This is a genomic window from Rhodococcus sp. MTM3W5.2 (assembly GCF_001984015.1).
Lineage (GTDB): Bacteria > Actinomycetota > Actinomycetes > Mycobacteriales > Mycobacteriaceae > Rhodococcus_G > Rhodococcus_G oryzae.
Map to the genome: position 1 here is coordinate 857,946 of NZ_CP019572.1, position 55,405 is coordinate 913,350.

Consider the following 55,405-nt stretch of genomic DNA (forward strand, 5'->3'; position numbering starts at 1 on the left):
CGCGGCGATGGATTCGGACAAGGCCGGTGCTTCGTCGGAGAACTGCTGCCAGGTTGTCATGCCGACCAGTGTGCGCCCGAATCCCTGACATCTTCTGTCAGTGATTCCGGATAGACTCCACCGGTGCGCTCCAGTCGGCTGCTCGACCTCATGCTGCGGCTGCAGGGCGGCCCGGGCAGCACCGCCGAGCGGCTGGCCGAGCAGCTCGAGGTGTCCGTGCGCACCGTGTACCGCGACGTAGCGGCGCTGCAGGCCGCGGGCGTCCCGCTGTGGACGGAGAGCGGGCCTGGCGGCGGCATCCGGCTCCTCGACGGCTGGCAGTCCAAGCTCAGCGGGATGACGGGTGTCGAGACCTCCGCGCTCATGCTGCTCGGCGTCCCCGGGCTGGCGGCGGACCTGGGTCTGGGGGAGCAGACGGCCGCCGCGGAGGCCAAACTCCTTGGTGCGATGCCGCTTCCGCTGCGTGCGGGTGCCGAGCTCTGGCGCAGCCGCCTGCACGTGGACGCCCCCGGCTGGTTCGGGCGGGCGGCGAACGGCCCGCACCTGGCGACGGTGGCGCGGGCAGTGCTCGACGGCCGACGGCTGCGGATCGGCTATCGCCGAGGCGGCCGGGAGGTGACCCGCACCCTCGATCCCCTGGGGCTGGTGGCGAAGGCAGGCGTCTGGTACCTCGTCGCCGCGCATCGCGGCACGACGCTGTCCTTCCGGGTCTCGCGGATCGGGGCCGCCGTGGTCCTCGACGAGGACGCCCGGCGGCCGGACGACTTCGACCTGGCGGCCTGGTGGGTGCGGTCGGCCGCCGAGTTCGACCGGTCGCTGCTGCGGTACCCGTGCCGGGTGCGGCTCGCGCCCGCGGCGTGGCGGTCGCTGCCCGCCGCGGTCGGGCCGGAGGCCGCGCGGGTGACGCCCGGCCAGGCGGACGCGGAGGGCTTGGTCGAGGCGGCGTTGCTGCTCGAGTCGGAAGAGGTTGCGGTGCACCAGCTGACGGCGCTCGGCCCGGGCGTGGAGGTGCTGGAGCCGGCCTCCCTGCGCGCGGGCCTGCGCGCGATCGGCGCGGAGATGGCCCGCCGGAACGGCTGAGGGCTCAGAGCATCCGGCGGACCCGATCGAGCGCGCGGGCCCTGCGCACGGACACGCGCGTCCACAGCGCCTGCTGGATCGCCAGCGTCGCCCAACCCGCCACTGCCATCCCGGACAGGTTCAGCAACAGCTGCAGGCTGCTGCCCCAGATCTCGTGACCGGCGCCGAATGCCAGGGCCAGTCCCACGTTTCCCGCCGCGGGCACCGTCGTGACGGAGATGAACACCCCGGCCAGTCCGGCCGACTTCGCCGAGGTCAGCGACAGCACCCCTGCGGCCGCCGCGATCACCGCCACGATGAACGACCACTTGTCCGGGCTGTAGATGAACGCGGTGTCGGGCCGCGGACCGGTGACGTCGTCGATAGTCACCCACCCCAGCCCCCTGCCGACAAGCGCGAGGATCGCCGTGACCGCGATCGCGACCACGAACCCGACGACGAGGGTGCGGACCGCGAGCGCGAGCAGCACCCACCGGCGCCGCACCAGCGCGACCCCGAGCGCGGCGATCGCCCCGAACTCCGGGCCCAGCACCATCGCCCCGATCACCAGGATCTGTGAGTCGGTGATGATCGCGATCGCCGCCAGCAGGGTCGCAAGGGACATGAAGCTCAGGTAGGTCCAGTTGAGCTCGGTCTCCTCGTAGGAGCGCTGCGCGACCTCCGCCCACACCACGGAGTCCGCGCTGCTGCCCGGGGTGCGCAGCTCGGCGTCGAATCCGCTGCGGGAGAGCCATGCGTTGACCGGTTCGATCTCGATGCTGCCGCGGTGGTGCAACCCGGTGGCCCGCAACTCGTCGATCACGTCGTTGGCCGCTTCTCGGGCGATGTCGGCGTACACCACGTCGCCCTCCGGACGCAGCGAGGCGCCGCGCATCACCGCGAGGCCGCTGACGGCCGGTTCGGCATCGAGGATCCGGAGGGCCTCGTCCGTCAGGTCGTTCGGCGCCAGGATCCGCAAATGGAGCATGCGGACAGTCTGCCGGGCGGTGGGCGGAAGTCGCGGGAGGTCGCCGGCACGAAATTCGGTTTCCGGGGCACCGACCCGGTCGATAGCATGGCGTGCCATGGCTACCCCACATCCCCGCGTGTACTTCGGTGACCGGATCGTCGACGTCGCGGAGGCGACGCTCGGCGTCGCCACCTCGGCCGTGCTGTACGGGCTGAGCGTGTACACGGTGTTCCCGGTGCAGGTCGACGGGTCCCGGCGCAGCGCGTTCCGGCTGCGTGACCACTTCCAGCGAATGGTCGAGTCCTGCAAGATCATCGGGATGGATCGGTTCGCCGACGAGTGGGATTACGACCGATTCGTCTCGGTGGCAACCGAACTCGTCGCCGCGAACGCGCCGACCGAGGACGTGTTCGTCCGGGCCACCGTGCACGTCGACGAGTCGATCGCCGGCACCAGGGTGCGCGGCTGCCACACCACCGTCAGCATGTTCGTCTACGACGCGGTGCCGATCGTCCCGCAGGACGGCATGCGACTCAAGACCAGCACGTGGCGCCGGATCCCGGACGACGCCATCCCCTCTCGCGCCAAGGTCAACGGGGCGTATGTGAACTCGGTGCTGGCCAAGCAGGACGCCATCGACGCCGGCTACGACGACGCGATCTTCCTCGACGGGAACGGCCACGTCTGCGAGCTCAGCGCCGCCAACATCTTCCTGGTCCGCGGCGGCACCCTGATCACGCCGGACGTGTCCTGCGACATCCTCGACGGCATCAACCGCCGGACCCTGCTCACCCTCGCGGCCGAGGACGGCATCCCTGTCGTCGAGCGCACCGTCGACCTCACCGAGCTGTACATCGCGGACGAGGTGTTCGTCACCGGCACCTCCGCGGGCGTCGCCCCGGTGACCGAGGTGGACGGCCGGGTCGTCGGCGACGGCACCGCAGGACCGATCGGTCAGGCCCTGCGCAAGCGGCACGCGGCGGCCCTGCGCACCGACGAGCTGCACGGCTGGGTCACGGAACTCTAGGCGCCTGCGGCGCCCGTGCGCGGTTGGCGAGTGTTTGGACTCGTCAACCGCGCACAGGCGGCGGAGCCGCTCACTTCTTGACGGCGGTGAGCAGCAGGTACTCCCACTCCATGGTGCCGTCGCCGCGGTCGAAGCGGCGGCCCAGTTCGGCCAGCTCGCGGTCAAGGGCCTCGACGCGCTCGGGGTCGTCGGCGATCGCCCGGTACACCGCGATCGTCGGGCCGTAGCAGGCCTTGAAGAAGTCGCGGAACTGCTCGGCGGTGTCGAAGCAGTCGACGGTCAGCCGCTCGCGGCGCGCCACGACCTCGGTCACGCGGTCGCCGAGGAGTGTGCGCACGTGCTCCTCGCTGCCCCACAGTGGCGGCGGCTGCGCGCCTGCGGGCGGCGGGGGAGCGTAGGGCTTCATGGTCGCGAACATCTGGCCGATGAAGCCCTCGGGCGTCCAGTTGATCAGGCCGAGCCTGCCGCCAGGGCGCAGGACGCGGACGAGCTCGTCGGCGCTGGGCTGGTGGTGGGGCGCGAACATCACGCCGACGCACGAGATCACGGCGTCGAACTCGTCGTTCGTGAACGGCAGCGCCTCCGCGTCTGCCTCGCGCCAGTCCAGCGTCAGGCCCAGCGACTCGGCCTGCCGACGGCCCGACTCGAGCAGCTCGGGGTCAGGTCCGAGGCGACGACGGCGGCGCCGAGTCGGGCGGCGGGGATCGAGGCGTTGCCGGAACCGGCCGCCACGTCGAGGACCCGGTCGCCCGCCTTGATGCCGCAGGCCTCGACCAGGCTCGGGCCGAGGGCCGCGATGACGTCGGCGGCGACCGACGGGTAGTCGCCCAGCGCCCACATGGCCCGGTGCTTGGCCTTGATGTCGGGGCGGCGGTGGTGTGTGTGCTCATGGAAGTCCTCCTCGGATGTGGTGGTGTTTCCAGCGTCGGCCCATCTCGGCGCGAGCTCTAGTCCCAGATGTGAACCACCGGCGGTTCACGATCTGTACTGGCGTCCGGGCCGGGCCAGGCGTGTACTGGTCAGGGGGCCAACCGAGGAGGAAGCCGTGTCGGAATACGGCCAGTTCTGCCCGGTCGCGAAGGCCATGGAGCTGCTCGACGAGCGCTGGACCATGCTGGTGGTGCGCGAGCTGCTGGCCGGCAGCACCCGCTTCAACGACCTGCGGCGGGGCAACCCCAAGATGTCGCCCGCGCTGCTGTCCAAGCGCCTGCGGACGCTGGAGCGGGCAGGCGTGGTCCGCCGGGCCGTCGAGGACGGCCGGAGCAGCTACACCCTCACCCCCTGCGGCGAGGAGCTCGGCGGCGTGGTCGAGGCCCTCGGGGCGTGGGGCGTGCGCTGGATCGGCGAGCTCGGCGAGGAGGACCTGGACCCGCACCTGCTGATGTGGGACATCCGCCGCACGGTGCCGATCGACCGGTGGCCGCGCGGCCGCACCGTGGTGGCCTTCGAGTTCGACGACGTCGCAGCCCGCGCCGGCCGGTGGTGGCTCTGCGTGACGGGCGACGAGGCCGACGTCTGCGACTACGACCCCGGCTTCGACGTGACCGCCACCGTCGCCACCGGCCTGCGCACCCTCATCGAGGTCTGGCGCGGGGATCGGTCCTGGCAGCAGGCGCTGACGGCGGGGCGGGTCACCATCTCCGGGCCGAGCTCGGTGGCAAGGGAGGTGCCCGGGTGGCTGGGGCAGATGAACCTGGCCGCGACCGCCAGGCCGTAGTGTCCGACACGATGGCCAGGTGTCCAATCGTATGGACACTTGGCCGCGGGCGTGCCATGCTGCTGCCGTGCAAGATCATCATTCGTTCCGGGTGGGCGTCTCCGCCGAGGCCGCCCGGCTCGCTCGGGAACGGGCGGAGATCGCCGATGCGACGTACCGGAGCGTGATCGCCGAGGCGATCGCGGTCATGCGTGCCGAGGGGTTGAGCGACCGCAGGATCGCCGCCGAACTGGACGTCAGCAAATCGTCGATCCGGGCGATGGCGATCGGTCCCGAGGTCGACGACGAATCCGCTGCCGGTCAGATCGAGGTTCTCAGGTTCGGGGTGTGGGTCGATGTCGCGGGCATGTCCGGGCAGCACTTCATCATCGAGGACGACCAACTCGTCAGCCACGAACGGATGGCCCGCCACGGCATCGACGTCGAACTCCTCCGCTCGGCCGGTCTCGCCGACACCGCCGCTCGGGAGTACCTGCAGGTGACAACCGGCCAGCGGATCCTCGTGTACTCACAGGAACGCTGGAAGGGCAGGCCCGACGAGACGGCCGAGGACGGGTGGGATCGGCGAGGCCGCTATCTCATCGAACGCTGCCCGGGGCTGGAGGACGGGCGATGCGCGGGCAGCCACACGCCGCTCCTGCTCGGTGAGATCGGGCTCAGGGACGGCGATGACCTCTTCGGGAACGGCTGGCCCGGTCGGCGCCCGACCGCGCATCAGGTGTGGAAGCTGCTCACCGCCGCAATCGAAGAGACCTACGAGATCTTCGATCCCTCCTATCCGGAACTCGAGCGGCGGCGACGGCCGGGAACGACGCCGCGTTACCAGGCGCGGCCAGGAGACGGTGTGTCCGTGACCGATTCCCGTCGACGCTGATCCATCCGAAATCAACCGCTCGACCGAAGCGGTCCACGTGAGAAAGGGAGCCAGGAAGTGGCAACACAGGAAGAACTCGTTTCGGGAATCGCCGAGATCATCGAGGAGGTCACCGGAATCGAGCCGTCCGAGGTGACGATCGAGAAGTCCTTTGTCGACGATCTCGACATCGACTCGCTCTCCATGGTGGAGATCGCGGTCCAGACCGAGGACAAGTACGGCGTGAAGATCCCCGACGAGGACCTCGCGGGTCTGCGGACCGTCGGCGATGCGGTCGACTACATCCAGAAGCTGGCGGCCCAGGATTCGGAAGCCGCGGAAGCGATCCGCGCGAAGATCGAATCCGAGACCGACCGCGCCTGATCGGCGACCAGGGAAGGGTCTGCCCCGTAAACCGGGGCGGGTCCTTCCCGCCGGCGGGTGCTCAGGCCTCGGCCAGGAGTTCGGTGGCCGCCGGCCACGGGTTCACCCCGCGGTGCAGCCACTCGGCGGTGCCACGCCAGAACCCGTCCCGGTGCCGGTCGTGGAAGAGCCCGAAGTGCCCGATCTCCTCGTGGCCCAACAGTGTCGGGTCCAGGTCCACCCGGGCGCGGTCGCTACCGCGGTAGTACCGGAGCGTGCGGTCGAGGGCGGCGGGGGTGCCGAACTCGTCGTCGCTGGTGGCCACCGCCAGGATCGGCGCCCGCACCGCGGCGAACCGGCGCCGCACCTCGGCCCGTTCGCCGCGCGGATAGCTGGACTCCATCGCGGCCCGGCGGAAGGCCCACTCGTGGGCCACGCCCGCGGGCAGGTCCTCGAGCCAGCCGAGCCTGCGGCCGGGGAAGTACCCGTACGCGGCGGTGAGCACCGGCATCGCCAGGTGCCACTTCGCGAGCAGGCCCACCCGGCTCCGGCGCGCGTAGTCGCGCCAGTACGCGTACTGCGCGCCGACGGTGAGCATCCGGTCCACGTGCACCGCACCGGCCGCGAACCCGGGCAGGAACCCGCCGATGCTGTGCCCGACCACGGCCAGCGGCCGGTCCGGTTCCTGCGTCCGCGCGAACTCGACCGCCGCGTCGAAGTCCTGCTCGCCCCACGCTCGCCATGCGATCGCGGCGCCGCGCAGCGTGCCGGGCGGCCGGGACTCGCCGATGCCGCGGTAGTCGTAGGTGAGCACCGGCGAGCCGAGCTCGGCCAGGAACCGCGCGTACCGGTGGTAGTAGCGGGCCAACACCCCGGTGGCGCAGTTGACGATCACCATCGGCGCGTCCGTGCCGGCGATCGCGGGGTCGAAGAGGTTCCCGCCCAGCAGGACGCCGTCCCGGCACCCGAAGGCGACGGGACGGGTCGTGACCTCGGTCGATGTCACGCCAGCCGCTCGATCACCGTCGCATTCGCCATGCCGCCAGCCTCGCACATGGTCTGCAGGCCGTATCGGGCGCCACGTTGTTCCAGCGCGCCGACGAGCGTGGTGAGCAGCCGGGCCCCGCTGGCTCCGAGCGGGTGCCCGAGGGCGAGCGCGCCGCCGTGCACGTTGACCCGGTCGAGGTCGGCGCCGGTCTCCTTTGCCCAGGCCAGCACCACCGAGGCGAAGGCCTCGTTCACCTCGAACAGGTCGATGTCCGCCAGCGCGAGCCCGGCCCGCCGCAGCACCTTCTCGGTGGCCGGGATGATCGCGGTGAGCATGTACAGCGGGTCGTCGCCTGCGACCGCGAAGCTGTGCAGCCGCGCCAGCGGGGTCAGGCCGAGGCGGGCCGCGGTCTCGCTGGTGGTGATGAGCACCGCGGCGCTGCCGTCGCTGAGCGGGCTCGAGTTGCCCGCCGTGACTCCCCAGTCGATCTGCGGGAACCGCGTCGCCATCGCCTCGTCCGCGAACGCCGGACGCAGCGCCGCCATCGACTCCGGCGTGCCGCCGGGCCGGATGGCCTCGTCGGTGCCGAGCTCGGGCAGCGTGGCGAGCTCCTTGGCGAACGCGCCGCCGACGGTGGCGCGGTGCGCCTTCGCGTGGCTGTGCAGCGCGAACTCGTCCATCTCGGAGCGGCCGATGCCCCACCGTGCGGCGATCAGTTCGGCGCTGATGCCCTGGGGCACAAGACCGTCCGGGTAGCGCTCGGCGAACCGGGTGCCACGCGGATCTACGCCCACGCCGATATTCGACCCCATCGGGATGCGGCTCATCGATTCCACGCCGCAGGCGATCACCACGTCGTAGGCGCCGGAGATGACGCCCTGCGCGGCGAAGTGCACGGCCTGCTGGCTGCTGCCGCACTGCCGGTCGATCGTGGTGCCGGGCACCGTTTCGGGGAAACCCGCGGCCAGCAGTGCGGTGCGGGTCATGTTGGCGGCCTGCTGGTCGACCTGGGTGACGCAGCCGCCGATCACATCGTCGACGAGCGCCGGGTCGATCCCGGCGCGGTCGACGAGCGCGGTCAGGCTGTGTGCGAGCAGGTCCACCGGGTGGATCCCGTGCAGGGCGCCGCCCGGCTTGCCCTTGCCGATCGGGGTGCGGACGGCGGCCGCGATGACGGCGTCTCTCATGACTGCTCCTTCGTGGTGGTGCCGCCGAGGATTCGGCGGAGCTGGCGTGCCTGTCCGGCGAGTTCACCTGTCGCGGTGTGTAGTTCGGACTCGTCGACGCACAGGTCGTCGGTCGCCCACGCGGAGCGGTGCCGCAGCCGGTACCAGCGCGAGGGGGGCGTTCCTGGTGGGAAATGGGCGCTGAACTCGATCGTGGGGATCGGGGCGGGCGCGGTGCGGGTGGCGTACAGGCCGGGCGGCAGGGAGTCGAGCAGCACCGCCGCGGTCTCCTGTGGGGTGAGGTCGATTTCGGCGGTCAGGCGGATCCAGACGTCGAACTCCGGTGTCTCGCCGCCCGCGAACGGCCGTGCCGAGTTGATCGGCCGGATGTCGAGGTACTGCGAGAACGGCACGAAGTCGACGGGGATCTCCAGCGGGGGAAGGGTTTCCGGATCCACGTCGGGCAGGGCCACGGGTCCGGGTGGCCACGTCGTGGTGGTGGCGGGAGACCGGGCCAGCCGGACGACCGCTGTCGCGGCGTCACCGAGGCGCGTCCGGACACCTGCCGAGCGTCCGCCCCTGACCACCTCCGCGTCGACGGTGAACGGTCCCGCGGCGACCGGGGCGTACAGGTGGGCGGTGACCGCGATCGGGGTGGCGTAGAGGGCGCGGGTGGCGCCGCGGAGCAGCGCGGCGACAACCAGGCCGCCGTGGATGCCGCCGAACCCCCGCCACGAGTCGTCGAAGGTCGTCGGGAACGCGGTGGTCGTGGTGGTGGTCATCGCAGTACCTCCGCGGCTTTTGTGGTCGGGTGGGCGTGGACGGGGGAATCGGTGGAATGTGCCTGCGCGGTGATGCCGAGCGCGGCGCCGGCCGCGAGCACCGAGACCGCCGCGACGGCCCACCAGGAGTGCATGAAAGCCGTTCGGGTGGAATCGAATCCGATGGGTGTGCCCAGGATGGCGACGAGGGCGCTGATGCCGATGACCGCGCCGATCTGCCGGTGCATGGAGACAACGGCGCTGCCGGTGGCCGCGCGATCCTGCGGCAGGCCCGCGGTGGCGGTGGCGAGGACGGTCGGCAGAGCCAGGCCGACCCCGACGCCCGCGATCAGCCAGCCGGGCAGGATCTGCGCCGCGTAGGCAGGCTCGGGTCCGACGGACGCCGCCACGAGCACCGCGCCGCCGCCAAAGAGCAGGCAGCCGAGCGCGGCGATCCGGCCCGCGTCGACCCGGGAGGCGAGCCGCTGCGCGACGATCGCGAACACCGGCACCATCAGCGGGCCCGGCGCGATCGCCATGCCGGTGCGCGTCGCCGAGTAATCCCAGACCGTCTGCATCCAGAGGATGGTCGCCAGCAGAGCGGCGGCGAACCCGGCGTTGAAGAGCAGCATCGCGGCGTTGGACCACGCGAAGCCGCGCACCCGGAGCATCGCCGGGTCGAGGATCGGGGCGCCGCCGCGACCGTTGCGGATCCAGAATGCGGCACCGGACACCACCGCGACGGCGAGCGCGCCCATGACCCCAGCGCTCGACCAGCCCCAGTCGGGCCCCTCGACCAGCGCGAGGGCGAGCGCGCCGACCGCCACGGTGAGCAGGGCGGCGGCGAGGACGTCGGGATGGTCGGCGTCACGGTCGCGGGACTCGGGGATGGAGCGGGCCGCGAGCACGAGGAACGCGATCCCGATCGGGACGTTGATCAGGAACACCCAGCGCCAGGATGCGGCGACCAGGATGCCGCCGATCACGGGGCCTGCCGCGGCGGCGATGGCGCCCGCGGTGGCCCAGATGCGGACGGACGCGGAGCGGCGCTCGGCGGGCAGGACGGTGAGGATCAGGGCGAGACTTGCCGGGGTGAGCAGCGCGGCACCGATGGCCTGTGCGGCGCGGAAACCGATGAGCGACCACAGGTTCGGGGCCAGCGCGCAGGCCGCGCTCGCCGCGACGAACAGTCCGAGCCCGAGCAGGAAGCCGCGCCGTCGACCCACCTTGTCCGCCCAGCGTCCGAGCGGGATCAGCAGCGCGGCGTAGAGGATCGCGTAGCCGTTGAGGATCCAGCTCAGGTCCGCGAGGGAATGGCCCGAGAAGTCGGCGCCGATCTCGTCGAACGCCACGTTGACGACGAACAGGTCGAGGCCTGCCAGGAAGCTCGCGCCGCAGAGCGCGAGGAGGACCGGGCCGGGGCGGACCGGTCGCGATAGCTGACTATGGAGTTCCATAGTCAGCACGCTACGAGCTGACTATGGATTACGCAAGCCAGGGGTACGATGGGGCCATGGGAGCGATTCACCTGGAGGGTGTGCTGGCGGACAGGGACGCCTGGCGGGCCACGCGGTGCTCGATAGGAAAGGCGATGGAGGTCATCGGCACCCGGTCGGCGATGCTCATCATGCGAGAGGCCTACTACGGCACAACGCGATTCGACGACTTCGCGGCCCGCGTCGGGATCACCGAGGCGGTCGCGTCGGCGCGGCTGCGCGAGCTGGCCGAGGCCGGGCTGCTCGAGCGCAGCCCCTACCGCGAGCCCGGGCAGCGCACCCGGCACGAGTACCTGCTCACCGAGATGGGGCGCGATCTGCTGCCCGCGGTGCTGGCGCTGATGCAGTGGGGCGACAAGTACCTGCAGGACGGCAAGGGCGCGCCGCTGGACCTGGTCGAGAACGACACCGGCGAGCCGGTGCGGGTGGAGGTGCGCGGCGAATCGGGACGCGCGATGCCGCTCGAGGGGCTGCGCGTCCGCCCTGGCGAGCGATACCGCCGCCACGTCGACGAGCGCGGTCGGCGCCCGTGAGTCCTTCTGGCCCCATGACGGACCAGAAGGACTCACGGGCGGCGGAGCCGCCTACAGCCAGAAGCGCATCAGGTAGTTGCCTGCCTGCGCCCAGGCCTCCGGCACCCCGGACAGACCGAACAGCCCGTAGATGGCGTCGAAGAACACCCGGTTGACCGACGGCACGAACAGGAACGCCACCAGGAACAGGATGCCGAGGCCCTTGTACTGGTCCAGGGCGCGGCGGGTCTGCGGGGACAGCGACGGCTCCAGCGCCCCGTACCCGTCCAGCCCCGGGATCGGGAGCAGGTTCAACACCGTCGCCATCACCTGTAGAAACGCCAGGAAGCTCAGGCCGTACCAGAAGACCTTGTGTTCGCTGCCGAGGCCGAACAAGCGGATGACCACAAGCAGCACCACCGCCGCGGCGGCGTTGACCGCCGGTCCGGCCAGTGAGATCTGCCGCTGCACCCGGGCGGGCAGGCCTGCGGTGCGCAGATAGACGGCGCCGCCAGGCAGCCCGATGCCGCCGAGCGCGATGAACAGCACCGGCAGCCCGATCGAGAGCAGTGGGTGGCTGTACTTGAGCGGGTTCAGCGTGAGGTACCCGCGGGCCTCCACCTCGTCGTCGCCGTGCCTCCACGCGGTGTAGGCGTGACCGAACTCGTGCAGGCACACCGTCACCACCCAACCCGCGATGACCAGCAGGAAGACGCCGAAGTGCGCGAGCGTCGAGCGGGGCGCGGCGTTCCAGGAGAGCACGCCGCCGAGCACGGCCAGCGCGAGCACGCCGTAGAAGACCGGGCTCGGGCGGATCGCGACCCTCCGAGTCGGGGCACCGGGAAAGGTCATGCGCCCAGTATCACCCGCATCCGCCTCGCGGCCGGAGAGGTGCGGCCGGATTCCTTCCGCTCGAGGCCCCCGAGCGGAAAGATGGCGGGTACGAACGTCGGCCATTGCCCAGCTGGGGGTGTGATGTCGGGACGAGGAACGGGACACCCGCCGCACCTCGTCGCCCTGGTGCTCGCGGTGGGTGTGTTGCTGGCGGCAACGGGTTGCTCCTTCGGTTCCCCCGACGGGCCATCGACGGCAACCCCTACGTTCGGCCCGCCGCTGCCTGGCGGTGCGCAGGTCCTCGAACCGGTCAGCGGCGAGCCCTCGAGCGCGCCTGCGCCGACGAGCTGCGACGCGACCGCCAGCCTGCGGCCAGGCCCGCCGACAACGCCGGGGGTGATGCCGCCGGGCGGCCCGCTGGCCCGAATCGTCGAACGCGGCAGGCTGATCGTCGCGGTCGACCAGTCCACGAACCTGTTCAGCTTCCGCGATCCCGATTCGGGTCAGATCGCCGGATTCGACGTCGATGTCGCGCGCGAGATCGCCCGCGACATCTTCGGGGATCCGTCGAAGGTCGAGTTCCAGATCCGCGACACCGTCGATCGCGAGCCCGCGCTGCGGGACGGTTCGGTGGACCTCATCGTGAACGCCATGACGATCACCTGTGACCGTGCGGAGCGGATCGCCTTCTCGACCGTCTACCTGAACGCCGCGCAACGGATCCTGGTGACCGAGGGGTCGGGAATCGGCGGCGTCGCGGACCTCGCGGGTAAGCGGGTGTGCACCGTCCCCAACACCACCTCGCTGGCCAACCTGCAGCGGATCCAGCCCGCCGCTACCGTCCTCGCCACCGAAACCTGGGCGGATTGTCTTGTCGCACTGCAACAACGGCAGGTGGACGCGGCCACCGCGGACGACACCCAGCTGGCCGGTCTCGCGGCACAGGATCCGTACCTCGAGATCGTCGGGGGCAGTCTGGAACCCGAGCCGTACGGCGTCGGGATCAACATCGCGGACGAGGAACTGGTCCGCTTCGTCAACGGGACGCTCGAGCGAATGCGTTCGGACGGGACCTGGACGAAGCTGTACGACCGCTGGCTGTCCGTGCTCGGGCCCGCACCCGCGCCGCCCGAACCGCACTACCGCGACTAGCTCAGCGGACGAGCAACCAGTCCTGCGGATGCCGATAGAAGCTGCACCGCTTCAGCGAGCGCGGCGTCGTGACGCCGTCTCGGGTGACGACCGCGGCCGTCGAGCCCGTCTGTACGGCGCGCGCGCCGGTCCACCTCGGGCCGAGGAATCCCCAGCCGCGGCCGACGGTGGCCCGGACGCCGGGAGCCTCAAGGGTCGGCGCGACCCGCACCGACCGGACGGTCCCGGAGAACAGCCGGGTCGAGTCCGCGTAGGTCTCGCCGACGAGCTCGCCGCCCTCGGGTCCGGTGATGGAGGCGAGCCCGACCAGCGCGGTGCCCGAGTCGTCCCGGACCAGCGGCAGCGGCGCGGCCCGCCCCTGCACAGCCAGGTCCGCGGCGGGGAGCCGGTCGGGAGCCGGTACAGCCGGGTGGCCGCAGTTCTCGTCGTTGTGACATAGGCCAGCTCGACGGACAGCCGCTCGCTCCGCATCAGGCGAGTCAGCGCCGCGGCCAGTGCGGCGTCCTCGCCGACGACGATCAGTCGGGGCGCGGACGTGGACCGCTCGCCCAGCTCGTCCAGCCGGGGGAGCAGGTCGTCGAAGTCCGGCTTGGTGGGGACCGCGGGCGCGGTGACCGTGGCGAGCTCCGCCAGCCGGGGCGGGATGGGCGCGTCACCGCAGGCGAGCACGAGACAGGTCAAGGTTCTGCTCCCGGTTCGGGTCGGCGGTCGACAGGAGGTCACATTCGTACAACCAGACGATACGAAGGTGTCATTCGGTCGACCAAACCGGGCACGCGGACATAACGAGTACCCCACTACTCGTGTCATCGGCGCATCACGGCAATAGCGTCGAAGACAGCCGACCAACCGACCGGAGATCCCCATGCAGATCACGATGCCGACGACCCGCGACCACCCCGACACCCTTGCCCGAACCATCCGGTTCTGCAGGTCAGGCCTCGTCGCCGCGGCGGCCGAGCTGCGCGGTGAGGGCGAAGCCGGACGCGCAGCGGATCTCGAGGCGGCCCGGCACCTGCTCGACCTCGGGATCGGGCAGATGTGCACGCCGTCCGGACTGAACTCCCGGCGCTTCCAGGTCCAGCCGCTCGGCCTGCGGATCGGCAAGGCCAGGACCGACCGGCTCGTCGCGCGGGCCGACACCCTGCGGTTCACGGTGGACCTCCCGCCGGGTTCCGGCCCGGAATCGTGGGACGAGACGCTCACCGTGACCTGGTTCAACATGACCACGCTCGAGGGCGGAACGCACCCGATCGATCACTTCACGGCGGAGAACCCACCGGAGCCGGCAGGCCGCTCGGCGCTGGTGCGGACCGGAGCCGGGGTGATCGTCGCCGCGATCGACGGCTCGGATGACGACGGGGGTTCTTCGCATCGGCCCGGGTTCGTTCTCATTGCGGAGTAACGGCACTCTCATCGCTGAGTAACGGCATTTCAGCGCCAGAGCTTAGAATTTCGCAATGGTCTTCGCGTGGCCCACGGTGAATCGGGACGACGAGCTCCGCACCGTGGTGTCCACGTTGCGCAGTAGGCGGGGTCCGTGGGGCGCCGTGCTCACAGGGGATGCCGGGGTCGGCAAGACCACCCTGGCCAGGGCGGCCGTCGGGGCCTTCGCCGGTGAACGCCGTTGGGCGGCGGGCACGGAGTCGGCGCGCGCCGTTCCGCTTGGGGCGTTTGCCCACCTCGTAGGCGTGTCGAGCCCGATGGACGCGGCCTCGGTGTTGCGCGCGGCCCGTGAGCATCTCGTCGCCGACAGCGCCGACATCGTGATCGGTGTCGACGACGCACACCTGCTCGACCGGCTGTCCGCCACTTTCGTGCACCAGCTCGCCGTCAACCGGATCGCACCCCTCGTGGTCACCGTCCGGACGGGGGAGCCGGTGCCGGACGCGATCACCGCCCTGTGGAAGGACAACCTGCTCACCCGCGTGGAGCTGCCCCCGTTCACGCGGGCAGAGGCGGTCTCGCTGGTCGAGACGGTGCTCGGCGGGCCGCTCGAGGAGTCGAGCGCCAACCGGATCTTCGTGATGTCGGAGGGCAATCCGCTGTTCCTGCGGCACGTCGTGGAGGGCGCGCTGGAGGCGGGCACGCTGCGCGAGGTCGCCGGGGTGTGGCAGCTCCGCGGCGAGACCGTGATCAGCCCACACCTGAGCACGCTGATCGAGTCGCGGATCGATCACCTTGACCCCGAGCTGCGGCACGTGCTGGAGCTGCTCGCATTTCAGGAGCCCCTCTCGCTCGAGGTGCTCTCGAAGCTCAGCGCCCCCGAGACGGTCGAGGCGGCGGAGAACGCGGGTCTGGTTCGGGTGCGCCGACGCGACGACTCCGGGCTGACGGTGAAGCTCGCGCACCCGCTGTACGGCGAGGTGGTGCGCGCAGGCACCGGCATTCTCGCCGCGCGCCGGCTGCGCGCCGGCTGCGCGGTGAGATGGCGCGTCAGATCGCGGATCATCCGCCTGCACACGTGAGCGACCGGATCCGGTTGGCCGCCCTCGCGCTGGACAGCGACTCGCCCCCCGAGGCCGAGCTGCTGATCTCCGCGGCGAGGGACGCGCTCACGCTCGGCGAACTGGTCCTCGGTGAGCGGCTCGCGCGCGGGGCGATGGCGATGGGCGCCGGGTTCGCGGCGGCCCTTCCGCTCGCCCACTCGCTGGCCTGGCAGGGCCGCGGCACCGAGGCCGAGGCCGTGCTCGGCCCGATCGACACCAGCTCGCTCGGCGAGTTCGACCTGCTGCTGTGGTGCCTGCCCCGCTCGGCGAACCTGTTCTGGATGCTCGGCAGGCCCGACGAGGCCGCCTCGGTGATGGCCACGGTGCGTGCCAGGCTCACCCATCCGGCGGCGGTGAACCTGCTGGATGCGCTGGAAGCGATGTTCGCCGTATACGCCGCGCAACCCGCGGCGGCGACGGCGAGCATCTACGAGGTGATCGATTCGCCCGTCGCGCTGCCGCTCGCGAAGGCCTGGGCGGGCGCGAGTGGGGCCCTGGCCACCGCGTACCTCGGCCGGTTCGACGAGGTCCCCTCGTTCGCCGAGCGCGGGCTGGCGGCGGCGGCGGAGTCCGAGACCGGGTTGCTGCGCTTCACCATCGGGCTCGGCCAGGTGTACTCGCTGTCGATGTCGGGCGAGCTCGACGCGGCGGAGGAGCTGGCGCGGCACTACGTCGACTTCGCCGAGATGCAGCAGCCGGGCCGCTCGCTCGGTGGCGTGCTGCTGGGCCGGGTGCTGTTCATCAAGGGCTCATTGGCCGCGGCGGAGACCGAATTCCGTCAGGCGGCAGCGGTTCTCGAGGGCACCGGCTATTCGTGGGCCTTCCTGTCCGCGGCGTTCCTGTGCCAGTCCCTCGCCGCGCTCGGCCGGGCCGCGGACGCCCGCGAGGAGTTGGTGCGCGCCGAGCGCCTGTTCGGCGCGAACACCGAGGTGTTCCGGTCCGACCTGGAGCTGACAAGGGCGTGGGTCGCGGCCGGGGAATCGGACACCAGGCGCGCCATCGCCCATGCCCGGGCAGGTGCCGCCGCCGCGGCCGGGTCGGAACTGCTCGCACAGGAAGCGGTGTGTCTGTACTTGGCCACCAGGTTCGGGGACGCCACCACCGCGCCTCGCCTTGCGGAGCTCGCCGAGCGGGTCCCCAGCGCCTTGATCAGGGCCGCTGCCGCCCACGCGAGGGCGTTGGCGGACGGCGACGGGGCGGCGCTGGACACCATCGCCGGGAAGGTGGAGGAGGCGGGCGCCCTGCTCTCGGCCGCAGACGCGGCGGCGCAGGCGGCGGCGGCACACGCGAACGCCGGGAACCGCCGTGCCGAACTCGCCTCGAGCGCCAACGCCAAGCGGCTCGCCGACCTCTGCGGTGCCACGACGCCCGCACTCGCGGTGGTCGCGAAGCCGCTGCCGCTGACCGAGCGGGAGCGGGAGGTCGCGTCGATGGTGGCGCTCGGCCTGTCCAACAAGGAGATCGCGGATCGCCTCGTGGTCTCCGTCCGCACGGTCGAGGGTCACATCTACCGTTCGTGTACCAAGCTGAACGTGGCGGACCGGGCCGCGCTGGCGGACGCGGTCCGGGTGGGAAGCAGGTAGCCCACTACGCGCGCCGTAGCCGGGCGCAGGCGACACAATGGAAGGGACAACAACCGCCCCTTTCGATGAACGGAGCCGCGATGCGGCGATCCCAGCGCAGAAGGCTCGATCCTGCGCGTCTCGACGGTGCCGCTTTCGCGACGCCCGGCCTCCGGCAGTCCGTCGCGCGACAGGCCCGGTTCGAGACCGTCCCCTTCCACACCGCCGAGGAGGAGCCGCGCGAGCTCAACCTCAAGCACCTGCTGCCGGGATCGACCGCCCCGGGTGAGGGTCCGGTGCTGTTGATCGGCGGCACCAGCGTCCGCGCCGACATCTTCTCGCCGCCGACGGAGGACACGCTGCCGGAGTTCCTCGCCCGCGCCGGCTACGACGTCTGGATCCTCAACTGGCGGGCCAGCATCGACTTCGCCCCCAGCGAGTACCACCTCGACGACGCGGCCGTGTACGACCATCCCGCCGCGGTACGGACGGTGCTGGAGCGGACAGGAGCCGAGACCCTCAAGGCGGTGGTGCACTGCCAGGGCTCGACCAGCTTCATGATGTCCATCGTCTCCGGCCTGCTGCCGGAAGTGACCACGGTGGTGAGCAATTCGGTGGCACTGCACCCGCAACTGACCTCCCTGTCGTTCCTGAAGCTGCCACTCGCCGTCGCCACCTTCGGCAAGGTGATGCCCTACTTCAATCCGCAGTGGGGTCTGCACGCGCCGGGGTTCTGGCCCAAGGTGTTCGACTGGGCGGTGCGGGCGACGCATCACGAATGCAACAACGCGGTGTGCAAGCACAGCAGCTTCACCTACGGCAGCGCCTTCCCGACGTTGTGGTCGCACGAGAACCTGGACGAGGCGACCCACGAGTGGATCAAGGGCGAGTTCGGGTTCGTCCCGGTCACCTTCTTCGCGCAGATGGCCGAGTGTGCCGCTGCAGGCCATCTGGTGACGATGGGCAACTACCCGGATGTGCTGCCGAGCGACCTGTTCGCGCAGGAGCCGCAGACCGATGCCCGGTTCGCATTCATGACCGGCGACCAGAACAACACCTTCCTGCCCTCGGGAATGGCGAAGACCTTCGACTACTTCGAGCGGATCGCGCCGGGGCGCCACGTGTTCCAGCAGATGCACGGGTACGGGCACCTCGACGTGTTCCTCGGCAGGCACGCCGCGCGGGACGTCTTCCCCTTCATCCTCGACGAACTGAACAGGGGCTGACGATGCCGCGTTCGCTGCTGTGGAGCCACCTGCTGCTGTTGCTCTGCGCCTCGCTGCTCATGGGGGCCGGACTGGCCGCCGAACTCTCCGGCGAGGCCACCGGTCCTCGGCCGCTGCCCGACGGCTGGTTCCTCGCGCTCTGGCTGATCGCGTTGCTGACCGGGCTGCTGATGATGGGCACCGAATGGCTCAGCGGCCTCGGCTGGCCGTCGCGGGTCGCGGTGGTCGCCGGGGTGGCCGCGACGGCCATCGCGTACAAGACCGACTCGCTCAGCTCCGTCGCGGTGGTCCTGTGGTTCGTCCAGTGGGCGGCGGTGGCGTACTGGTTCTACCGGCTCGCCTTCGACGCCAGGGCGGACCGGTGAGCGGGCCGTCCGAGCGGCCCGTCGCCGGGATCCGCTTCGGGGAGACGATGACCGGGCAGATCACGCTCGGTGAGACCGACCCGAGGTCGGGGTATCGGAATCCGGGCGCGTTCGGTGTCGTGGTGCGCGGGACCATCCACATCGAGGACCTGGGCGCGTTCCTCGACGACCCGCGCCACGAGGCGCGGCTGTCCGGGGAGGTCGACATCCCCTCCCTCGGTGGCCGATTCGAGTCCGACTCGGGGCGCTTCGGCCTGTTCACTCCGACGGAGCAGGCCCGGATGACCCACATGGTCTACGAGTTCGGTGTGGACATCGGTGGGGTCAGGCACTGGTTCCGGGGACACAAGGAGATCCGGGTCGCGGGTCCGTGGCGGCTGTGGCCCGCCACCACCACGCTGTTGGTGACGCTGCACGAGGGGGATCGCGAGGGCCCGGTGGTGGCTGCGGGGATGCTGCGGCTGCGCCTGACGGCCTTCACGGCGCTGCTCGGCTCGCTGACCGTGACCGGTGGCGTTTCGATGCTGCGCCGGTGGGCGGCCTCGGGGCGGTTCGCCGCGTTCTTCGCAGGCGGACTGATCTCCACCTACCTGCTGAGGCGGCGGGCATGACCGTGCCCTATCGGATGGACGCCGGGCGGCTGACGATCAGCCCGCAGCGCAAGGTGGGCTGGTTCGAGGCCCGGCAACTCGTCGCCCTCGGCGCGCGGGCCGTCGCCGCGTCGGTGATCGGGTCGATGAGCGGGCGCCGCGAGATCATGGCCGCGCTCGAGGCCGAACCGGCGTTCTGTGCGGATTGCTCGGGCGCGGAAGAGATCTGGCTGGACTACATGGCGGACACCGGCGACGGCTGGAACGCCACCGCCTCCGTCACCTGGCTGCTCGGCCGGGACGGACTTGTCGTCGCGGAACCGGGCGCGCCGGTACCGCAGCGGGTGCCGGACGACTGCCGGACCGAGGGGCTGCCGACGGCGGGTCCCGGGCAGACCGTGCTGCCGGCAGGCGAGGTGCTGTTGCTGGGCGGTGACCAGGTCTACCCCGCGGGATCGCGGCAGGAGTACCAGCACCGGCTGGTCGACCCGATGCGCAGCGCGCGGATCGCGCAGCCGCGGGGACGCACGCTCTTCGCCATCCCCGGGAACCACGACTGGTACGACGGCCTCACCAGCTTCATCCGGCAGTTCTGTCAATCACCCGACGGCAGAACCTGGTTCGGGGCCTGGGAGGCACAGCAGCGACGCAGCTACTACGCGCTGCGGCTGCCGCACCGGTGGTGGGTCTGGGGCGTGGACACCGCACTGGAGGACGACCTGGACCCGCCGCAATACGACTACTTCCGGGCCCGCGCGCAGCAACTGCAGCCCGGCGACCGGGTGATCCTCTGCGTGCCGAACCCGACCTGGATAGACGATGCCGCGGCCGGAACTCCTGGCGGCCGAGTGGATTCCGCGACCGCCACGAAGCTCGACGTCATCATGGACCTGGCCCGCAGGCCCGACCGCGACATCGAGGTGCCGCTTGTCCTCAGCGGCGACCACCACCACTACGTGCGCCACCACGGCACCGTGGGGGAGCAGGAACGCCACTACATCGTGTGCGGCGGGGGCGGCGCCTTCACCCAGGGCACGATCGGTACGCCGGTGGACGTGTCCATGTCGGACGGGCCCTCCTACGTCGGCTCGGCCCGATTGCAGGCGGCTTTCCCGACGGAGCGGCAGTCCGTTCGGCTGCGACGCGGGGTGTTGGGCTTCCCGGCCTCGAACGTCTTCTTCACCGCCGTGCTCACGGTGCTGTCCGGGTTCGCCGCGATGCTGCTGGGAGCGGGCGGCGGCAACGAGGGGATCCTGGGCGGCGTTCTCGGCACCCTGCAGGGGTTCGGACCGGCCGCGGTGTGCCTCGCCATCGTCGCCGCCTTCTCGGCGTTCGCGGTCAGCGGTCGGGCACCCCGGATGCGTCCAGCCGCGGCGGGTGCGGTCGGCGTGGTGCACGCGCTGCTCCTGCTGACGGGCGGGTTCCTGCTCGTGTGGGCGGTGCTGCAGGCCTCCCTCGCCTGGTGGCTCAGCGTCCCGATCTCGTTGGCCGCGCTCTACCTGTACTGCGGCACGCTTTTCGGTCTGTACCTGTTCCTGAGCCACAAGTTGCTGGGCATGCACAACCTGGAGGTCTATTCCGCGCAGGGCCTCGAGGGCTACAAGTCCTTCCTCCGGATCCACATCTCCGCGCAGGGGCTGCGGGTTTATCCGATCGGCCTGCACGCACCGTCGACCGGCTGGGTGGCGGCGCCAGGCGTGGAGTCCCGCGACGACCCGGCACCGCGGGGTCGGTTCCGCCGGACCGGATCGGTGAGCCTGGACCTCCCGGACGGCTGCCAGCGGGTCATCGACCCGGTCGAACCGCTGCGCCCACACCTGATCGAGGCGCCGTTCCTGATCCCCAACGGCACAACACCGCTCGGTTCGCCGTGATGTACGACGTGGTGATCGTGGGCAGCGGGTTCGGCGGTTCGGTCGCGGCGTGCCGGCTCGCGGCTGCGGGGCGCAGCGTGCTGGTGCTCGAACGGGGCAGGCGATGGGAACCGGAGGACTATCCGCGCAGGCCCGGCGACGCGTGGCTGTTCGATCCCCGCGCCCCGCATCGGCGCAACGGCTGGATGGAGCTCCGGTTCCTGGATCAGATGGTCGTCGCGCAGGGCGCGGGGTCGGCGGGGATCGCTGATCTACGCGAACGTGTGTATCGACGCCCGGCCGGAGGCGTTCGACTCCGGCTGGCCGTCCGCGATCACGGCGCAGGAGATGGCGCCGTACTACCGCGACGTCGCCGAGATGCTGACCCCGATGGAGATCCCCTCGGGTCAGCACACCGCCCGGCTCGAGCTGATGCGGCGGGCCGCGGACGCCATCGGGGAGGGCGAGCGCTTTCAGAAGGTGCCCTTGGCGATCCGGTTCGACCCGAGCTTCACGCCCGCGCCCTCGGAGACACCCGAGTACGAGAGGTCGGTCGCGGCGCCCAACGCCCATGGCCGCGAGCAGGGCACCTGCGTGCACTGCGGCAGCTGCGACGTCGGGTGTCCCACGCGGGCGAAGAACACCCTCGACCTGAACTACCTCGCGGCGGCGGAGGACTCCGGTGCCGTCATCGCGCCGCTGTCCCTTGCCCGGTACCTCTCGCGGGAGGACGAGGGCTGGCGGGTGCATTTCGATCACCTGGACGGCGGTCGCCGCAGGCCCGACTCGGTGACGGCACGCCGGGTGATCGTCGCCGCCGGGTCGCTCGGGTCGACCGAACTGTTGCTGCGCTCGCGCGACGAGTACCGGACGCTGCCGGACCTGCCGCGTGCCCTCGGCCGCGGATGGAGCTCGAACGGAGACTTCCTCACCCCCGCCGGGTACGGCCGCACGTCGGTGGCGCCGACCTCCGGTCCCACGATCACCTCGGCCATCGACTTCCTCGACGGCTCGCGCGGCGGGCGGTACTTCGTGGAGGACGGCGGGATCCCGAACCTGCTGCGGAACTGTTACGAGCAGCGGCTGCGCGCCGGGGTCGGCTCGCCGCTGCGTCGTCGCATGTGGCTGCGCCTGTCGCGGGCAGGCGCGTTCGACTCGGTGATGCCGTGGTTCGGCCAGTCGGTCGACGCGGCCGATGGCTCCGTCTACCTCGGTCGCGGCCGGGTGCGGCCGTGGCGCCGGGTGGTGAAGCTGGACTGGAATCCACACCGGTCCGAGACGGCGATCGGTGCGATGGCCGAGATGCACGGGCTGCTGAGCGAGACGACCGGGGGCAAGCCCAACCCGTTGCTCACCTGGAAGCGGTTTCGTGCCCTGGTGACGCCTCACCCCCTTGGCGGATGCAACATGGCGGCCTCGCCCGCGGCGGGGGTCGTCGATCACGCGTGCCGGGTGTTCGGGCAGGACGGGCTCTACGTCATGGACGGCGCGGTGATACCGCGGGCGATCGGGAGGAACCCGTCGAAGACCATCGCCGCGGTCGCCGAACGTGCCGTCGCGCTGCTGCTCGCGGAGGACTGATCGCGGGGCCGAGGGGCGCGTAGTCGACTACTGGTGCCGATGTCGGTGGGCAGTGTCACGATGGAGTCAGCGCGAACGATAGACATGTGGGACGGATGAACCGAGGTGACTCCGATGACATGCATGACGGTCAGGGTCGTCAACACGACCAACGAGGAACTGCTGCTCGACGACGGGCCACCGAGTCCTGTGCAGCCGCCGCCTCCGCAGCGGATCGGTCCGCACGCGACCGGCGAGTTCCGGACGGACACGGATCTGTGTTATCTGCTCGGCGGCGATCCGGACCGGGCGATCTTCATGCAGCTCAACGGTGCCGTCTGGGCGCCGCCCACCTCCTCGATCCGGGCCGCCGCCGGCCCGTCCGCTCTCGAGGTCGAGGTCAGCACCGCACCGTGGGTGCACGCGCCGCACGTCGCCTGACCGGCCGCGCGGCCGTACTCAGTTCGCGGCCCGCAGCGCGCCGAACAGGCCGTCCTTCTCGTCCTCGGGGCCGGCGGTGAAGTACAGCGCGTCGGCGTCGCCGAGGCTTTCGCCGTTTCCGAACAGCAGACCCCACAGTCCCTCCACCGCCAGCGGCTCACCCGCGCCGTCCCGCAGGTAGTCGACGAATTCTCCGGTGCCGTCGTCGAAGGCGAGGATGCGTCCGGCGCCTGCGAAGTTGCCGACGAGGAGCTTGCCGCCGAGCGCACCGAACTCGGCGGGGGCGAGGGCGACGCCCCAGGGGGCGTTGAGGCGGCCCTGGTCGTCGAGCACCCGGACGAGGGTGCCCGCGGCGTCGAACTCGGCGACCTTCCCGCGGTCGGGCCGGTCGTGGGCGGCGGCTTCCTGTTCGGCGTCGAGGGAGTCTTCCTCGCCGGCATCGAATTGGGTGGCGGGGCCGCCGTCGGGTGCCTTTGTGGTGGTGTAGGTGACGAACACGCGGTCGCCGACGGTGGTGATGTTGAAAGGGGCGGGGTCGCCGGGGCGGGCCTTGTCTCCGCGCTCGGGGTTCGCGGGGTCGAGGGGGTCGCCGGTGGCGAAGGGGTTGGCGAAGCCCTTGGTGGGGACGGGTTGCCAGTTCTCGTCGAACTGCCGGATCTGTGGTGTGGCGCCGAAGTCGGCGGCCCAGAGGGTGTCGCCGCCGCCGGGTTCGAGGGCGATGCCGAAGAAGTTCATGCCCTGGGCGGTGCCGTCGAACATGTCCTTGGCGGGGCCGTTGTGGCGGACGATCTGTCCGTCGGTGCCCTGTTCGGTCCATCCGGAGATGTGGCCGGAGTCGGTGGCGAACAGGAAGCGCGCGGATCCGGTGAGTAGTTGCTGTTGTCCGTCCACCTGGACCGGTTGGTCGGTGACGACGAACGTGTCGGAGGTCAGGGGTGCGGGGTTGAAGATGACGCCGGTGGTCTTGCCGATGCCTGCGTCGGTGGTGTCGGAGTCGGCGCCGGGGATGGTGACCTCTTGCAGTGCGTCCTGGTGCAGTTGGCGCATGGCGGGGTCGGGGGAGGCGGTGACGTCGCCGACGAACTCGTAGGAGGTGCCGCCCGCGCCGACCCAGAAGTGGCCGCCCGCGCCCTTGGGGCGGATGGCCACGCCCCATGCGTTGACCATGTCGGGCAGGGTGAACGGCGCCGAGTAGTTCTCGCCGGTGGCGGCGAGGTTGGTCTGGGTGTAGCGGTTGCCCGGCAGCGCCTCGAGGGTGTCCGTCGCGGGCGATGGAGACGATGCGCACCCGGCCGTCAGCGTCAGGGCCGCCCCGAGGGCGAGGCCCCACCTCGCGCCGGTTCCGATCCGATGCACTGTCATCCCGGGGCCTTCCAGGCGTGGGCAACAACATTGATTAGCCTTGCCTCACCATGGCCGGATGTCAACGAAATCGGGGTTCTGGTGACGTGGTGGGCAGCTGTATCGGTCGGCTGGACTAAACTGTCCTTTCGGCCACTGTCCAGGGACGGCTGGCCTCTGCGCTGCGACATGCACAGATGCCCGTCAACCGTAGGAGTCAACGTCATGCCGGCAATCGTCCTGATCGGAGCCCAGTGGGGCGACGAGGGCAAGGGCAAAGCTACCGATCTACTGGGCGGACGCCTGCAGTGGGTGGTGCGCTACCAGGGCGGTAACAACGCGGGTCACACCGTTGTCCTGCCGAACGGCGACAAGTTCGCGCTGCACCTGATCCCGTCGGGCATCCTGACCCCCGGCGTGACCAACGTGATCGGCAACGGCGTCGTGGTCGACCCGGGCGTGCTACTGACCGAGCTCGCGGGCCTCGAGGAGCGCAACGTCGACACCAGCCGGCTGCTGCTCTCGGCCGATGCGCACCTGATCATGCCGTACCACGTGGCCATCGACAAGGTGACCGAACGCTTCTTGGGCGCCAAGAAGATCGGCACCACCGGCCGCGGAATCGGGCCCTGCTACCAGGACAAGATCGCCCGCGTCGGCGTGCGTGTCGCGGACGTCCTGGACGAGAAGATCCTCACCCAGAAGGTCGAGGCGGCCCTGGAGTACAAGAACCAGGTCCTGGTCAAGATCTACAACCGCAAGGCGCTCGACGCGCAGCAGGTCGTCGATGAGGTGCTCGGCCAGGCTGAGGGCTTCAAGCACCGGATCGCCGACACCCGGCTGCAGCTGAACCAGGCGCTCGAGGCGGGCGAGACCGTGCTGCTCGAGGGGTCGCAGGGCACGCTGCTCGACGTCGACCACGGCACCTACCCGTACGTGACCTCGTCCAACCCCACTTCCGGTGGTGCTGCGGTCGGTTCGGGTATCGGGCCCACCAAGATCACCACGGTCCTCGGCATCCTCAAGGCGTACACCACCCGCGTCGGCTCGGGCCCGTTCCCGACCGAGCTGTTCGACAACCACGGCGAGTACCTGGCCAAGCAGGGCGGCGAGGTCGGCGTCACCACCGGACGCGCGCGGCGCACCGGCTGGTTCGATGCCGTGATCGCCCGCTACGCCACGCGCGTCAACGGCATCACCGACTACTTCCTCACCAAGTTGGACGTGCTGAGCAGCCTGGACACCGTGCCGATTTGTGTCGCCTACGAGATCGACGGCGTGCGATACGAGGAAATGCCGATGTCGCAGACCGAGGTTCACCACGCCAAGCCGATCTATGAGGAGATGCCGGGCTGGTGGGAGGACATCTCGCACGCCCGCACCTTCGAGGAGCTACCGGTGAACGCGCAGAACTACGTGCTGCGGCTCGAGGAGCTCTCGGGCGCCTACATCTCCTGCATCGGTGTCGGCCCCGGCCGGGACGAGACCATCGTCCGCCGCGAGGTCCTCAGGTAGGACCCGCGGCCCGGGCGCATCAGCCGACGAACAGGCCGATGCGCCCGATCCGTAGCGGCAGAGTGGTTTTCGTGGGGAGACCGGACTCCACGGCGCGCGCGTGTGCCTTCGTGGTCGGCCGCACCGGCTGAACCGTGACCGTCAACGCCGCCGGGTCCCACCGGTAGGCGGACGCGAGCGCCTGCACCAGGGCGGTGATGTCGAAGGTGAAGCCCAGTCGCCCGTCGGCGTCCACGCCGAACAGCGAGAAGGTCCCGGCGAGGTGATGCTCGGGCTTACCGTCGACCTCGGCGTCGGGCAGGTTCATGTACACGTGGTACACGCACCCCGGGTTACGTTGTGCCGCAAGGCCGTCGACCGTCAGCAGCACCGCGCCGAAGCCCGCAGCAGCCGCAGTGTCCGGGGCGTGCTCGACCACCGGGAGGCTGCTCGGCGAGACCTCGAGCCCGACGGTGGTTCGTCCGGTCAGCTCGGTCGGTCCAGGAGACGAAGCGACCAGCGTGGGATTCGGCGCGACCGGGACCACCCGCTGCGGCCGGACGGGGAGCTGGGCCTGGTCGTCGTAGCGGTATCCGAGGCGATCGACGTGATCGAGCACGTCGCGGACCGGGCAGTCGACGGGGCGGCCGTCGGCGTCGAAGAACCGGAACTCGGCGTCGAGCCAGTCCCCATCGGTCGGATTCGAGTGGCGCTCGAGCCACTGCACCCACAGCCGGTCGAGATTCGCGTGGTGCAGCCAGAAGATCGGGTCGCGGGGCGCGGAGTCGGCGTTGCTCATCAGCGCACCGAGCTCCTCGCCCGGATCGCCGCCGATGGCCGCGTGCACCGCGCCGTGCGGGATGTTCTCCAGCTGCCCGGAGAACCCGGTGCGCATGGCGCCGGAGAACGACGGCTGCCACATGGCGGTGAACGAGGACGTGATGGTGGGGCTCAACGGATCCCCCGCCATGAGGTCGGCATTGCGCAGCGGAGCGGCGAGCGCCAGCGGATTGGGTGAGCCGTCCGGGAGGACGAGCCCCGTGTCGCGGAACGGGTAGGGGAGCGTGCTCTGCGGCTCCGGGTTGCCGTAGTTCCAGTAGGGCAGCGCGAAATCGGCGGGTCCGCCGTTGTCGATGACGGCCGCACGCAGGATCTGCTCGAAGAAGTACAGGTACATCCGGTGCCACGGGAGGAAGAACCGGTTGCCGTCGTGACCGTCGCGCGCATCCGCGAAGGAGGCGCGGTAGGCGCGGTACAGGTTCGCCTGGAAGTCCCAGCTGGTCGGGTCGTCGGCCGGGCGTGCCTGCATGGTGCACACCGCCTGCGCGTAGGCGAGCAGGGTCTGGTCCCAACCGCGCCCGGTGCTCAGCCGCCACACGTTGCGCCGGACCCGTTCCGTCGACCGGGCCGGCGGGTTCTCTGCGGTGGCCTGCACCTGGTCCAGCCCCAGCACCGCCCGCGGCCCGAGTTCGCCGGTCGCCGCCGCGGCGGGGGTCCCCAGTTCGCTGATCTGGAACCGGCGCACCGCCGCCTCGGTCTCGCCGCCGTAAGCCTTGTCGATGCCGTGCACGGGCAGGCTGTTCGGGTCCCATGACAGCAGGGCGGTCTGGACCTTCCCCACCGCGTCGCCTGCGTCGTTCCTGGTCCGCGACATGGTGTCGAGGCCCGCGGCGATGGCGGCGAGCACGCCATCCCCCTGGAACAGTGCGGAAACGATCATTGAGCGGGCCCCCCGGACGGTTCGGACATCGAAACTGACTCGATCCTGATTCTTCGGTGGATCGTCGCCGCAGTCGCGGGTAGTGCACTACCTGTTCCGCGGGCGACCCCGCCCCGAGTACCCGTCCGACGCGGTCAGGTCCCGGTCCCGGTCCCGATCAGAACAGCGTCGGTTCGTCGAAACCCGGGGCGCGCTCGATCGTCAGCAGCGCGCGCTTGGTGACAGCGCCGCCGGGCGCGGAGAAGCCACCGGTCTTCCCGCCCGCGGCGAGCACCCGGTGGCAGGGGACCAGGATGGGAATCGGGTTGCGCCCCAATGCCTGACCCACGGCCTGGGCGGCGTCGGGGCTGCCGATCCGGGCGGCGACCTCCCCGTAGGTGAGCGTCGCCCCCGGCTCGATCGCCCTGGTCACCGCGTAGACCCGGCTGTCGAAGTCCGGCACCGCGCGCAGGTCGAGCTGGACGTCGGTGAGGGGATCGGGTTCACCCGCCAGCAGCGAGACGACGCCGTCGATCGCGCGTCGGGCCGCGGCGCTCGAGTTCGGATCCCCCTCGGTGGCGTCGGGGAAGAGCTGCGCGTTCCGCTCACGGGTCAGCTCGTCCGAGCCCTCTGGCAACTGGAAGCCCACGATCCCCTGCTCTCCCCACACCATCACGCACCGGCCGACCGGGGTGTCGAAGAGGGCGAATTCGAGTGAGCGCACGGGTTCAGTATGCGTCAGGTAGCCGACATGCACCCGGAATACCAGTCCAGTTGGCGTCAACTGGACTGGTAACTCCGGGTGTCAGTGGTGGGGCGTGCCCTTGCCGGCCACGACGGCCTCGTGCCGGGACTGCGCAGCCTGCAGATCGCGGTGGGCGCGCTCCGCATCGCGCCCCTCCGGCAGCAGCCCGGCCAGTGGTGCGGCGGGGCGGAACTGGTCGAGGTGAAAGATCCGCGCGCCGTTCGACCGGCGCGCCGCGGCGAACAGGCACGCGGAGCCGAGGGCCAGGATGATGAGGGTCAGTGCTGCGAACATGTCCCCATCCTGCGCCCAACTGGTATTGCAATAAACATCCACTTTGCGAATACTGGACTGCATGGCAATCAGGGTGCTCGGAGCGACCACGTTGGCGCGCGATCTCGGGAAATGGCAGGACGACGAGTCCGGGGGCCGGCGCCGCGTCTCCCGGCCCGCGTACCGCGCGCTGGCGGACAACGTGCGGATGTTGGTGGCCGACGGCCGGATCCCGTTGGGGGTGGCGCTGCCCAGCGAGCGTGACCTCGCGGGTGTGCTCGAACTGAGCCGGACCACCATCACATCCGCGTACGCGGTGCTCCGCGACGAGGGATACCTGATCAGTAGGCAGGGGTCGCGAAGCACGGTCGCCCTGCCCGAGTCAGGTGCCACGGGTAAACTGTTGCGCGGCACCATGTTCGGTGGATCTGCCGTCGGAGGCGCGAGCACGGACCCCGTCATCGACCTCACGTGCGCCTCGATGTCCGCGCCGGTCGAGCCGATGCGGAGGGCATACACGGAGGGACTCGACGCGTTGCCCGCCTACCTGGGCGGGCACGGCATCGAACCGGTCGGTCTGCCGGTGTTGCGCCAGGCGATCGCCGAACGGTATTGCAGGCGAGGCCTGCCGACCGCCCCCGAGCAGATCATGGTCACCGCGGGCGCGCAACACGCGTTGGTCCTGGTGCTTGGCCTGCTTGCCGCGCCGGGTGAGCGGGTGCTCATCGACCACCCGACCTATACGAACGCCATCGAGGCGATCAAGAGGATGGGAGCCCGGCCGGTACCGGTCGCGGTCCGGCAGGAGACCAGGGGCTGGGACCTGGACGGAATCCGCAGCACCGCACGGCAGACCGCGGCCAAGCTCGCCTACCTGGTGCCGGACTTCCACAACCCGACGGGCTTCTGCCTCGACGACGAGGGCCGCGCCGAACTGGCAGCGATCGCCCGGGACACCCGGATGACGCTCATCATCGACGAGACGATGGCCGACCTCGGGCTCGATGCGCCGACTCCGACGCCGGTCGCCGCCTTCGCGCGCGGCGCGGGACGGGCGGACATCGTCACCATCGGCTCCACCTCCAAGGCCTTCTGGTCCGGGCTACGGATCGGCTGGATCAGGGCGGAGGCCCCGCTGATCAGTGCGCTCGCCGCGTCGCGGTCCGCCCTCGACCTGGGCACCGCGGTGGTCGAGCAGCTGGCTGCCGTGTCGATGTTCGAGGTCGAGGACGAGGTGCTGCCGGAGCGTCGCGAGCAGCTCCGCAGGCAGCGCGCCGCGTTGCTCGATGCGGTCGCGACCGATCTGCCGGACTGGCGGTGCACCCCGGGCAGCGGCGGCATGGCGCTGTGGATGCAGCTGCCTGCGCCGATGTCGACCGCGCTCGCCGCGACCTCGCCCTACCACGGTGTACTGCTCGCGGCCGGCCCACGGTTCGGGCTCGAGGGCGCGTTCGAGCGGTACATCCGGCTGCCGTACGCCCGCGGCGAGGACGAGCTCAGGGCCGCGGTCACCGGCATCGCCGCCGCCTACCGCGCGCTCTCCGGGGGCGTGGACGTGGAACGTCCGGCCCTGGTGATCTGACGTCGACGGATCTAGCGTTGACGCCAACGGAGGCTCCGGTGCGCCGAGATCACGTTGGACAACAGGATCGCGTCATTCGGCTGCGCGACGGCCGTCTGTTGGGTTTTGCGGACTACGGTGACCCGGCCGGATTCGTCGTCGTGAACGCCCACGGCGGGCTGGCGGGACGGCTCGACGTGTCGGCCGCGTCGGCCGTCGCCCGCGACGCCGGGATCCGGTTGGTCTCGCCAGACCGTCCCGGCATCGGGCTCTCCGATCCACTGCCGTGCCGGACGCCGCTCGACTGGGCGCACGACGTCGAGGAGCTGGCCGATCACCTCGAGGTCGACCGGATGTCGGCGATGGGGTGGTCGATGGGCGGACAGTATGCCGCGGCCCTCGGGTACGCGTTGGCCCCGCGACTGAACAGGGTGGCGATCGTCGCGGGGGCGCTACCGCTGACCGAGGACGGCGTGTTCGACCGGTTGCCCACGATGGATCGCGTGTTCACCCGGCTGTCCCAGCGCGCCGCGCCGGTGGCGCGGGTCGTGTTCCAGGCGATGGGTGTGATGGCACGGTCCGCGCCGACGCTGTTCACCCGGGTCTCGGCCAGGGGACTCGGCAGGGCGGACGCCGAGGTGATCCTGGGCGAGCCCGTCGCGAACTTCGCCGCGATGACGGGTGAGGCGTTGCGCGGCGGACGGGGGATGGTGGAGGACTACCGAGCCTGGATGCGGCCGTGGGGATTCGGTCCCGAGGACCTCGCCGTGCCGGTCGACGTCTGGTACGGCGATGACGACGAACTCGTCCCGAGCGCATGGCCGAGGGAGCTGGCCCGGCGGATACCCGGCGCGCGGCTGCGGACGCGTCCGGGCGGCCATTTCATGGCGCATCGGTACTACCGGGAGATCTTCGAATCACTCTCGGCGCCCGCGTGATCCGGCTCCTGTGCCGAAAGGGCGGGCGGGGAACCCGATAGGGGAACCCCGCCCGCCCTCGTGGCGTGCGTGATCGCGTCCGGCTACGTCCAGACGTCGGCCGCGTCGACGGCCGCGATCGGCGGCGGGGTCGGGAGTCCGGTCTCGGACCGCGAGAAGCGCGGCGCCGGGCGGTGCTGGGTCACCTTGTCGAGCTCGACGAGCGAACCGCGGGCCGCGATGTGTGCGTTGTCGGGCGCTTCGGCGAAGGTCAGGACCGGGGTGGTGCAGGCGTCGGTGCCCTCGAAGACCGCGGTCCATTCGTCGCGGGTCTTGGACAGGAAGCGCTCGGTGAACACCTTTCGCAGCTCCGGCCACGCGTTCGCCTCGTTCTGGCCGGGCAGTTCGGTTGGATCGAGCTCCAATCCCTGGAGCAGCACCGCGTAGAACTGCGGCTCGATCGCGCCGACGGCCATGTACTTGCCGTCCGCGGTCTCGTAGGTGTCGTAGTAGGGCGCACCGGTGTCGAGCATGTTCACGCCGCGCTCGTCCGACCACACCCCCTGTCCGCGGAAGCTCCAGATCATGTGCGAGAGGGCAAGCGTGCCGTCGACCATCGCGGCGTCCACGACCTGGCCCTTGCCTGAGTTCTGCCGTTCGACCAGGGCGGCGAGGATGCCGAACACCAGGAACATGGAGCCGCCGCCGAAGTCGCCGACCATGTTCAGCGGCGGCACCGGGCGCTCGCCCTTGCGGCCGATGGCGTGCAGCACGCCGGTCAGGGAGATGTAGTTGATGTCGTGGCCTGCGGACTGCGCGAGCGGTCCCTCCTGGCCCCAGCCGGTCATCCGGCCGTAGACCAGGCGCGGATTGCGCTCGAGGACCACGTCGGGACCGAGCCCCATCCGCTCGGTGACACCGGGCCGGAAGCCCTCGATCAGCACATCGGCGCGCTCGAGCAGGCCGAGGACCTTCTCGATGTCGGCCGGGTCCTTGAGGTTGGCCTCGACGATCCGGCGGCCGCGCTGGGTCTGGTCGTGACGCTTGTCGGGGCCGGGGATCATCCCGGCGCGCTGCACCCGGACGACATCGGCGCCGAGGTCGGCGAGCAGCAGCGCGGCGTGCGGTCCCGGCCCGATGCCTGCCAGTTCGACCACGCGGACGCCCGCGAGCGGGCCTTTCCTTACGTCTTCTGCGGACACGGATTCTCCTCGTTCTGGGCACGGTATGGCGTGAATTAACGACGTTAACCCGTGGCCGCGGGGGTGTGTGCCGCGGGTCACGGATCGTCTCGAGCCGGACCCGTCGAGGCGGGGGTCTTGCCTGTTCGCGACCGGCCGAGCAGAGTGAGGCCATGGCCTTCCCCGGTCGACTCGTGGCGTTCGCGCCCAGCACGGACCTCGACGTCTCGGCGATGTTCTACGTGGACACGCTGGGGCTCACCCTCACCGAACGGACCCCGTTTGCGCTGGTGGTCGACGGTGGGAACGGGGTCGAACTCCGGATCACCCTGGTCCAGTCCAAGGCGGACACCGGGTACACGGTGCTCGGCTGGCAGATGGACGACCTGGACGCGGCAGTCGAGGAACTGCGGTCCAAGGGGTGGAGTTCAGCCGGTACCCGGGCCTGGATCAGGACGAGCACGACGCCTGGACGGGCCCCGACGGCACCCGGATCGCGTGGTTCCGGGACCCGCACGCGAACGTGCTGTCGCTGCACCAGGTCCCGGCGTAGCGGTCAGCCGAGCAGCTGCCCGCGGACGAACCCGGCCAGCAGCACCGCGAAACCGCCCATCTCGCCGACGATCAGCGCGATCATCGCCAGGCGCAGGCCCAGGTCCGGATGCTCGAACTGGTTGGTGGTGTCCCGCTTGGCGCCGTGCGTGATATAGCTCGCGATCGCTGCGACGAAGAAGAAGACCGTCACGGCCGCGGCAACCAGGTTCACCCAGGTCGGCCAGGCGCTGAGCTCGACGAACGCCGCGATCAGCAGGGTCGCAAAGGAATACAGCAGTGCCGCCCGGTGCGCGATGTCCACGTACGGGTGCGCGAGGTGGTTCTCCGACAGCGCCATCTGCCGGTACTTCCACACGCCGAGGCCGAGCGCGAGCAGGAAGATCAGCCCGGCGGCGAGCAGGGTCAGCGTGGTGTCGATCCCCAGTTCCATCCGGTCATTGTGGCGTGCACGCCTGCGCCGGGCCGCGGTCTGGCACAGTGTCGCCCGTGAGCGTCGGTGTAGAGGTCCTGATCGGGTTGGCGATCGTGGTGGGACTGGTGGGGGTCGTGCTGCCGATCCTGCCCGGCGCGCTGCTGATCCTGGGGGCCATCGCGGTCTGGGCGATCCTCGAGGGCACCGGGACCGGGTGGGCGGTGTTCGCCGCGGCGGCCGTGCTGCTGGTCGTGTCGGGTGTGGTCAAGTACACCTGGCCGGGCCGCCGGATGCGCGACGCGGGCGTGCCCAAGCGGTCGCTGGTCGCGGGCGCGCTGCTGGGCATCGTCGGGTTCTTCCTGATCCCGGTCGTCGGCCTGCTGATCGGCTTCCTGCTCGGCACCTACCTGGCGGAGGTGCAGCGCCACCGCACACACTCGGACGCATGGCGTTCGACCGTGCACGCGACGAAGGCCGTCGGGCTGTCGATCCTGGTGGAGCTGCTCGGCGCGCTGCTGGCGGCCGGGATCTGGCTGGCCGCAGCGATCTTCGCGTAGGGGAACCGGGAAGGTGTCAACCCGCGTTCACCAACCGAGCACTGACAGCGGCCGGGGCGTCGGGTACAACTATCTGGACGCTTGGTCTAGAGCGTCTCGAGAATCCCGCAACCGCTAAGGAGCACACATGTCCTCGTCTGACCTGTCCGACCTGTTCGGCGCGCTGTCCACCGTCTTCGGCATCCTCGACGGCTCGTCCGCCCCGACGGGTGGATCGTCGAAGTAGTGCTCCACCCCGCCTCCCCGTGGGGCGAACGGGCCTCTGCTGCCACATAGGAGTGGCGGCAGAGGCCCGATCCGTTTTTCGCCCGGTCAGGTGAGCCGGTACCAGGCGCGGGCGTTACCGCCGAGGACCGCCTCGAGGTCGTCGCCCACCGCGTCCGCGACGATGTCGAGGTCCGCGGCCTCGAAGGCTCGCCTTGCCCTGGTCCCGGGCAGGTCGGTGCCGAACATCAACGACTCGGGGTTCACGGCGTGGATGCGGCGCAACGCGTCGCCGACGTCGTCGATGGTGGCCCGGCCGAAGCCGGTGGCCTTCACCTTGACGCCGCGGTCGACCAGGTTGAGCAGGTAGGGCAGGCCCCTGGTGGACATGCCGAGATGGTCGATGCTCACGGCGGGCAGCTTCTTGAACACCGGCTCCAGGGACAGCAGCAGAGCCGCGTCCACGTAGAACTCCGCGTGCCAGCCCACCAGATCCCAGGCCCGCTGCGCCTGCGTGGCCAGCAGTTTCAGGTCGGTGGCGCTGCGGCGAAGATTGAAGCGCAGGGCCCGGACGCCTGCCTTGTCCAGCGCGACGATGTCCTCGTCGGTGGTGTCCTCCGCGAGCTGGGTCACGCCAACCCAGCCGGGGCCGAGCTCCTGCAGCGCGGCGACCAGGTAGGCCTGGTCGGTGCCCTGATACGACGCGGTCACCACCGCGCCGCCGTCCACGCCGAAGCCGTCGACCCGCTTGCGATAGTCGGCGATGGTGAACGGTTCCGGCAGGTAGCCGTCGTTCTCCACCAGCGGGAACCGGGGATCGATGATGTGTACGTGGGCGTCAAACACTGTAAGAGCATGCCTTGTCGGTGACAAAAGTGTGGCGTCCGGCCCGCTCAGCGGGCCGAACGCCACCTCGATCTGAAGAAGCCTACTGCTGCGACGCGCGCAGCATGTCCTCGCGCTCGACGACCTTGATGCGCTCGCGGCCCTCGGGCTCGCCGAGGGAACGCTCGTGGGCGTCGAGGCGGTACCAGCCGTCCCAGGTGGTGAACGGGACCTGCTTGCCCTCGAGGAACTTCACGACCGCGTCCTCCTCGGGCTGCTCCGCGCCCTCGAAGTCGGGGGCGTCCTCGAGCAGGCAGGCGATGGTCTCGTTGGCGTCGCCCTTGGTGTGGCCGATCAGGCCGACCGGGCCGCGCTTGATCCAGCCGGTGACGTAGGTGCCCGCGATGTGGTTGCCGTCCTCACCGATGACCCGGCCCGCCTCGTTGGGGACGGTCCCGGCCTGGTCGTCGAACGGCAGCTTCGCGATGTTCTGCGACAGGTAGCCGACGGCGCGGTAGACGGCCTGGACGTCCCAGTCGTTGAACTTGCCGGTGCCGCGGACGTTGCCGGTGCCGTCCAGCTCGGTGCGCTCGGTGCGCAGGCCGACGACCTTGCCGTCCTCGCCGAGCACCTCGGTGGGCGACTCGAAGAAGTGCAGGAACAGCTTGTGCGGGCGGTTGCCCTGGTCGCGGATGGCCCAGTCCTGCAGGGTGTTGGCGACCATGTCGACCTGCTTCGACCCGCGGCGCGCGGCCTCGGAGCCCTCGTCGTAGTCGATGTCCTCGGGGTCGACGATGACCTCGATGGTGGGCGAGTGGTCGAGCTCGCGCAGCTCCAGCGGCGTGAACTTGGCCTGCGCAGGGCCGCGGCGGCCGAAGACGTGGACCTCGACGGCCTTGTTGTTCTTCAGGCCCTCGTAGACGTTCGCCGGGATCTCCGTCGGCAGCAGCTCGTCGCCGGTCTTGGCGAGCACGCGCGCGATGTCGAGGGCGACGTTGCCGACGCCGAGCACGGCGACCTTCTCGGCCTCCAGCGGCCAGGCGCGGGGGACATCGGGGTGGCCGTCGTACCAGGAGACGAAGTCGGCGGCGCCGTAGCTGCCGTCGAGCTCGATGCCCGGGATGTTGAGCGCCCGGTCGGCGTTGGCGCCGGTGGAGAAGATGACCGCGTCATAGAAGGTGCGCAGGTCGTCGAGGGTGATGTCGGTGCCGTAGTCGATGTTGCCGAGCAGGCGGACCTGCGGCTTGTCGAGCACCTTGTGCAGGGCGGTGATGATGCCCTTGATTCGCGGGTGGTCGGGGGCGACGCCGTAGCGGATCAGGCCGAACGGCGCGGGCATCCGCTCGAACAGGTCGATCGACACGCCGCGTCCGGAGGCAGTATCGGACTTCATGAGGGCGTCGGCGGCGTAGATACCGGCAGGGCCGGCACCAACGATGGCCACGCGCAAAGGACGGGTCTGAGTCATCGGGAGCGAACTACCTTTTCGATGTGCGGACAGTCGGTGATTTTCGAGCGACCTGCAAGCAGTCGCTAGCGGTTTCGAGCAGTGGTCAGGCCGTTCTCGGGCCCGCCGGTCGGCTTCCAGCTTAGGCTAAGCACACCCCGACCGGTCGTCCGAGGCGGGAGCCCCGAACCGCAACTGTCAATCCTGCGCTCTCTGGCGCCCCACCGCTAGGCAGCCCCCGGTTGGGGGGTCACAACTGTTGCTTGTGTCCCTCACTACGGGATCGGGTGGCGTGTGCGCAATCCTGCCGATCAGGCTGAGTGAAACCATTGTCCGGGCATAGCGCTCGCGGATAGACATTGCGCTCGTGTCTGCAGTGATCGACATCGACCCCGATGTCACAGCCCCGGTCGTCCCGGCCGTCCGCGTCGGTCGCCGGGACCGGGCGAGCCGATTCGGCCTGCCCGTGCTCTCGGTGCTGGTCTTCCTCGGGCTCTGGCAGGTCGCCGCCGCCAGCGGGATCTGGAACGAGGTCTTCGTCCCCTACCCGCGCACCGTGTGGAACGCCGCCGTCGACGCCTCCACCACCCACGACGGGGTCCGCGGCTACCAGGGTTACCTGCTCGCCGAGCACCTGTACATGACGCTGCGCCGCGTATTCGCGGGCGTCGTGATCGGTGTCGCCGCGGGCGTCGCGCTCGGGCTGGCGATGGGCACCGTGGGCTGGGTGAGGCACGTGCTCGAACCCTGGCTGACGTTCCTGCGGGCGTTGCCGCCGCTGGCCTACTTCTTCCTGCTGGTGATCTGGCTGGGAATCGACGAGGCGCCCAAGATCGCGCTGCTGGCACTCGCGGCGCTGCCTCCTGCGGCCGTGGCGACCACGACGGCCGTGCTCGCGGCACCGGTCACGCTGATCGAGGCGGCGCGGGCGCTCGGTGCCGGCCGAGCCCAGGTGATCCGCGACGTCGTGGTGCCCGCTGCGTTACCCGAGACCTTCACCGGTGTCCGGCTGGCTGTCGGGATCGCCTACTCCTCGGTGGTCGCGGCCGAACTCTTCAACGGAATCCCCGGTATCGGCGGGATGGTCAAGGACGCCTCGAACTACAACAACACCCCCGTCGTGCTCGTTGGCATCTTCGCGATCGGGTTTTCCGGTTTGGTCATCGACGCCCTGCTGCGCGCCGTCGAACGGCGCGCGGTCCCATGGAGAGGAAAGATATGAAGCACACCCGACGTCCCGTGCGGGCGCTGCTTGCGGCCGTCGCGGCAGGAGCCCTCGCGCTGACCGCGGCAGCCTGCTCGGTCGAAGCGGCGGGACAGGATGACAGCAAGCCCACCATTCGCGTTGCCTACCAGACGTTTCCGAGCGGCGACCTGGTCGTCAAGAACCAGGGGTGGTTGGAGGAGGCGCTGCCCGACTACAACGTGAAGTGGACCAAGTTCGACTCCGGCGCGGACGTGAACACCGCCTTCGTCGCGGGCGAACTCGACTTCGGCGCGCTCGGGTCGAGCCCGGTGGCCAGGGGGTTGTCGGCGCCGCTGAACATCCCGTACCAGGTGGCGTTCGTGCTGGACGTGGCAGGCGACAACGAGGCCCTTGTCGCGCGCAACGGCACCGGCATCGAGACCGTCTCGGACCTGCGCGGCAAGAAGGTCGGCACCGCATTCGCGTCCACCGCGCACTTCAGCCTCCTGGCCGCGCTGAACCAGGCCGGGCTGTCCGGATCCGAAGTGCAGTTGGTGGATCTGCAGCCGCAGGCCTCGCTCGCGGCGTGGCAGCGCGGCGACGTCGACGCCGTCTACACCTGGCTGCCGACCCTCGATGAGGTGAGGAAGGACGGCAAGACGCTGATAACCAGCAGGGAGCTGGCCACGGCGGGCAAGCCGACCCTCGACCTCGGCGTCGTGTCCGCCTCCTTCGCGGCCGAGCACGCGGAGGTCGTGGACGCCTGGCGCGCCGCCCAGGCCCGCGCGCTGACCACCATCGCCGACGACCCCGCCACCGCGGCGAAGGCCGTGGCAGCGGAGATCGGCATCAGCGAGCAGGACGCGGCCGGCCAGCTCCGTCAGGGCGTGTTCCTCCGGCCGGCGGCGCTGTCCTCGCCGGAATGGCTGGGCGCCGAGGGCGCACCGGGCAACCTGGCGAACAACCTGCACAGCGCGGCGCAGTTCCTCGCCGAGCAGAAGCAGATCGCGAGCGCGCCCGACCTGGCGACCTTCCAGCGGGCGCTGTACGTGAAGGGCCTTCCCGGTGCCATCCAGTGACGAGGCGGCCATCCGGCTGCGGGAGGTCACCCACGCCTACGGCGCCGGGGCGGCGGCGGTCACCGCGGTCGGCCCGGTCTCGCTGGACGTCCCGGCGGGGGAGTTCCTGGTGCTCGTGGGTGCCTCAGGGTGCGGGAAGAGCACACTGCTGCGACTGATCGCCGGCTTCGAGGCGGCCACCGCGGGCGCGGTCCGGGTCGCGGGGGAGGATCCCACGCCTGGGGTGACCTCGAGCGTGGTGTTCCAGCAGCCGCGGCTGTTCCCGTGGAAGAGCGTCGGCGGCAACATCGATGTCGCGCTCAAGTACGCGCGGGTGCCGCGGCAGGACAGGGAGGCTCGGCGCGAGGACCTGCTGGCACGGGTCGGCCTGGACGGGATGGCGGACCGACAGATCTGGGAGATCTCCGGCGGCCAGCAACAGCGGGTGGCGATCGCCCGTGCCCTCGCCGCGCCGACACCGCTGCTGCTGCTCGACGAGCCGTTCGCCGCGCTGGACGCGCTGACCCGCGAACGGCTGCAGGAGGATCTGCGGACGGTGAGCGCGGCCACGGCACGCACCAGCGTGTTCGTCACGCACAGCGCCGAGGAGGCCGTCTTCCTGGGTTCGCGGATCGTGGTTCTGACCCGCGGCCCTGGCCGCGTCGCGCTCGACCTGACGGTGGATCTGCCCCGCTCCGGGGTGCCGGCGGAGGAGCTGAGGGGCTCCGCCGAGTACGCGGCGCTGCGGGCCGAGGTCGGCCGCGCGGTCAAGCTGGCCGCCGCAGCGTGAACGGATTCTCGGGCTGTGAAAAACTGATGCCATGACCTACGCAGGCGACATCACCCCGCAGCAGGCATGGGACCTGCTGCGCGAGCATCCCGAGGCGGTCCTCGTCGATGTCCGCACCGACGCCGAGTGGAAGTTCGTGGGTGTTCCCGACACCTCTGACCTCGGTAAACGTCCGGTGTTCATCGAGTGGGTGAGCGTGCGAGGGGCCAGAAACGACAACTTCGTCGACCATCTCAAGGAGGCCGGCATAACCGGCGAGCGCCCCGTGGTGTTCCTGTGCAGGTCAGGTCAGCGCTCCATCGGTGCGGCCGAGGCCGCGACCGCGGCCGGGATCGGGCCGTCGTACAACGTCCTCGACGGCTTCGAGGGCGGCATCGACGCGGACGGCCACCGCGGGGCGGCCGGCTGGCGCGCGCTCGGACTCCCGTGGCGGCAGTCGTGAGTGGCATCCCGCAGGGCGGGGCCTTCCACCGCGAGCTCCCGCCGGACGTCGGGCTCGGCACGCTCGGCGTGCGCGGCGGCATCATGCGCACCGGGTTCGAGGAGACCTCCGAGGCGCTGTTCCTCAACTCCGGCTTCGTCTACGAGTCGGCCGGCGCGGCCGAGCAGGCGTTCACCGGGGAGGTCGACCACTTCGTCTACTCCCGGTATGGCAACCCGACCGTGAAGATGTTCGAGGAGCGGCTGCGCCTGATCGAGGGCGCGGAGGCCTGCTTCGCCACCTCGAGCGGCATGTCCGCGGTGTTCACGGCGCTCGGCGCGCTGCTCGGCGCGGGCGACCGGCTGGTCGCGGCGCGCAGCCTGTTCGGCTCGTGCTTCGTGGTGTGCAACGAGATCCTGCCGCGCTGGGGCGTGGAGACGGTCTTCGTCGACGGTGAGGACCTCGAGCAGTGGGAGCAGGCGCTGTCGGTGCCGACCACCGCGGTGTTCTTCGAGACCCCGTCGAACCCGATGCAGTCGCTCGTGGACGTCCCGCGGGTCTCGGAGCTTGCTCATGCGGCGGGCGCAAAGGTGGTGCTGGACAACGTCTTCGCCACCCCGCTGCTGCAGCGCAGCCTCGATCTGGGCGCGGACATCGTGGTGTACTCCGGCACCAAGCACATCGACGGCCAGGGCCGGGTGCTGGGCGGCGCGATCCTCGGGCCCAAGGACTACATCGAGGGGCCGGTGCAGAACCTGATGCGGCACACCGGTCCCGCGCTGAGCCCGTTCAACGCGTGGACGTTGCTCAAGGGGCTCGAGACCATGCCGGTGCGGGTGCGGCACTCGGTCGACTCGGCGCTCCAGATCGCCCGGTTCCTCGAGGGGCACAAGTCGGTGCGCTGGGTGAAGTACCCGTATCTGGAGTCGCATCCGCAGCACGATCTGGCCAAGCGGCAGATGAGCGGCGGCGGCACCGTGGTCACGTTCGAGCTCGACGCGCCGGACGGCGAGGCCAAGAAGCGGGCCTTCGAGGTGCTCGACGCGCTGCGGGTGATCGACATCTCGAACAACCTCGGTGACGCCAAGTCACTGATCACCCACCCGGCCACCACCACGCACCGTGCGATGGGCCCGGAAGGCCGTGCGGCCGTGGGGCTCACCGACGGCGTGGTACGGCTGTCCGTTGGGCTCGAGGACACCGCCGACCTGCTGTCGGATCTGGAACGGGCTCTGGGCTGAGCGGCGCCCGCTAGTCGTTGGGGAACACCGCCACCGCCCCGGCTGAGGACTCGATCCGGACCAGGTGCGGGCTGGCGGGGTCCTCGGCAACGGCGGTGGTCACCGCGGTTGCGTCGCGGACGGTCGTCTCCAGGTGGTAGGCGACATCACCGGGTAACCCGATCTCGATGTCGCCGATGGTGTTTCGCACATCGACGGAATCGGGTGGGGTATCCACGTCGATTCGAATGCTGCCGTAGGTGGTGCGGGCGGACAGTTCGGGTGCCGCAATCGCCCCGATCTCGACTTCCCCTCGGCGGTCTGCGCCCGGACGGGACCGTGGTGCCGCCGTATTGTGACGTCACCGGTGGTGGTGGTTGCCGTCACGGCACCATGCAGGTCCGTCATCGTGATCGATCCGGCGAGGCCCTCCGCCGTCACGTCGGCCCGTGACGGGACCGCTACGGTGACGCCGAGCGAGCATCTCCAGAACTGGCCCTCGGGGCACACGATGTCCACCGCAGCACCGGATTCGCCGACCGTGACCACCGGCGGACCACCGCGATAGGTGCCCGAGGCCGACACGTGCAGGCGGTCATCAGGGCTGGGTGAGATGGTGAGGTCGACCCCACCGGCTGGTGCCCGGACCGTCAGTGTGCCGGAGGCATCGCCGGACGCGGTGTGGGAGAACTCGTGCTGGCTTGGCACCCCGAACAAGTACGCAAGGGTTGCGGACGCCGCGCCGCCTGCCCCGACCGCGACGGCGGTCGCGCAGGCGATCGCGGCGATCCGGCGGGAGGGCGCGAGCCTGTTCATGTCGCTCCTAGGTAGCGCAGGACGGCCAGGACGCGCCGATGGTCGGCGGCGTCGTGGTGGAGGCCGAGCTTGCCGAAGATATTGCCGATGTGCTTTTCGACAGCGGCGTGCCCGATCACGAGCGTGGCGGCGATTCCGGCGTTCGACTGCCCCTGTGCCATCGCGGTGAGCACCTCGCGTTCGCGCGGGTCAGTGTGTCGAGCGAGTCGTTACGCGGCGTGCGTGCAAGGAGTTGTTGAACCACATCGGGGTCGATGACGGTGCCGCCCGCCGCCACCCTCTCAACGGCATCGATGAAGTCCGCCACGTCGGCAACCCGATCCTTCAGCAGATAGCCGACACCGTCGATGCGGTCACGGAGGAGCTCGGACGCATAGCGTTCCTCGACGTACTGCGAGAGCACCAGGACCCCGACCCGCGGCCACCGCTCGCGGATCACCAACGCCGCTCGCAGCCCCTCGTCGAGGAAAGTCGGCGGCATCCGCACGTCCACGACGCACACCTCCGGTGGCGCCTCGGCGTCGCCGACGGCGCGCAGCAGGGCCTCGGCGTCGCCGACGCTCGCGGTGATCGTCGCGCCGCTGTCGGCGAGGAGACGGCCGATGCCCTCGCGCAGCAACACCGAATCATCGGCCAGCATCACCCGCACGGGACCTCCACGAGGAGTCGGGTCGGCCCACCGGCCGGACTCTCCACCCGCAGGGTGCCGTCCACCCCGCTGAGCCGGTCGGCCAGGCCCGCGAGTCCGCCGCTGGGCAGGATCTGCGCGCCGCCGTCGCCGTCGTCGTCGACGGTGACCCGGATCGCGGACCCGACACGTTTGACGGCGACGGCCGCGCGGGTGGCGTTGGCGTGCTTGCTCACGTTGGTCAGGGCCTCCGAGACGAGAAAGTAGATGTTGGACTCGAGTGCGGCCGACGGTCTTCCCACTCCGGCCAGCTCCGCGGCGACGTCGATGTCGACGGGAACCGCACACAGCGTCGCCACCGAGGACAGCGCAGCATCGAGTCCCCTGTCGGTGAGGATCGGCGGATGCAGTCCACGAGTCAGTGCGCGGATCTCGCCGATGGCGTTCTTCGTTTCCCGGTGGGCGTCGTCGAGCAGCGTGCGAAGCGTCTCGTCCTCGGAAGCCGCCACGCGGGATCGTGCCTGCCCCAGGGAGATTGACACCGACACCAATCGCTGCTGTGCGCCGTCGTGGAGGTCGCGCTCGATGCGCCGTCGGTCCGCCTCGGCGGCATCGATCACCCTGGCGCGGGACTCGGTCAGCTGCGCCATGCGTTCCTGGGTGGTCGAGGCGCCCAACAGCATTCGGGTGCACCACCAATCGGCCCGAGCAAGGGAGGACACGAGCAGCGGGGTGAGCAGCATCAGCCATATCGCGCCGACAGCGCTGACAGCGCCGACGGCCAACAACGCCGGCAGTCCAACAAAGTGCTCTCGCAGCTCGGAATCCCGAGGGTCAGTGAGCAGCCACGCGACGGGAGCCAGTGTCAGGGTCAGGGGTGCGGTGAACATGGCGGCGACCACGATCGGAAGCAGGACTCCCAGTGGGATTCGCAGGAACCAGTAGGCGAGCGAACGCCACAGTGCCGGGTCGCGGGCTGCCGCGACGAACCGGGCCCGCCGGGTGGGACCGCCGGGACGGTCGGGCTCGGCGATTCGACCGCCGCCGAGGAATCGGACCGCGGCCCGTTGGGCCGCGTCGGCGCCCCGGACCGCCGGAATGGTGCAGGCGAACACGAGGACTCCGAGCAAGGCCATCGGCAGGGTGAGTGCGGCGGCGGCGAGGAGGGTGATCAACAGCATGCCGACGATTCCGGAGAGCGCGGCGGACAGCAGTGAGAGCACGGCCAGCCACCAGTCGACGCTGAGCCAGGCGCGCAGCGGGCTGCGGCGGATCGGCAACGAACCGGGTGCGGTCACAGCGCTGCCTCTCGTGGTCGGTTCGATGCTTCGATCCCACCATAGGGCCGCGCACGACCGGGGTCTGGCGGGCGGGCCCACGAGCCCTGGTAGGGAAATCCATACCAGGAGTTCGTGGGCGTTCCAGGCAGATTCGGGGGCGGCGCTCGGACAGGCTGGTTCCATGGACATTCCCGACCTGCCGTCGATGGTGACCGGTCTCGGCCGCATGCTCGACGTGGACAACCTGACGTTCGCGCCCGCGCCGCTGCTGTTCGTGGTCGTGGCGGTGTTGTTGGTGGTCGAGTCGGGTTACCTGATCGGACTCGTGTTGCCGGGAAACAGCATTCCGCTGACCCTCGGAATGCTGGTGGCGAGTGGCGCGGTCCACGCGGTCCACGCGGTGGTCGTGGTGGCGGTATCGTCGTGCGCGGGCGCCCAGCTGGCTTTCGCTCGGGCGCGTCGGCACGGGACATGCGTCCTCCCCCAAGTACTCGGCCGCCCGCTGCCTGACCGGGTCGCGGCCTGGCAGCGGTGGCTGCATGAGCAGTCGGGTTCGAGACCGCGTTCGATCGCCGTTTGCGGTCACATGATCGGCGGGGTTCGGACGCTGGCGCCTCGCGTCTTGGCCGGAACACGTCTTCGCCGAAGCGATTTCACTATGGTGAGCGTTGCCGCAGCCACCCTGTGGGCGATCGCCCTTGTCTCGGTGGGCTCGATCGTCGGCGACAACGAGGTACTGCGGACCGCCTACGGTTTTGCGTGGATTCCAGTGGTGCTCGTCGCGGTGGGGAGCCGGCTTCGCGATAGGTCGCGGCTCTGAGCCGCGGCGTCAGAAGGGGTTTGCCGTCCGCCCGACGAGGTCGGCCACCGACTCGATGACCCGTGTCGGCCGGTACGGGAACATCTCGACCGATGCGCGGGTGGAGATGCCGGTGAGCACGAGGATGGTCTGCAAGCCGGCCTCGAGGCCGGAGACGACGTCGGTGTCCATCCGGTCGCCGATCATCAGGGTGTGTTCGGAGTGCGCGCCGATCGCCCGCAGCGCCGAGCGCATCATCAACGGGTTCGGCTTGCCGACGTAGTACGGCTCCCGCCCGGTTGCCCTGGTGATCAGCGCCGCCACCGACCCCGTCGCGGGCAGCGAACCCTCGCGCGAGGGGCCGGTCGCGTCCGGGTTGGTGGCGAGGAACCGGGCGCCGCGCTCGATCAACCGGATCGCGGTGGTGATCGCCTCGAACGAGTAGGTGCGGGTCTCGCCCAGCACCACGTAGTCCGGATCCCGATCTGTGAGCACATACCCGATGTCGTGCAGCGCGGTCGTGAGCCCGGACTCGCCGACCACATACGCGCTGCCGTTCGGGCGCTGGGTGCGCAGGAAGGTCGCCGTGGCCAGAGCCGAGGTCCAGATCGCCTCCTCGGGGATGTCGAGGCCGGTCTGCACGAGGCGGGCGCGCAGGTCGCGGGGCGTGCGGATCGAGTTGTTGGTCAGCACCACGAACGGGGTGCCGGCCTCCTGCAGTTCGGCCAGGAACTCGTCGGCCCCCGGTATCAGGTGGTCCTCGTGGACGAGGACGCCGTCCATGTCCATGAGGTAGGTCCAGCCGGTGGTCTGCTCGTCGGTGGTCACGGGTCAATTGTGACCTGTGCGCGCCTCTCCCGTGTTTGTCGCTGAGTCCGAACGGTCGTCAGAATCGGCGGACCTGGTTGATCGGAGGCAGTTCGGACAACGGGGTCAATCCGATCGGCACGCCGGCTCCGTAGGCATTGAAGACCTGCCCGAAGCCCGCGTAGATGCCGACGTGGTCGTTCGCGGTGCGGAACGTGATGATGTCGCCGGGCGCCATCGCCCATGCGGGGACGGAGTTGCCGGCCCACGCCTGCTGCTGGCTGACCCGCGGCAGCTGCACCCCGGCCTGCCGAAACGCCCACTGGGTCAGGCCCGAGCAGTCCCAGGCGTTGGGGCCGGTGCCGCCCAGAGGTAGGGCTTCCCGGTCTGGGTGGTGGCCGCAGCCAGCGCGATGAGACCCGCGGGGCTCGGGACGGGCAGGGCGAACTCGGAGCTGCCCGCGCTCCCCGAGCTGCCCGCGCTCCCGGAGCTGCCGGGCTGGGCCAGGGCCGGTGCGACGGGCAATGTCACGAGGCAGGCCACCAGCGCGGTCCCGGCGAGAGCCCTGCGTAGGTACTTCCCGGATCTGCCGTTCGTTGTCGATGGGGTCACGGAAATGTCCTCCTCGGTGGGGCACCTGGGAATGGATCTCTGACACCTTGGATCACAGAACAGTCGCGGAGTGTTACAGGTCACTGCATAGTGTGGCCCACAGCGCAACAGTCCGGGGGCGAACCGGCGCGGATTCGACGCCTGTACGCCGGCCGGTGCGAAGATCACCCCGTGGCGGAAATCGAGCGGCCCGATGAGCGGTTCACCCTGGCGAGCGAGCGGACGTTCCTGGCGTGGATGCGGACCTCGCTCGGATTCCTGGCCGGTGGCATCGCGATGGTCCACCTGGTGCCCGACTTCAGCACCGGGTGGGTGCGCACCCTGCTCGGGCTCGTCCTGATCCTGCTGTCCGTGGCGGCCTCGCTCGTCGGCATGCGACGCTGGCTGCAGGTCCGGCACGCGCTCGAGCGCGGAGCGCCGATGCCCGAGGCCAGGGAGTTGTGGCTGTTCGCGGTCGCCGTGTCGCTGGTCGCGGGGTTCACCGTGGTGGTGACGGTGATCGGCGCGCTCTGAGTGGGCGGCGCCGAGGCGAACCCGACCCCCGTGGCGGGCCGAGAATGTCCCGTGCATAGTGAGTCTCGGTTGTGACGGGTAGCACTCGCTAGGAGGAACGGTGGCTCTCAAGCTCGGGTACAAGGCTTCTGCGGAGCAGTTCGGGCCGCGTGAGTTGGTGGAGCTCGCTGTGCTGGCCGAAGCGCACGGGATGGACTCGGCCACGGTGTCGGATCATTTTCAGCCGTGGCGGCACAACGGCGGGCACGCACCGTTTTCTCTCTCTTGGATGACCGCGGTCGGTGAGCGCACCACCACGCTGCAGCTGGGCACCTCGGTGATGACGCCGACCTTCCGCTATAACCCGGCGGTCGTGGCTCAGGCGTTCGCGACGATGGGCTGCCTGTACCCGGGTCGCATCATGCTCGGTGTCGGTACCGGTGAGGCTCTCAACGAGATCGCCACCGGTTATCAGGGTGAGTGGCCGGAGTTCAAGGAGCGGTTCGCGCGGCTGCGGGAGTCGGTGCAGTTGATGCGTCAGCTGTGGACCGGTGAGCGGGTCGATTTCGAGGGCGAGTACTACCGCACTGTGGGCGCCTCGATCTACGACGTCCCCGAGGGCGGCATCCCCGTGTACATCGCGGCGGGCGGCCCGGTGGTCGCCCGGTACGCGGGCCGTGCGGGTGACGGCTTCATCTGCACCTCGGGCAAGGGCATGGACCTCTACACCGAGAAGCTGATGCCCGCGGTCGCCGAGGGTGCGGAGAAGGTCGGGCGCGACGTCGCCGAGATCGACAAGATGATCGAGATCAAGATCTCCTACGACACCGATCCCGAGCTGGCGCTGGAGAACACCCGGTTCTGGGCGCCGCTGTCGCTGACGCCCGAGCAGAAGCACTCCATCGAGGACCCGATCGAGATGGAGGCGGCGGCGGATGCGTTGCCGATCGAGCAGGTTGCCAAGCGGTGGATCGTGGCCTCCGATCCCGACGAGGCGGTCGAGCAGGTCAAGCAGTACACCGACGCGGGTCTGAACCACCTGGTGTTCCACGCCCCCGGCCACGACCAGCGCCGGTTCCTGGAGCTGTTCGAGCGCGACCTCGCGCCGCGGCTGCGTGCGCTGGGCTGAGTCGGCCTGTTGCCGGGTCCGCCTGCCACTGGGTGCAGTGGCAGGCGCATCCCATCCGGCGGCTTGCGTTTGCGTCAGGCTCGTTCCCATGCGAATCCGTCGGGGTCGGTGAAGGTTCCGGCGTCACTGCCGATGACGATCCGGTGCGATCCGGTGCCATCAGGGGAGACGCCGGCATCCTTGGCTGCGGCACGGCGTCCGTAGAGCGCCAGCCGGACGGGCGACCCCGGGGTGGCGAACTCGACATACTTGCTGCCGAAGCTCTTCGCCACGGACAGCCCGCGGTCGACGTAGGACTGCTTGCTCGCCTTGACGTCCTCGACTCCCAGCAACAGCACGACGTCGTCGACCTCACGGGTGACCGGGGCGGTGTCCTTCTTCTTCGACGTCGCGACCTTCCAGATCGCGCCGTCCGGGGCCTGGACCACGCCGCCGTACCCCAGAGGCTCTTCTTGGCCGGCTTCAGCGCAGTGAAGCCGGCGTCGAGTGCGGTGCCGATGAGGCTGTCGACGGTGCTCGGCTGGGCCACCACGAGCGACATGAAGAATCCGCGAAAGCCGGTCGTCGGTGTCTCGGAGGCGCGGACCCTCACCAAGTCGCCCAAACCGAAGGCGGCGGTGTAGGAGGCCTCGGCGGCCTTGGGGTCGGGAACTTCGAGGGTGATGAGGTCGATGGAGGTCATGGCAGTCCTTCGGTGAGATGGGTTGGTCGAGGTGAATCGGATGTGCTAACACCATCTCCCGTAGCGGGGTCCGTCCACATCCGTGGCGACCACGGAACCGCCCACTGATCGGGGCACGGATCGGCGGGCGCTCACCCAGCAGGCGTCCGAGCCGACCTGCGTCCAATCGCCGCACTAGGCTTGCCCGTCATGGATGCCAGCGACGAGGTCATGGAAGCAGCACGCCGCATCGGGGCGGTGTTCGGCGGGCTGCCGCAGGTGCTGCGATTCCGGGCCGCGGTCGATGCGGACACCGACGGCGAGACCCCGGACGAGGTGTCGATCGCGGTCGGGGACGGTTGCCCGGGGCCGGGTTACGCCTCGTACGCGACGCTGGACATGTCTCGCTTCCCGACGAATGTCACCACCGACGACGGCCGGCCGATCCGCACCGAGCTGGTCACGGTCGGCCGCGCCGACTACCGCGCGCTGGCCGACGTGCTGGCGCAGTGCGCCTTCGCGGTGGCGTCCGGCTCGTTCCACCTGACGCCGAACTGCATCATCCCGAACGCGATCCGCGAGGTGGACCCGGCGCGGTCGATGAAGCACCTGCTCCTGGTGGTGCCGTTCATCTGGCCGGACCTGGAGATCCTGGTCGACACCGAGGAGAGCGTCGACACGTGGCTGCAGGCGGTGCCGATCAGCGACAGCGAGCTCGAGTTCTCGGCCGCCAACGGGACCGATCAGCTCTTCCTGCGGCTCGAGGCGGCAGGCGCGGACGTGTCGGACATCGATCGCGCGCCGGTGTTCTGACGCGCGGGCAGGCTCAGCCGGGCGTGCGCGACCAGCGCCGCGGCCGCCGAACTGGCCGGGCCGTCCGAGCGCCAGGCGAGCGCGATTCGGCCGCGCAATCCGGGCCGGGTGATGGTGACGGCCCGCAGCGCGCTCGCGTGCGCGTCCGCGACCGTCGTCGGCAGGACGGCCACCCCGAGCCCGCGCGCCGCCAGCCGTGCCAGGACGTTCGGGTCGCTCGCCTCGAACGCGACGCGGGGTGTGAATCCGGCTCGGGCGCAGGCGTTGTCGAGGGCCGTGCGGAGGCCGGTGCCGCGGGGCAGGGCGATCAGTTCGCGGTCGCACAGCGCCTCGAGCGTGATGGTGTCGCGGGCGGCAATGGGGTCGCCCGGCGGGGCAGCGGCGACGAACGGCTCGTCCACGAGGACGTGAACGGACACCCCCGGTGGCGGCGGTCCGGCCAGCCCGACGAGCGCGACGTCGAGCCTGCCCTCGCGCAGCGCGCCGAGTAGCCGCTCGGAGGTGTCCTCCGAGAGCGAGATGCCCACGCCGGGGTGCTCGGTGTGGAAGCCGGCCAGCATGTCCGCAACGGTGACCGTCGGGCCCGCGGTGACCATCCCGACCGACACGTGCCCACGAATCAGTCCGGCCAGCTCGTCGACGGCGGCCCGCGCCCCGGCCACCGCGGCCAGGGCCGCCCTGGCGTGGGGGAGCACCGCCTCGCCCGCGGCGGTCGGCCGGATTGCGCGGCCCGAGCGGTCCAGCAGTTCCTGTCCGAGTTCGCGTTCGAGCCGGCGGACCTGTGCGCTGACGCCCGGCTGGGCGACGTGCACCCGCTCTGCGGCCCGGGTGAAATTCGCCTCCTCGACCACCGCGACGAAGTACTCCAATTGGCGAAGTTCCATAACCAGAGATTCTAGCTACGAGACAAACCAGTTCTTGGACTTATCGTAGCGGTGCTCGCAGGATGGAGTGGTCAGGCACATCAGCTCCGCACGGAGCGAGAACAAGGGAGATCGCGATGACCGCCGTACGCGAAAAGGCAACCACTCCAGAGGATCTGGCCCGGATGTTCGTCGAACGGGCCAATGCGGGCGACGCGGCCGGGATTGCCGAGCTGTACGAGCCCGATGCCGTGCTGGCCTTCCCCCGGGCAGCGAGACCGTGGGACGGGAGGCGATCCGCGCCGTCATCGAGCAACTCCTGGCGAACCGGCCGCACTTCGAGGTCGAGGAGCCGATGCCGACTGTGCGCAGCGGGGATCTGGCGATGACCTCCACCCGGCCCGCGGACGACACCGGCGGTCGGGTGCAGGTGGTGCGGCGTCAGCCGGACGGGAGCTGGTTGCGGGTCATGGACCGCCCGGAGGCCCGCGCCTGAGCGGCTCATGGACGACATTCAGGCCGCGGATCGACCGGAATCATGATCGGTGGCCGCACCTCGCGCCGCACGGAGTACTCGGCCTCCCCGTGCAGCAGCTTCTCGCCGCCGGGAACGGACAGGTCCACGGCCAGCGCGCCGGCCTCACAGTCGATGGAATCGATGGCCCCGAGCCGCACCGCGACCGCCGTCTCGCACATGCCGAAGGCGATCCGCAGGTCGAAACCGACCCGGGCGACCTCGGTGCCGTCGATGAGCAGCGCGACCTCGGGACGATGCTCGGAGATGACGCGGTAGGGATCGACCAGCATCACCACCTCCTCGCGACCGGGCGTGGCCGCGGTGACGCGCGCGGCCTCGGCGAGGGCACGGTACTTCTTCAGGCCGGCCAGCAGCAGGGGCATGGGTCCTGATCGAGGAAGCGCAACGCGGTGGACAGGATGCGGCTGTCGATCAGCCGCAGCGCCGAGCGTGGGACCGCGCGGGTGGTGGTGACCCGGCCCGGGGTCATCCCTGTCGGCGGCAGGTGCGGCTTCATGCGCGAGGTCAGGGCGTCGTCGGACTGCTGCCCGAACACGGTGGCGCGCAGGGTCGATCTGGTCACGATCTCAGTTCTGGTCACGGTCGTTCTCCTCGATGAACTGGTGGCCGGCGTCTTTCAGGGGCTCGAGGCGCACGGCATGACCGTGCATCTGCCCCGGCGGTGGTTCGACCGCGACGACGGGAGGCGCCGGCTTCGGCTGGGTGTCCACGTGCTCGGTCGGCCACCGCCGGGCTTGTCGGGTCCGCACCGCGACCCCGGCGCCCGCGACCGCGGCGAGGGAGGTCAATCCGACCGCGGCGATCAGGGCGACCTGCGGGGAGTCGGCCGAGCCGGGCGTGGCGGGTGTGTCGTTCTCGTCGGTGGTCGACGGACCTCGATCGGGCGAGACAGTCACGCGTGGATCGGGCTGCCCCGTGGTCACGGGTCCTCCCGCCGGCGCACCGGTCGGGACCCGTATCAGTGTCGACGGACCCTGCTGCGAGCCGGCGTCGTGGGTGCTCGGCGAGGTTCCCCTGGTGCCCGTGACGTCCTGCGATGCACGGCCCGGCTGTCCGGGGTCCGGTTGTCCGGGGGCGGGCGGCGCAGGGGGCGCAGGGGGCGCAGGTGGCGGTTCGGGCGCGGGTGGGACCGGGGGTGGTTCGGGTGCGGGTGGGACCGGTGGCAACGGGGGTGGTTCGGGTGGGACCGGTGGCAATGGGGGTGGTTCGGGTACGGGTGGGACCGGCGGCAGAGGTGGCAGATTAAGGTCGCCTTGCCCCGGCACATCGGGCAATTCGGGGAGGGCTCGCACCGGCAGAGCGGCTGACTGCGCAGGAGCCGCCTCGGACCCGGGCGCGGTGAGGGTGAACACCACTGCGACGGCCACGCCTGCGAGCACGGACGCCATCGACCGGGATGTGGTTCGCATCGACACTCATCCCCTGGGGCCAGATCACATGATCGGGCCTGAGAACGACTTTGCCACCGGCCACCGGCCCGGGCACGCGTAGTCGACTACCCGAGTCCGGCGCGCCCGCGGCGAGTGGCTGTGGCCGACGGCGGACCGCGATCCGCACCATTAGGGTGGACGCCATGGCATCCGCGGAGTCGGCAGTCTCGAGCATCTACATCGCCTCCCCCGAGGGCGATACCGGGAAATCGACCATCGCGCTCGGGGTGCTGCAGATGCTCAGCGGCTCTGCCGCCCGGGTCGGGGTGTTCCGGCCGATCGCGCGCTCCACCGATGAACCGGACTACATCCTGGAACTGCTGCTCGACCACACGTCGGCGGATCTCAGCTACGAGCAGTGCCTCGGCGTCACCTACGAGCAGGTGCACGCCGATCCGGAGCTGGCGCTCAGCGAGATCGTCTCGCGTTACCACGATGTCGCGGAACAGTGCGACGCCGTGGTGATCATCGGCAGCGACTACACGGACGTCGCCAGCCCGAGCGAGCTGAGCTACAACGCCCGGATCGCGGTGAACCTGGATGCGCCTGTGCTGCTGGCGCTCCGCGGGTCGGGCCGGACCCCCGACGAGGTGTTGCAGCTGGCCCAGATCTGCGCGGCCGAGCTGCGCGCCCAGCACGCCCACCTGGTGGGCATCGTCGCGAACCGCTGCGACCCCGCCCGGCTCGGCGAGGTGACGACGGCGCTGGAGCCGATGGCGGTGCCCGCATGGACCCTGCCCGAGATCCCGCTGCTGGTCGCTCCGACCATGGGTGAGCTGCTGACCGCGGTCGACGGGGAGCTGTACAGCGGGGATCCCGAGTTGCTCCAGCGCGAGGCGCTGCGCGTGATGGTCGGCGGGATGACCGCCGAGCACATCCTCGAGCGGCTCTCGGAGGGCGTGGTGGTGATCGCGCCGGGTGATCGGTCCGACGTGCTGCTCGCGATGGTCAATGCCCATGAGGCGGAAGGTTTTCCGTCGCTCGCCGGGATCATCATGAACGGCGGCATCGCGCCGCACCCCGCCATCGCAAAGCTCGTCGCCGGCCTCAAGCCGCGCTTGCCGATCCTGACCACCGACCTCGGGACATTCGACACCGCCAGCGCGGCCGCGCAGGCCAGGGGACGTGTCGGTGTCGGTTCGCAGCGCAAGGTGGACACCGCGCTGAGCCTGATGGAGCAGCGTGTGAACGCGGCCGACCTGCTCGCCCGCCTCGAGGTCGCCAGGCCCGAGGTGGTGACCCCGCAGATGTTCGAGTACCAGTTGATCGAACGGGCAAGGGCGGACCGCAAGCACATCGTGCTGCCGGAGGGGGACGACGACCGGATCCTGCGGGCGGCAGGACGGTTGTTGCAGCGCAAGGTCGCCGACCTGACCATCCTCGGGGAGGAGGGCCCGGTGCGCAGGCGCGCCGCGGAGCTCGGCGTCGACCTGAGCGCGGCCACGGTGCTCGACCCGACCAACTGCGAGTACACCGACCAGTTCGCGCAGGAGTACGCCCGGCTGCGCGCGCACAAGGGGATGACCGTCGACCGCGCCCGCGAGGTGATGGCCGACATCTCCTACTTCGGAACGATGATGGTGCAGTTGGGGATCGCGGACGGCATGGTCTCCGGTGCCGCGCACACCACCGCGCACACGATCCGGCCGTCCTTCGAGATCATCAAGACCGCGCCCGGTGTCTCGACCGTCTCGAGCATCTTCCTGATGTGTCTGGCCGACCGGGTGCTGGCCTACGGCGACTGCGCGGTCGTGCCGGACCCGACCTCGGAGCAGCTGGCGGACATCGCGATCTCCTCCTCGCAGACCGCGGCCCAGTTCGGCATCGACCCGCTGATCGCGATGCTGTCGTACTCGACCGGCGACTCGGGCTCGGGTGCGGAGGTGGACAAGGTCCGCGAGGCGACGGTCCTGGTCCGCGAACGGCGGCCGGACCTGTTGGTGGAGGGGCCGATCCAGTACGATGCGGCCATCGAGCCGACGGTGGCGAGCACGAAGCTGCCCGATTCGAAGGTGGCTGGGCGGGCGACGGTGTTCGTGTTCCCCGATCTGAACACCGGGAACAACACGTACAAGGCGGTGCAGCGCAGCGCGGGGGCGGTCGCGGTCGGCCCGGTCCTGCAGGGCCTGAGGAAACCGGTCAACGACCTGTCCCGCGGCGCGCTGATCCAGGACATCGTCAACACGGTCGCCATCACGGCCATCCAGGCGCAGGGCGTCGCAGAGGGGATCAGCTGTGAACGGTCCGGTGCTGGTAATCAATTCGGGTTCGTCCTCGATCAAGTACCAGCTGATCGACCCCGACGGCGGTGAGGCCATCGCCTCGGGGCTCGTCGAACGGATCGGCGAGCCGGACGGGGTCATCGGGCACCGGCAGCGCGGCACAGACAGCGAGCATCGCGGTCCGATCGCCGACCACGCGGAGGGCCTGCAGCTGGCCTTCGCGATGTTCGCGGAGGCGGGCATGGATCTGACAACCGCGGGCATCGCCGCTGTCGGTCACCGCGTGGTGCACGGCGGCGAGGTGTTCTACCGGCCGACCCGGATCACGGCGGACGTGATCGCCGAGATCTCCCGGCTGTCCGCGCTTGCCCCGCTGCACAATCCGGCGAACGTGGTCGGCATCGAGAGTGCGATGCGGGTGTTCCCCGACGTCCCACACGTCGCGGTCTTCGACACCGCCTTCTTTCACACGCTGCCCGCGGAGGCCCGGACCTACGCCATCGACGCCCAGGTGGCTGCGGCACACGGGGTGCGCCGCTACGGATTCCATGGCACCTCGCACGAGTACGTCTCAGGCCGGGTGGCCGAGGTGCTCGGCCGGGACAACGCCGAGCTCAACCAGATCGTGCTGCACCTGGGCAACGGGGCCTCGGCCTCGGCCATCGCGGGTGGCAGGGCCATGGACACCTCGATGGGGCTGACCCCGCTCGAGGGGCTGGTGATGGGCACCCGCAGCGGCGACATCGATCCGGGCATCGTGATGCACCTGCGGCGCAGCGCGGACCTGGACGTGGACGCCATCGACGACCTGCTCAATCGCGGGTCCGGACTCAAGGGTCTGTGCGGGGTCAACGACTTTCGTGAGCTCCGCCGTCTCATCGCGGAGGGTGACGAGGCGGCCCGGCTCGCCTACGACGTCTACATCCACCGGCTGCGCAAATACATCGGCGCATACCTGGTGACCCTGGGCAGGGTCGACGCCATCGCGTTCACCGCCGGGGTGGGGGAGAACGCGGTGGAGGTCCGTGCGGATGCGCTCGCCGGTCTCGAGTCGCTCGGAATCGAGATCGACCTCGAGCGCAACGCGGCGAAAGACCGTTCCGCCCGGGTGATCTCGACGGACTCTTCGCGGGTCGCGGTGCTGGTGGTGCCGACAAACGAGGAGTTGGCCATCGCCAGGGCCGCGCGCCGCTTCGCCCCGGATGGCGCGGGCGAGCAAGGGCAGCGATGATTTTCGAGCGGCTCGCGGGTCTACATCCCTGAAAGCCCGAACAACAACCGAAGAGGAGCGAGTCCCATGCGCATCGTTATCAGCGAGTTCATCAGCTTGGATGGCGTCGTGCAGGCACCGGGTGGACCCGAGGAGGACACCGACGGTGGTTTCGCGCACGGTGGCTGGTCGCACCCGTACTTCGACCCGGAGGTGGTCGGCGGTGCGTTCGATG

55 protein-coding genes and 8 pseudogenes (2 of these 63 only partly in view) are annotated in these 55,405 nt (G+C 70.3%); 36 read left to right on the top strand and 27 right to left on the bottom strand.

Translation table 11 applies throughout. From position 1 onward, the window contains the following. On the bottom strand, positions 1-60 hold the start of the coding sequence (locus tag BTZ20_RS04050; protein WP_077040468.1) for a pyridoxamine 5'-phosphate oxidase family protein. 405 nt of this gene lie to the left of the window's left edge; the window shows 60 of its 465 coding nt (coding positions 1-60); the start codon lies at positions 58-60; the stop codon falls past the left edge of the window. Positions 61-123: 63 nt separating this feature from the next. Here BTZ20_RS04050 and BTZ20_RS04055 point away from each other — a divergent pair, with 63 nt between their 5' ends. After that, positions 124-1,080: a helix-turn-helix transcriptional regulator gene (locus BTZ20_RS04055; protein ID WP_077040469.1), complete on the top strand. Its 957-nt coding sequence runs from the start codon at positions 124-126 to the stop codon at positions 1,078-1,080. A 4-nt stretch (positions 1,081-1,084) separates the two neighbouring features. Here the strand turns inward: BTZ20_RS04055 and BTZ20_RS04060 are convergent, their stop codons facing one another. After that, on the bottom strand, positions 1,085-2,047 hold the full coding sequence (locus tag BTZ20_RS04060) for a DUF389 domain-containing protein (RefSeq protein ID WP_077043474.1): 963 nt from the start codon (positions 2,045-2,047) through the stop codon (positions 1,085-1,087). A gap of 97 nt (positions 2,048-2,144) precedes the next feature. Here BTZ20_RS04060 and BTZ20_RS04065 point away from each other — a divergent pair, with 97 nt between their 5' ends. After that, the gene (locus BTZ20_RS04065) at positions 2,145-3,056 is read left to right on the top strand and encodes an aminotransferase class IV (RefSeq protein ID WP_077040470.1); all 912 of its coding nucleotides are present in this window, start codon (positions 2,145-2,147) and stop codon (positions 3,054-3,056) included. 70 nt (positions 3,057-3,126) lie between these two features. Here BTZ20_RS04065 and BTZ20_RS04070 read toward each other — a convergent pair. Further along, positions 3,127-3,896, bottom strand: a pseudogene (locus BTZ20_RS04070) (class I SAM-dependent methyltransferase). Positions 3,897-4,101: 205 nt separating this feature from the next. Between BTZ20_RS04070 and BTZ20_RS04075 the strand changes: the two are divergent. The 3 genes from BTZ20_RS04075 to acpM all read left to right on the top strand — a co-directional run bounded on the left by BTZ20_RS04075 (position 4,102) and on the right by acpM (position 6,010). Beyond that, positions 4,102-4,773, top strand: a complete 672-nt coding sequence (locus BTZ20_RS04075; RefSeq protein WP_077040471.1) for a winged helix-turn-helix transcriptional regulator — start codon at positions 4,102-4,104, stop codon at positions 4,771-4,773. A gap of 67 nt (positions 4,774-4,840) precedes the next feature. Next, positions 4,841-5,647 carry a helix-turn-helix domain-containing protein gene (locus BTZ20_RS04080; RefSeq protein ID WP_145982204.1) on the top strand — a complete coding sequence of 269 codons (807 nt, stop codon included), beginning with the start codon at positions 4,841-4,843 and terminating at the stop codon, positions 5,645-5,647. Between the two features lie 57 nt (positions 5,648-5,704). Next, positions 5,705-6,010, top strand: coding sequence for a meromycolate extension acyl carrier protein AcpM (acpM, locus tag BTZ20_RS04085; protein ID WP_077040473.1), 306 nt, complete (start codon positions 5,705-5,707; stop codon positions 6,008-6,010). Positions 6,011-6,071: 61 nt separating this feature from the next. Here the strand turns inward: acpM and BTZ20_RS04090 are convergent, their stop codons facing one another. Genes BTZ20_RS04090 through BTZ20_RS04105 form a run of 4 tightly spaced genes read right to left on the bottom strand, consistent with a single transcriptional unit; the run spans position 6,072 to position 10,361 of the window. Continuing rightward, positions 6,072-6,995: an alpha/beta fold hydrolase gene (locus tag BTZ20_RS04090; protein WP_077040474.1), complete on the bottom strand. Its 924-nt coding sequence runs from the start codon at positions 6,993-6,995 to the stop codon at positions 6,072-6,074. After that, a complete protein-coding gene (locus BTZ20_RS04095) occupies positions 6,992-8,164 on the bottom strand; it encodes a thiolase family protein (protein WP_077040475.1) in 1,173 nt (390 codons plus the stop codon). The genes BTZ20_RS04090 and BTZ20_RS04095 overlap by 4 nt, the downstream gene beginning before the upstream one ends. Continuing rightward, entirely contained in the window at positions 8,161-8,925 is a 765-nt protein-coding gene (locus tag BTZ20_RS04100) for a thioesterase family protein (RefSeq protein WP_077040476.1), read from the bottom strand. The genes BTZ20_RS04095 and BTZ20_RS04100 overlap by 4 nt, the downstream gene beginning before the upstream one ends. Then, entirely contained in the window at positions 8,922-10,361 is a 1,440-nt protein-coding gene (locus tag BTZ20_RS04105; protein ID WP_077040477.1) for a DHA2 family efflux MFS transporter permease subunit, read from the bottom strand. The genes BTZ20_RS04100 and BTZ20_RS04105 overlap by 4 nt, the downstream gene beginning before the upstream one ends. A 56-nt stretch (positions 10,362-10,417) precedes the next feature. Here BTZ20_RS04105 and BTZ20_RS04110 point away from each other — a divergent pair, with 56 nt between their 5' ends. Further along, the gene (locus BTZ20_RS04110; protein ID WP_077040478.1) at positions 10,418-10,933 is read left to right on the top strand and encodes a winged helix-turn-helix transcriptional regulator; all 516 of its coding nucleotides are present in this window, start codon (positions 10,418-10,420) and stop codon (positions 10,931-10,933) included. 51 nt (positions 10,934-10,984) lie between these two features. Here BTZ20_RS04110 and BTZ20_RS04115 read toward each other — a convergent pair whose 3' ends face one another. Then, positions 10,985-11,764 carry a site-2 protease family protein gene (locus BTZ20_RS04115; protein WP_077040479.1) on the bottom strand — a complete coding sequence of 260 codons (780 nt, stop codon included), beginning with the start codon at positions 11,762-11,764 and terminating at the stop codon, positions 10,985-10,987. 123 nt (positions 11,765-11,887) lie between these two features. On the opposite strand from BTZ20_RS04115, the gene BTZ20_RS04120 reads away from it, so the two are divergent. Continuing rightward, the gene (locus tag BTZ20_RS04120; protein ID WP_077040480.1) at positions 11,888-12,898 is read left to right on the top strand and encodes a glutamate ABC transporter substrate-binding protein; all 1,011 of its coding nucleotides are present in this window, start codon (positions 11,888-11,890) and stop codon (positions 12,896-12,898) included. A 1-nt stretch (position 12,899) separates the two neighbouring features. Here the strand turns inward: BTZ20_RS04120 and BTZ20_RS04125 are convergent. Further along, positions 12,900-13,567: pseudogene (locus tag BTZ20_RS04125) on the bottom strand (hypothetical protein). 196 nt (positions 13,568-13,763) lie between these two features. On the opposite strand from BTZ20_RS04125, the gene BTZ20_RS04130 reads away from it, so the two are divergent. The 10 genes and pseudogenes from BTZ20_RS04130 to BTZ20_RS04165 all read left to right on the top strand — a co-directional run bounded on the left by BTZ20_RS04130 (position 13,764) and on the right by BTZ20_RS04165 (position 22,984). Next, positions 13,764-14,303 (top strand): hypothetical protein, encoded by a 540-nt coding sequence (locus BTZ20_RS04130; protein ID WP_077040481.1) that lies wholly within the window; start codon positions 13,764-13,766, stop codon positions 14,301-14,303. A 55-nt stretch (positions 14,304-14,358) separates the two neighbouring features. Beyond that, positions 14,359-15,366: an ATP-binding protein gene (locus BTZ20_RS26120; RefSeq protein ID WP_083742511.1), complete on the top strand. Its 1,008-nt coding sequence runs from the start codon at positions 14,359-14,361 to the stop codon at positions 15,364-15,366. Next, positions 15,363-16,970 carry a LuxR C-terminal-related transcriptional regulator gene (locus tag BTZ20_RS26125; protein WP_083742512.1) on the top strand — a complete coding sequence of 536 codons (1,608 nt, stop codon included), beginning with the start codon at positions 15,363-15,365 and terminating at the stop codon, positions 16,968-16,970. The genes BTZ20_RS26120 and BTZ20_RS26125 overlap by 4 nt, the downstream gene beginning before the upstream one ends. Before the next feature lie 80 nt (positions 16,971-17,050). Continuing rightward, positions 17,051-18,175 (top strand): hypothetical protein, encoded by a 1,125-nt coding sequence (locus tag BTZ20_RS04140; protein WP_189636586.1) that lies wholly within the window; start codon positions 17,051-17,053, stop codon positions 18,173-18,175. 2 nt (positions 18,176-18,177) lie between these two features. Next, the gene (locus BTZ20_RS04145; RefSeq protein WP_077040482.1) at positions 18,178-18,540 is read left to right on the top strand and encodes a hypothetical protein; all 363 of its coding nucleotides are present in this window, start codon (positions 18,178-18,180) and stop codon (positions 18,538-18,540) included. Next, positions 18,537-19,151 (top strand): hypothetical protein, encoded by a 615-nt coding sequence (locus tag BTZ20_RS04150; RefSeq protein WP_077040483.1) that lies wholly within the window; start codon positions 18,537-18,539, stop codon positions 19,149-19,151. Before BTZ20_RS04145 ends, BTZ20_RS04150 begins: the two co-directional genes overlap by 4 nt. Next, positions 19,148-21,004: a metallophosphoesterase family protein gene (locus tag BTZ20_RS04155; protein WP_077040484.1), complete on the top strand. Its 1,857-nt coding sequence runs from the start codon at positions 19,148-19,150 to the stop codon at positions 21,002-21,004. The genes BTZ20_RS04150 and BTZ20_RS04155 overlap by 4 nt, the downstream gene beginning before the upstream one ends. Beyond that, positions 21,004-21,066: pseudogene (locus tag BTZ20_RS27675) on the top strand (hypothetical protein); the annotation flags it as partial. The gene BTZ20_RS04155 and the pseudogene BTZ20_RS27675, both read left to right, overlap by 1 nt. Before the next feature lie 199 nt (positions 21,067-21,265). After that, a complete protein-coding gene (locus BTZ20_RS04160) occupies positions 21,266-22,564 on the top strand; it encodes a GMC oxidoreductase (protein WP_223263627.1) in 1,299 nt (432 codons plus the stop codon). Between the two features lie 123 nt (positions 22,565-22,687). Continuing rightward, positions 22,688-22,984 (top strand): hypothetical protein, encoded by a 297-nt coding sequence (locus BTZ20_RS04165; protein ID WP_077040485.1) that lies wholly within the window; start codon positions 22,688-22,690, stop codon positions 22,982-22,984. 18 nt (positions 22,985-23,002) lie between these two features. Here BTZ20_RS04165 and BTZ20_RS04170 read toward each other — a convergent pair whose 3' ends face one another. Continuing rightward, positions 23,003-24,346: a TIGR03118 family protein gene (locus BTZ20_RS04170; protein ID WP_077040486.1), complete on the bottom strand. Its 1,344-nt coding sequence runs from the start codon at positions 24,344-24,346 to the stop codon at positions 23,003-23,005. A gap of 204 nt (positions 24,347-24,550) precedes the next feature. Between BTZ20_RS04170 and BTZ20_RS04175 the strand changes: the two genes are divergently transcribed. After that, the gene (locus BTZ20_RS04175) at positions 24,551-25,840 is read left to right on the top strand and encodes an adenylosuccinate synthase (RefSeq protein ID WP_077040487.1); all 1,290 of its coding nucleotides are present in this window, start codon (positions 24,551-24,553) and stop codon (positions 25,838-25,840) included. A 19-nt stretch (positions 25,841-25,859) separates the two neighbouring features. Here the strand turns inward: BTZ20_RS04175 and BTZ20_RS04180 are convergent, their stop codons facing one another. From BTZ20_RS04180 to BTZ20_RS04190, 3 genes are all read right to left on the bottom strand, one after another. Then, a complete protein-coding gene (locus BTZ20_RS04180; protein WP_077040488.1) occupies positions 25,860-27,539 on the bottom strand; it encodes a tyrosinase family protein in 1,680 nt (559 codons plus the stop codon). 157 nt (positions 27,540-27,696) lie between these two features. Continuing rightward, positions 27,697-28,191, bottom strand: a complete 495-nt coding sequence (locus tag BTZ20_RS04185) for a methylated-DNA--[protein]-cysteine S-methyltransferase (RefSeq protein WP_083742887.1) — start codon at positions 28,189-28,191, stop codon at positions 27,697-27,699. Positions 28,192-28,323: 132 nt separating this feature from the next. Beyond that, positions 28,324-28,557 carry a hypothetical protein gene (locus tag BTZ20_RS04190; RefSeq protein ID WP_077040490.1) on the bottom strand — a complete coding sequence of 78 codons (234 nt, stop codon included), beginning with the start codon at positions 28,555-28,557 and terminating at the stop codon, positions 28,324-28,326. A 61-nt stretch (positions 28,558-28,618) separates the two neighbouring features. On the opposite strand from BTZ20_RS04190, the gene BTZ20_RS04195 reads away from it, so the two are divergent. Both BTZ20_RS04195 and BTZ20_RS04200 read left to right on the top strand, forming a co-directional pair. After that, on the top strand, positions 28,619-30,118 hold the full coding sequence (locus BTZ20_RS04195; protein WP_077040491.1) for a PLP-dependent aminotransferase family protein: 1,500 nt from the start codon (positions 28,619-28,621) through the stop codon (positions 30,116-30,118). A gap of 38 nt (positions 30,119-30,156) precedes the next feature. Continuing rightward, on the top strand, positions 30,157-31,035 hold the full coding sequence (locus BTZ20_RS04200) for an alpha/beta fold hydrolase (RefSeq protein ID WP_077040492.1): 879 nt from the start codon (positions 30,157-30,159) through the stop codon (positions 31,033-31,035). 83 nt (positions 31,036-31,118) lie between these two features. Here BTZ20_RS04200 and BTZ20_RS04205 read toward each other — a convergent pair whose 3' ends face one another. Continuing rightward, complete coding sequence (locus BTZ20_RS04205; RefSeq protein WP_077040493.1) at positions 31,119-32,216, bottom strand: CaiB/BaiF CoA transferase family protein; 1,098 nt, start codon at positions 32,214-32,216, stop codon at positions 31,119-31,121. Positions 32,217-32,368: 152 nt separating this feature from the next. Between BTZ20_RS04205 and BTZ20_RS27680 the strand changes: the two are divergent. After that, positions 32,369-32,748, top strand: a pseudogene (locus BTZ20_RS27680) (VOC family protein). Between the two features lie 3 nt (positions 32,749-32,751). Here BTZ20_RS27680 and BTZ20_RS04215 read toward each other — a convergent pair. After that, positions 32,752-33,180: a hypothetical protein gene (locus BTZ20_RS04215; protein ID WP_077040494.1), complete on the bottom strand. Its 429-nt coding sequence runs from the start codon at positions 33,178-33,180 to the stop codon at positions 32,752-32,754. Between the two features lie 56 nt (positions 33,181-33,236). Between BTZ20_RS04215 and BTZ20_RS04220 the strand changes: the two genes are divergently transcribed. Then, entirely contained in the window at positions 33,237-33,719 is a 483-nt protein-coding gene (locus BTZ20_RS04220; RefSeq protein ID WP_077040495.1) for a DUF456 domain-containing protein, read from the top strand. A gap of 312 nt (positions 33,720-34,031) precedes the next feature. Here BTZ20_RS04220 and BTZ20_RS04225 read toward each other — a convergent pair whose 3' ends face one another. After that, complete coding sequence (locus tag BTZ20_RS04225; RefSeq protein ID WP_077040496.1) at positions 34,032-34,769, bottom strand: amidohydrolase family protein; 738 nt, start codon at positions 34,767-34,769, stop codon at positions 34,032-34,034. 82 nt (positions 34,770-34,851) lie between these two features. Continuing rightward, positions 34,852-36,216, bottom strand: coding sequence for an FAD-dependent oxidoreductase (locus BTZ20_RS04230; RefSeq protein ID WP_077040497.1), 1,365 nt, complete (start codon positions 36,214-36,216; stop codon positions 34,852-34,854). A 346-nt stretch (positions 36,217-36,562) separates the two neighbouring features. On the opposite strand from BTZ20_RS04230, the gene BTZ20_RS04235 reads away from it, so the two are divergent. From BTZ20_RS04235 to BTZ20_RS04255, 5 genes are read left to right on the top strand one after another with little or no spacing between them, the layout of a single operon-like run. Continuing rightward, entirely contained in the window at positions 36,563-37,417 is an 855-nt protein-coding gene (locus tag BTZ20_RS04235) for an ABC transporter permease (protein ID WP_083742513.1), read from the top strand. Beyond that, entirely contained in the window at positions 37,414-38,460 is a 1,047-nt protein-coding gene (locus BTZ20_RS04240; protein WP_077040499.1) for an ABC transporter substrate-binding protein, read from the top strand. The genes BTZ20_RS04235 and BTZ20_RS04240 overlap by 4 nt, the downstream gene beginning before the upstream one ends. Further along, complete coding sequence (locus tag BTZ20_RS04245) at positions 38,447-39,229, top strand: ABC transporter ATP-binding protein (RefSeq protein ID WP_077040500.1); 783 nt, start codon at positions 38,447-38,449, stop codon at positions 39,227-39,229. Before BTZ20_RS04240 ends, BTZ20_RS04245 begins: the two co-directional genes overlap by 14 nt. A gap of 31 nt (positions 39,230-39,260) precedes the next feature. Continuing rightward, entirely contained in the window at positions 39,261-39,671 is a 411-nt protein-coding gene (locus BTZ20_RS04250) for a rhodanese-like domain-containing protein (RefSeq protein ID WP_077040501.1), read from the top strand. Next, complete coding sequence (locus tag BTZ20_RS04255; protein ID WP_077043475.1) at positions 39,668-40,891, top strand: O-succinylhomoserine sulfhydrylase; 1,224 nt, start codon at positions 39,668-39,670, stop codon at positions 40,889-40,891. Before BTZ20_RS04250 ends, BTZ20_RS04255 begins: the two co-directional genes overlap by 4 nt. A gap of 99 nt (positions 40,892-40,990) precedes the next feature. On the opposite strand, the gene BTZ20_RS26560 is transcribed toward BTZ20_RS04255, so the two are convergent. From BTZ20_RS26560 to BTZ20_RS04270, 3 genes and pseudogenes are all read right to left on the bottom strand, one after another. Continuing rightward, a complete protein-coding gene (locus tag BTZ20_RS26560; RefSeq protein WP_145982206.1) occupies positions 40,991-41,686 on the bottom strand; it encodes a hypothetical protein in 696 nt (231 codons plus the stop codon). Continuing rightward, positions 41,683-42,335 (bottom strand): annotated as a pseudogene (locus tag BTZ20_RS04265) (LuxR C-terminal-related transcriptional regulator). The gene BTZ20_RS26560 and the pseudogene BTZ20_RS04265 overlap by 4 nt, the downstream one beginning before the upstream one ends. Further along, a complete protein-coding gene (locus BTZ20_RS04270) occupies positions 42,326-43,612 on the bottom strand; it encodes a sensor histidine kinase (RefSeq protein ID WP_189636588.1) in 1,287 nt (428 codons plus the stop codon). Before BTZ20_RS04270 ends, BTZ20_RS04265 begins: the two are co-directional and overlap by 10 nt. Before the next feature lie 163 nt (positions 43,613-43,775). On the opposite strand from BTZ20_RS04270, the gene BTZ20_RS04275 reads away from it, so the two are divergent. Next, positions 43,776-44,414: a DedA family protein gene (locus BTZ20_RS04275; protein WP_077040503.1), complete on the top strand. Its 639-nt coding sequence runs from the start codon at positions 43,776-43,778 to the stop codon at positions 44,412-44,414. Between the two features lie 9 nt (positions 44,415-44,423). Here the strand turns inward: BTZ20_RS04275 and BTZ20_RS04280 are convergent, their stop codons facing one another. Both BTZ20_RS04280 and BTZ20_RS04285 read right to left on the bottom strand, forming a co-directional pair. Beyond that, positions 44,424-45,182: an HAD-IIA family hydrolase gene (locus BTZ20_RS04280; RefSeq protein ID WP_077043477.1), complete on the bottom strand. Its 759-nt coding sequence runs from the start codon at positions 45,180-45,182 to the stop codon at positions 44,424-44,426. Between the two features lie 97 nt (positions 45,183-45,279). Continuing rightward, positions 45,280-45,707 (bottom strand): annotated as a pseudogene (locus tag BTZ20_RS04285) (C40 family peptidase). Here BTZ20_RS04285 and BTZ20_RS27685 point away from each other — a divergent pair. The 3 genes from BTZ20_RS27685 (at position 45,595) to fgd (ending at position 47,433) form a co-directional block, all read left to right on the top strand. Continuing rightward, positions 45,595-45,855: a hypothetical protein gene (locus BTZ20_RS27685; RefSeq protein ID WP_223263893.1), complete on the top strand. Its 261-nt coding sequence runs from the start codon at positions 45,595-45,597 to the stop codon at positions 45,853-45,855. The pseudogene BTZ20_RS04285 and the gene BTZ20_RS27685 overlap by 113 nt on opposite strands. 128 nt (positions 45,856-45,983) lie before the next feature. Next, positions 45,984-46,325 (top strand): YidH family protein, encoded by a 342-nt coding sequence (locus tag BTZ20_RS04290; protein ID WP_077040504.1) that lies wholly within the window; start codon positions 45,984-45,986, stop codon positions 46,323-46,325. Between the two features lie 100 nt (positions 46,326-46,425). Further along, on the top strand, positions 46,426-47,433 hold the full coding sequence (gene fgd, locus BTZ20_RS04295; RefSeq protein WP_077040505.1) for a glucose-6-phosphate dehydrogenase (coenzyme-F420): 1,008 nt from the start codon (positions 46,426-46,428) through the stop codon (positions 47,431-47,433). A gap of 74 nt (positions 47,434-47,507) precedes the next feature. Here fgd and BTZ20_RS04300 read toward each other — a convergent pair. Next, positions 47,508-48,115: pseudogene (locus tag BTZ20_RS04300) on the bottom strand (glyoxalase). Between the two features lie 189 nt (positions 48,116-48,304). On the opposite strand from BTZ20_RS04300, the gene BTZ20_RS04305 reads away from it, so the two are divergent. Further along, the gene (locus BTZ20_RS04305; protein ID WP_077040506.1) at positions 48,305-48,907 is read left to right on the top strand and encodes a suppressor of fused domain protein; all 603 of its coding nucleotides are present in this window, start codon (positions 48,305-48,307) and stop codon (positions 48,905-48,907) included. On the opposite strand, the gene BTZ20_RS04310 is transcribed toward BTZ20_RS04305, so the two are convergent. Beyond that, positions 48,838-49,791 carry a LysR family transcriptional regulator gene (locus BTZ20_RS04310; RefSeq protein ID WP_077040507.1) on the bottom strand — a complete coding sequence of 318 codons (954 nt, stop codon included), beginning with the start codon at positions 49,789-49,791 and terminating at the stop codon, positions 48,838-48,840. The genes BTZ20_RS04305 and BTZ20_RS04310 overlap by 70 nt on opposite strands. Before the next feature lie 116 nt (positions 49,792-49,907). On the opposite strand from BTZ20_RS04310, the pseudogene BTZ20_RS04315 reads away from it, so the two are divergent. Then, positions 49,908-50,266 (top strand): annotated as a pseudogene (locus BTZ20_RS04315) (YybH family protein). 5 nt (positions 50,267-50,271) lie between these two features. On the opposite strand, the gene BTZ20_RS26130 reads toward BTZ20_RS04315, so the two are convergent. From BTZ20_RS26130 to BTZ20_RS26565, 3 genes are read right to left on the bottom strand one after another with little or no spacing between them, the layout of a single operon-like run. Then, complete coding sequence (locus BTZ20_RS26130) at positions 50,272-50,670, bottom strand: hypothetical protein (RefSeq protein ID WP_083742516.1); 399 nt, start codon at positions 50,668-50,670, stop codon at positions 50,272-50,274. Continuing rightward, positions 50,646-50,888: a hypothetical protein gene (locus BTZ20_RS26135; RefSeq protein ID WP_145982207.1), complete on the bottom strand. Its 243-nt coding sequence runs from the start codon at positions 50,886-50,888 to the stop codon at positions 50,646-50,648. The genes BTZ20_RS26130 and BTZ20_RS26135 overlap by 25 nt, the downstream gene beginning before the upstream one ends. Continuing rightward, entirely contained in the window at positions 50,875-51,204 is a 330-nt protein-coding gene (locus BTZ20_RS26565) for a hypothetical protein (RefSeq protein WP_077040508.1), read from the bottom strand. Before BTZ20_RS26565 ends, BTZ20_RS26135 begins: the two co-directional genes overlap by 14 nt. 677 nt (positions 51,205-51,881) lie before the next feature. Here BTZ20_RS26565 and pta point away from each other — a divergent pair. From pta to BTZ20_RS04340, 3 genes are all read left to right on the top strand, one after another. Further along, entirely contained in the window at positions 51,882-54,050 is a 2,169-nt protein-coding gene (gene pta / locus BTZ20_RS04330) for a phosphate acetyltransferase (RefSeq protein ID WP_083742888.1), read from the top strand. After that, entirely contained in the window at positions 53,986-55,191 is a 1,206-nt protein-coding gene (locus tag BTZ20_RS04335; RefSeq protein ID WP_223263628.1) for an acetate kinase, read from the top strand. The genes pta and BTZ20_RS04335 overlap by 65 nt, the downstream gene beginning before the upstream one ends. Before the next feature lie 66 nt (positions 55,192-55,257). Beyond that, positions 55,258-55,405, top strand: the 5' end (the start) of a protein-coding gene (locus BTZ20_RS04340; protein WP_077040510.1) for a dihydrofolate reductase family protein. It continues 449 nt past the right edge of the window; the window shows 148 of its 597 coding nt (coding positions 1-148); the start codon lies at positions 55,258-55,260; its stop codon lies off the right edge, out of view.

Bases quoted from the DNA above. Each gene is read 5' to 3' on its own strand.
- BTZ20_RS04230 (WP_077040497.1), bottom strand. From the start codon at position 36,216: ATGACTCAGACCCGTCCTTTGCGCGTGGCCATCGTTGGTGCCGGCCCT.
- BTZ20_RS04065 (WP_077040470.1), top strand. From the start codon at position 2,145: ATGGCTACCCCACATCCCCGCGTGTACTTCGGTGACCGGATCGTCGAC.
- BTZ20_RS04170 (WP_077040486.1), bottom strand. From the start codon at position 24,346: ATGACAGTGCATCGGATCGGAACCGGCGCGAGGTGGGGCCTCGCCCTC.
- BTZ20_RS04175 (WP_077040487.1), top strand. From the start codon at position 24,551: ATGCCGGCAATCGTCCTGATCGGAGCCCAGTGGGGCGACGAGGGCAAG.
- BTZ20_RS26130 (WP_083742516.1), bottom strand. From the start codon at position 50,670: ATGCCCCTGCTGCTGGCCGGCCTGAAGAAGTACCGTGCCCTCGCCGAG.
- BTZ20_RS04120 (WP_077040480.1), top strand. From the start codon at position 11,888: ATGTCGGGACGAGGAACGGGACACCCGCCGCACCTCGTCGCCCTGGTG.
- BTZ20_RS04310 (WP_077040507.1), bottom strand. From the start codon at position 49,791: ATGGAACTTCGCCAATTGGAGTACTTCGTCGCGGTGGTCGAGGAGGCG.
- BTZ20_RS04180 (WP_077040488.1), bottom strand. From the start codon at position 27,539: ATGATCGTTTCCGCACTGTTCCAGGGGGATGGCGTGCTCGCCGCCATC.
- BTZ20_RS04165 (WP_077040485.1), top strand. From the start codon at position 22,688: ATGACGGTCAGGGTCGTCAACACGACCAACGAGGAACTGCTGCTCGAC.
- BTZ20_RS04185 (WP_083742887.1), bottom strand. From the start codon at position 28,191: ATGGTGTGGGGAGAGCAGGGGATCGTGGGCTTCCAGTTGCCAGAGGGC.
- BTZ20_RS04140 (WP_189636586.1), top strand. From the start codon at position 17,051: ATGCGGCGATCCCAGCGCAGAAGGCTCGATCCTGCGCGTCTCGACGGT.
- BTZ20_RS04100 (WP_077040476.1), bottom strand. From the start codon at position 8,925: ATGACCACCACCACGACCACCGCGTTCCCGACGACCTTCGACGACTCG.
- BTZ20_RS26120 (WP_083742511.1), top strand. From the start codon at position 14,359: ATGGTCTTCGCGTGGCCCACGGTGAATCGGGACGACGAGCTCCGCACC.
- BTZ20_RS04105 (WP_077040477.1), bottom strand. From the start codon at position 10,361: ATGGAACTCCATAGTCAGCTATCGCGACCGGTCCGCCCCGGCCCGGTC.
- pta (WP_083742888.1), top strand. From the start codon at position 51,882: ATGGCATCCGCGGAGTCGGCAGTCTCGAGCATCTACATCGCCTCCCCC.
- BTZ20_RS04240 (WP_077040499.1), top strand. From the start codon at position 37,414: ATGAAGCACACCCGACGTCCCGTGCGGGCGCTGCTTGCGGCCGTCGCG.
- BTZ20_RS04115 (WP_077040479.1), bottom strand. From the start codon at position 11,764: ATGACCTTTCCCGGTGCCCCGACTCGGAGGGTCGCGATCCGCCCGAGC.
- BTZ20_RS04155 (WP_077040484.1), top strand. From the start codon at position 19,148: ATGACCGTGCCCTATCGGATGGACGCCGGGCGGCTGACGATCAGCCCG.
- BTZ20_RS04110 (WP_077040478.1), top strand. From the start codon at position 10,418: ATGGGAGCGATTCACCTGGAGGGTGTGCTGGCGGACAGGGACGCCTGG.
- BTZ20_RS04215 (WP_077040494.1), bottom strand. From the start codon at position 33,180: ATGGAACTGGGGATCGACACCACGCTGACCCTGCTCGCCGCCGGGCTG.
- BTZ20_RS04195 (WP_077040491.1), top strand. From the start codon at position 28,619: ATGGCAATCAGGGTGCTCGGAGCGACCACGTTGGCGCGCGATCTCGGG.
- BTZ20_RS04130 (WP_077040481.1), top strand. From the start codon at position 13,764: ATGCAGATCACGATGCCGACGACCCGCGACCACCCCGACACCCTTGCC.
- BTZ20_RS04060 (WP_077043474.1), bottom strand. From the start codon at position 2,047: ATGCTCCATTTGCGGATCCTGGCGCCGAACGACCTGACGGACGAGGCC.
- BTZ20_RS04250 (WP_077040501.1), top strand. From the start codon at position 39,261: ATGACCTACGCAGGCGACATCACCCCGCAGCAGGCATGGGACCTGCTG.
- BTZ20_RS04280 (WP_077043477.1), bottom strand. From the start codon at position 45,182: ATGGACATGGACGGCGTCCTCGTCCACGAGGACCACCTGATACCGGGG.
- BTZ20_RS04275 (WP_077040503.1), top strand. From the start codon at position 43,776: ATGGACATTCCCGACCTGCCGTCGATGGTGACCGGTCTCGGCCGCATG.
- BTZ20_RS26560 (WP_145982206.1), bottom strand. From the start codon at position 41,686: ATGAACAGGCTCGCGCCCTCCCGCCGGATCGCCGCGATCGCCTGCGCG.
- BTZ20_RS04305 (WP_077040506.1), top strand. From the start codon at position 48,305: ATGGATGCCAGCGACGAGGTCATGGAAGCAGCACGCCGCATCGGGGCG.
- BTZ20_RS04095 (WP_077040475.1), bottom strand. From the start codon at position 8,164: ATGAGAGACGCCGTCATCGCGGCCGCCGTCCGCACCCCGATCGGCAAG.
- BTZ20_RS04190 (WP_077040490.1), bottom strand. From the start codon at position 28,557: ATGTTCGCAGCACTGACCCTCATCATCCTGGCCCTCGGCTCCGCGTGC.
- BTZ20_RS04145 (WP_077040482.1), top strand. From the start codon at position 18,178: ATGCCGCGTTCGCTGCTGTGGAGCCACCTGCTGCTGTTGCTCTGCGCC.